General features: G+C 44.0%; 56 protein-coding genes and 3 pseudogenes (1 of these 59 running past the window's edge). 32 read left to right on the plus strand and 27 right to left on the minus strand.

The window, feature by feature from the left end; all coding sequences use genetic code 11:
* The first annotated feature begins 166 nt into the window (after positions 1-166).
* Positions 167-1,075 carry a DMT family transporter gene (locus tag B3J29_RS11670; RefSeq protein ID WP_208461833.1) on the plus strand — a complete coding sequence of 303 codons (909 nt, stop codon included), beginning with the start codon at positions 167-169 and terminating at the stop codon, positions 1,073-1,075.
* A gap of 149 nt (positions 1,076-1,224) precedes the next feature.
* On the opposite strand, the gene B3J29_RS11675 is transcribed toward B3J29_RS11670, so the two are convergent.
* The gene (locus B3J29_RS11675) at positions 1,225-1,464 is read right to left on the minus strand and encodes a hypothetical protein (protein ID WP_286965596.1); all 240 of its coding nucleotides are present in this window, start codon (positions 1,462-1,464) and stop codon (positions 1,225-1,227) included.
* Between the two features lie 131 nt (positions 1,465-1,595).
* Between B3J29_RS11675 and B3J29_RS11680 the strand changes: the two genes are divergently transcribed.
* Positions 1,596-2,534: a cation diffusion facilitator family transporter gene (locus tag B3J29_RS11680; protein ID WP_286965598.1), complete on the plus strand. Its 939-nt coding sequence runs from the start codon at positions 1,596-1,598 to the stop codon at positions 2,532-2,534.
* Positions 2,535-2,945: 411 nt separating this feature from the next.
* A complete protein-coding gene (locus tag B3J29_RS11685) occupies positions 2,946-4,001 on the plus strand; it encodes an MBL fold metallo-hydrolase (RefSeq protein WP_005232384.1) in 1,056 nt (351 codons plus the stop codon).
* Here B3J29_RS11685 and B3J29_RS11690 read toward each other — a convergent pair.
* Both B3J29_RS11690 and B3J29_RS11695 read right to left on the minus strand, forming a co-directional pair.
* Positions 3,991-4,380 (minus strand): annotated as a pseudogene (locus B3J29_RS11690) (DoxX-like family protein). The gene B3J29_RS11685 and the pseudogene B3J29_RS11690 overlap by 11 nt on opposite strands.
* A 10-nt stretch (positions 4,381-4,390) precedes the next feature.
* Positions 4,391-4,834 (minus strand): annotated as a pseudogene (locus tag B3J29_RS11695) (thiol-disulfide oxidoreductase DCC family protein).
* 298 nt (positions 4,835-5,132) lie between these two features.
* On the opposite strand from B3J29_RS11695, the pseudogene katG reads away from it, so the two are divergent.
* A pseudogene (gene katG / locus B3J29_RS11700) lies at positions 5,133-7,342 on the plus strand (catalase/peroxidase HPI).
* Positions 7,343-7,439: 97 nt separating this feature from the next.
* Here the strand turns inward: katG and B3J29_RS11705 are convergent.
* On the minus strand, positions 7,440-8,960 hold the full coding sequence (locus B3J29_RS11705; protein WP_034169856.1) for a catalase: 1,521 nt from the start codon (positions 8,958-8,960) through the stop codon (positions 7,440-7,442).
* Positions 8,961-9,579: 619 nt separating this feature from the next.
* Here B3J29_RS11705 and B3J29_RS11710 point away from each other — a divergent pair.
* The gene (locus B3J29_RS11710) at positions 9,580-9,759 is read left to right on the plus strand and encodes a DUF7230 family protein (protein WP_005232372.1); all 180 of its coding nucleotides are present in this window, start codon (positions 9,580-9,582) and stop codon (positions 9,757-9,759) included.
* Here B3J29_RS11710 and B3J29_RS11715 read toward each other — a convergent pair.
* The 3 genes from B3J29_RS11715 to B3J29_RS11725 all read right to left on the minus strand — a co-directional run bounded on the left by B3J29_RS11715 (position 9,756) and on the right by B3J29_RS11725 (position 13,168).
* A complete protein-coding gene (locus B3J29_RS11715) occupies positions 9,756-10,253 on the minus strand; it encodes a hypothetical protein (RefSeq protein WP_286965601.1) in 498 nt (165 codons plus the stop codon). The genes B3J29_RS11710 and B3J29_RS11715 overlap by 4 nt on opposite strands.
* Before the next feature lie 43 nt (positions 10,254-10,296).
* Positions 10,297-12,594 carry a phosphoenolpyruvate--protein phosphotransferase gene (gene ptsP, locus B3J29_RS11720; protein WP_005232368.1) on the minus strand — a complete coding sequence of 766 codons (2,298 nt, stop codon included), beginning with the start codon at positions 12,592-12,594 and terminating at the stop codon, positions 10,297-10,299.
* Positions 12,595-12,685: 91 nt separating this feature from the next.
* Positions 12,686-13,168 carry an RNA pyrophosphohydrolase gene (locus tag B3J29_RS11725; protein WP_004781838.1) on the minus strand — a complete coding sequence of 161 codons (483 nt, stop codon included), beginning with the start codon at positions 13,166-13,168 and terminating at the stop codon, positions 12,686-12,688.
* Positions 13,169-13,350: 182 nt separating this feature from the next.
* On the opposite strand from B3J29_RS11725, the gene B3J29_RS11730 reads away from it, so the two are divergent.
* Positions 13,351-14,001 (plus strand): HAD family hydrolase, encoded by a 651-nt coding sequence (locus B3J29_RS11730; RefSeq protein WP_005232364.1) that lies wholly within the window; start codon positions 13,351-13,353, stop codon positions 13,999-14,001.
* 156 nt (positions 14,002-14,157) lie between these two features.
* Entirely contained in the window at positions 14,158-14,409 is a 252-nt protein-coding gene (locus tag B3J29_RS11735) for a DUF2789 domain-containing protein (RefSeq protein WP_005232362.1), read from the plus strand.
* A gap of 43 nt (positions 14,410-14,452) precedes the next feature.
* Here B3J29_RS11735 and ovoA read toward each other — a convergent pair whose 3' ends face one another.
* The 3 genes from ovoA to B3J29_RS11750 form a co-directional block, all read right to left on the minus strand.
* Positions 14,453-16,576 (minus strand): 5-histidylcysteine sulfoxide synthase, encoded by a 2,124-nt coding sequence (gene ovoA, locus B3J29_RS11740; protein ID WP_286965699.1) that lies wholly within the window; start codon positions 16,574-16,576, stop codon positions 14,453-14,455.
* Positions 16,577-16,793: 217 nt separating this feature from the next.
* Positions 16,794-17,663, minus strand: coding sequence for a LysR family transcriptional regulator (locus B3J29_RS11745; protein WP_005232358.1), 870 nt, complete (start codon positions 17,661-17,663; stop codon positions 16,794-16,796).
* A 185-nt stretch (positions 17,664-17,848) separates the two neighbouring features.
* Entirely contained in the window at positions 17,849-18,085 is a 237-nt protein-coding gene (locus B3J29_RS11750) for a DUF2061 domain-containing protein (RefSeq protein ID WP_005232356.1), read from the minus strand.
* Positions 18,086-18,347: 262 nt separating this feature from the next.
* Here B3J29_RS11750 and leuC point away from each other — a divergent pair, with 262 nt between their 5' ends.
* From leuC to leuB, 4 genes are all read left to right on the plus strand, one after another.
* Positions 18,348-19,781 carry a 3-isopropylmalate dehydratase large subunit gene (leuC, locus tag B3J29_RS11755; RefSeq protein ID WP_286965603.1) on the plus strand — a complete coding sequence of 478 codons (1,434 nt, stop codon included), beginning with the start codon at positions 18,348-18,350 and terminating at the stop codon, positions 19,779-19,781.
* Between the two features lie 21 nt (positions 19,782-19,802).
* Positions 19,803-20,453 (plus strand): 3-isopropylmalate dehydratase small subunit, encoded by a 651-nt coding sequence (gene leuD / locus B3J29_RS11760; protein WP_005232352.1) that lies wholly within the window; start codon positions 19,803-19,805, stop codon positions 20,451-20,453.
* Between the two features lie 87 nt (positions 20,454-20,540).
* Positions 20,541-21,104: a hypothetical protein gene (locus B3J29_RS11765; RefSeq protein WP_005232350.1), complete on the plus strand. Its 564-nt coding sequence runs from the start codon at positions 20,541-20,543 to the stop codon at positions 21,102-21,104.
* Positions 21,105-21,145: 41 nt separating this feature from the next.
* Positions 21,146-22,225, plus strand: a complete 1,080-nt coding sequence (leuB, locus tag B3J29_RS11770; RefSeq protein WP_005232348.1) for a 3-isopropylmalate dehydrogenase — start codon at positions 21,146-21,148, stop codon at positions 22,223-22,225.
* 64 nt (positions 22,226-22,289) lie between these two features.
* Here leuB and B3J29_RS11775 read toward each other — a convergent pair whose 3' ends face one another.
* From B3J29_RS11775 to infA, 4 genes are all read right to left on the minus strand, one after another.
* On the minus strand, positions 22,290-22,703 hold the full coding sequence (locus B3J29_RS11775) for a hypothetical protein (protein ID WP_286965606.1): 414 nt from the start codon (positions 22,701-22,703) through the stop codon (positions 22,290-22,292).
* Positions 22,704-22,892: 189 nt separating this feature from the next.
* A complete protein-coding gene (locus tag B3J29_RS11780) occupies positions 22,893-23,054 on the minus strand; it encodes a hypothetical protein (protein WP_158651681.1) in 162 nt (53 codons plus the stop codon).
* Between the two features lie 32 nt (positions 23,055-23,086).
* Positions 23,087-23,287, minus strand: a complete 201-nt coding sequence (locus B3J29_RS11785; protein ID WP_005232343.1) for a hypothetical protein — start codon at positions 23,285-23,287, stop codon at positions 23,087-23,089.
* A 140-nt stretch (positions 23,288-23,427) separates the two neighbouring features.
* Positions 23,428-23,649, minus strand: coding sequence for a translation initiation factor IF-1 (gene infA, locus B3J29_RS11790; RefSeq protein ID WP_001284370.1), 222 nt, complete (start codon positions 23,647-23,649; stop codon positions 23,428-23,430).
* 232 nt (positions 23,650-23,881) lie between these two features.
* Here infA and B3J29_RS11795 point away from each other — a divergent pair, with 232 nt between their 5' ends.
* A complete protein-coding gene (locus tag B3J29_RS11795) occupies positions 23,882-24,889 on the plus strand; it encodes an AraC family transcriptional regulator (RefSeq protein ID WP_004781856.1) in 1,008 nt (335 codons plus the stop codon).
* Between the two features lie 126 nt (positions 24,890-25,015).
* Here the strand turns inward: B3J29_RS11795 and truA are convergent, their stop codons facing one another.
* From truA to asd, 5 genes are all read right to left on the minus strand, one after another.
* Positions 25,016-25,813, minus strand: a complete 798-nt coding sequence (gene truA, locus B3J29_RS11800; RefSeq protein WP_005232340.1) for a tRNA pseudouridine(38-40) synthase TruA — start codon at positions 25,811-25,813, stop codon at positions 25,016-25,018.
* Positions 25,814-25,831: 18 nt separating this feature from the next.
* The gene (locus tag B3J29_RS11805; RefSeq protein ID WP_034169948.1) at positions 25,832-26,803 is read right to left on the minus strand and encodes an asparaginase domain-containing protein; all 972 of its coding nucleotides are present in this window, start codon (positions 26,801-26,803) and stop codon (positions 25,832-25,834) included.
* Positions 26,804-26,849: 46 nt separating this feature from the next.
* Positions 26,850-28,178, minus strand: a complete 1,329-nt coding sequence (locus tag B3J29_RS11810) for a fimbrial protein FimV (RefSeq protein WP_286965609.1) — start codon at positions 28,176-28,178, stop codon at positions 26,850-26,852.
* A 65-nt stretch (positions 28,179-28,243) separates the two neighbouring features.
* The gene (locus B3J29_RS11815; protein WP_034169858.1) at positions 28,244-29,848 is read right to left on the minus strand and encodes a hypothetical protein; all 1,605 of its coding nucleotides are present in this window, start codon (positions 29,846-29,848) and stop codon (positions 28,244-28,246) included.
* A gap of 138 nt (positions 29,849-29,986) precedes the next feature.
* Positions 29,987-31,105: an aspartate-semialdehyde dehydrogenase gene (gene asd, locus B3J29_RS11820; protein WP_034169859.1), complete on the minus strand. Its 1,119-nt coding sequence runs from the start codon at positions 31,103-31,105 to the stop codon at positions 29,987-29,989.
* Positions 31,106-31,293: 188 nt separating this feature from the next.
* Here asd and B3J29_RS11825 point away from each other — a divergent pair, with 188 nt between their 5' ends.
* Together B3J29_RS11825 and B3J29_RS11830 are read left to right on the plus strand one after the other, a co-directional pair.
* The gene (locus B3J29_RS11825; protein WP_286965613.1) at positions 31,294-32,424 is read left to right on the plus strand and encodes an endonuclease/exonuclease/phosphatase family protein; all 1,131 of its coding nucleotides are present in this window, start codon (positions 31,294-31,296) and stop codon (positions 32,422-32,424) included.
* 335 nt (positions 32,425-32,759) lie between these two features.
* A complete protein-coding gene (locus B3J29_RS11830; RefSeq protein WP_034169861.1) occupies positions 32,760-33,167 on the plus strand; it encodes a GNAT family N-acetyltransferase in 408 nt (135 codons plus the stop codon).
* 40 nt (positions 33,168-33,207) lie between these two features.
* Here B3J29_RS11830 and B3J29_RS11835 read toward each other — a convergent pair whose 3' ends face one another.
* Both B3J29_RS11835 and B3J29_RS11840 read right to left on the minus strand, forming a co-directional pair.
* Positions 33,208-34,143: a lauroyl acyltransferase gene (locus tag B3J29_RS11835; protein ID WP_034169949.1), complete on the minus strand. Its 936-nt coding sequence runs from the start codon at positions 34,141-34,143 to the stop codon at positions 33,208-33,210.
* A 123-nt stretch (positions 34,144-34,266) separates the two neighbouring features.
* Complete coding sequence (locus tag B3J29_RS11840; RefSeq protein ID WP_034169862.1) at positions 34,267-36,174, minus strand: ATP-binding cassette domain-containing protein; 1,908 nt, start codon at positions 36,172-36,174, stop codon at positions 34,267-34,269.
* Positions 36,175-36,213: 39 nt separating this feature from the next.
* Between B3J29_RS11840 and B3J29_RS11845 the strand changes: the two genes are divergently transcribed.
* The 13 genes from B3J29_RS11845 to B3J29_RS11905 all read left to right on the plus strand — a co-directional run bounded on the left by B3J29_RS11845 (position 36,214) and on the right by B3J29_RS11905 (position 48,615).
* Positions 36,214-36,459 carry a SlyX family protein gene (locus tag B3J29_RS11845; protein ID WP_034169863.1) on the plus strand — a complete coding sequence of 82 codons (246 nt, stop codon included), beginning with the start codon at positions 36,214-36,216 and terminating at the stop codon, positions 36,457-36,459.
* A gap of 225 nt (positions 36,460-36,684) precedes the next feature.
* Complete coding sequence (locus B3J29_RS11850; RefSeq protein WP_286965619.1) at positions 36,685-37,686, plus strand: hypothetical protein; 1,002 nt, start codon at positions 36,685-36,687, stop codon at positions 37,684-37,686.
* Between the two features lie 19 nt (positions 37,687-37,705).
* Positions 37,706-38,635, plus strand: coding sequence for a PIN domain-containing protein (locus B3J29_RS11855; RefSeq protein WP_286965621.1), 930 nt, complete (start codon positions 37,706-37,708; stop codon positions 38,633-38,635).
* A gap of 71 nt (positions 38,636-38,706) precedes the next feature.
* On the plus strand, positions 38,707-39,156 hold the full coding sequence (locus B3J29_RS11860; protein ID WP_005232313.1) for an ammonium transporter: 450 nt from the start codon (positions 38,707-38,709) through the stop codon (positions 39,154-39,156).
* A gap of 31 nt (positions 39,157-39,187) precedes the next feature.
* The gene (gene topA, locus B3J29_RS11865) at positions 39,188-41,830 is read left to right on the plus strand and encodes a type I DNA topoisomerase (RefSeq protein ID WP_104426635.1); all 2,643 of its coding nucleotides are present in this window, start codon (positions 39,188-39,190) and stop codon (positions 41,828-41,830) included.
* A gap of 124 nt (positions 41,831-41,954) precedes the next feature.
* Positions 41,955-42,152 carry a hypothetical protein gene (locus B3J29_RS11870; RefSeq protein ID WP_005232309.1) on the plus strand — a complete coding sequence of 66 codons (198 nt, stop codon included), beginning with the start codon at positions 41,955-41,957 and terminating at the stop codon, positions 42,150-42,152.
* 32 nt (positions 42,153-42,184) lie between these two features.
* Complete coding sequence (locus tag B3J29_RS11875) at positions 42,185-42,943, plus strand: hypothetical protein (RefSeq protein WP_005232308.1); 759 nt, start codon at positions 42,185-42,187, stop codon at positions 42,941-42,943.
* Between the two features lie 125 nt (positions 42,944-43,068).
* Positions 43,069-43,641, plus strand: a complete 573-nt coding sequence (locus tag B3J29_RS11880; protein ID WP_005232306.1) for an HdeD family acid-resistance protein — start codon at positions 43,069-43,071, stop codon at positions 43,639-43,641.
* A gap of 123 nt (positions 43,642-43,764) precedes the next feature.
* The gene (locus B3J29_RS11885; RefSeq protein WP_286965625.1) at positions 43,765-44,907 is read left to right on the plus strand and encodes a glycerate kinase; all 1,143 of its coding nucleotides are present in this window, start codon (positions 43,765-43,767) and stop codon (positions 44,905-44,907) included.
* Positions 44,908-45,196: 289 nt separating this feature from the next.
* Complete coding sequence (locus tag B3J29_RS11890; protein WP_286965627.1) at positions 45,197-47,185, plus strand: ATP-dependent helicase; 1,989 nt, start codon at positions 45,197-45,199, stop codon at positions 47,183-47,185.
* A gap of 83 nt (positions 47,186-47,268) precedes the next feature.
* Positions 47,269-47,520 carry an RNA recognition motif domain-containing protein gene (locus tag B3J29_RS11895; protein WP_005232301.1) on the plus strand — a complete coding sequence of 84 codons (252 nt, stop codon included), beginning with the start codon at positions 47,269-47,271 and terminating at the stop codon, positions 47,518-47,520.
* A gap of 208 nt (positions 47,521-47,728) precedes the next feature.
* A complete protein-coding gene (locus B3J29_RS11900; protein WP_286965631.1) occupies positions 47,729-48,232 on the plus strand; it encodes a DUF6586 family protein in 504 nt (167 codons plus the stop codon).
* A gap of 104 nt (positions 48,233-48,336) precedes the next feature.
* A complete protein-coding gene (locus B3J29_RS11905; protein WP_004781893.1) occupies positions 48,337-48,615 on the plus strand; it encodes a hypothetical protein in 279 nt (92 codons plus the stop codon).
* Positions 48,616-48,816: 201 nt separating this feature from the next.
* On the opposite strand, the gene B3J29_RS11910 is transcribed toward B3J29_RS11905, so the two are convergent.
* The 4 genes from B3J29_RS11910 to B3J29_RS11925 form a co-directional block, all read right to left on the minus strand.
* Positions 48,817-50,544 carry a cation:proton antiporter gene (locus B3J29_RS11910; RefSeq protein WP_005232299.1) on the minus strand — a complete coding sequence of 576 codons (1,728 nt, stop codon included), beginning with the start codon at positions 50,542-50,544 and terminating at the stop codon, positions 48,817-48,819.
* Between the two features lie 153 nt (positions 50,545-50,697).
* Entirely contained in the window at positions 50,698-50,853 is a 156-nt protein-coding gene (rpmG, locus tag B3J29_RS11915; RefSeq protein WP_001205031.1) for a 50S ribosomal protein L33, read from the minus strand.
* A 16-nt stretch (positions 50,854-50,869) separates the two neighbouring features.
* Positions 50,870-51,106 (minus strand): 50S ribosomal protein L28, encoded by a 237-nt coding sequence (gene rpmB / locus B3J29_RS11920; RefSeq protein WP_000048256.1) that lies wholly within the window; start codon positions 51,104-51,106, stop codon positions 50,870-50,872.
* Positions 51,107-51,271: 165 nt separating this feature from the next.
* Positions 51,272-52,720 carry a coniferyl aldehyde dehydrogenase gene (locus B3J29_RS11925; RefSeq protein ID WP_286965633.1) on the minus strand — a complete coding sequence of 483 codons (1,449 nt, stop codon included), beginning with the start codon at positions 52,718-52,720 and terminating at the stop codon, positions 51,272-51,274.
* 115 nt (positions 52,721-52,835) lie between these two features.
* Here B3J29_RS11925 and B3J29_RS11930 point away from each other — a divergent pair, with 115 nt between their 5' ends.
* The 5 genes from B3J29_RS11930 (at position 52,836) to B3J29_RS11950 (ending at position 56,506) form a co-directional block, all read left to right on the plus strand.
* Positions 52,836-53,555: a TetR/AcrR family transcriptional regulator gene (locus B3J29_RS11930; RefSeq protein WP_034580311.1), complete on the plus strand. Its 720-nt coding sequence runs from the start codon at positions 52,836-52,838 to the stop codon at positions 53,553-53,555.
* 61 nt (positions 53,556-53,616) lie between these two features.
* Positions 53,617-54,483: a formyltetrahydrofolate deformylase gene (purU, locus tag B3J29_RS11935; RefSeq protein ID WP_005232297.1), complete on the plus strand. Its 867-nt coding sequence runs from the start codon at positions 53,617-53,619 to the stop codon at positions 54,481-54,483.
* A 193-nt stretch (positions 54,484-54,676) separates the two neighbouring features.
* The gene (locus tag B3J29_RS11940) at positions 54,677-55,453 is read left to right on the plus strand and encodes a hypothetical protein (RefSeq protein ID WP_005232296.1); all 777 of its coding nucleotides are present in this window, start codon (positions 54,677-54,679) and stop codon (positions 55,451-55,453) included.
* Between the two features lie 25 nt (positions 55,454-55,478).
* Positions 55,479-56,102: a MotA/TolQ/ExbB proton channel family protein gene (locus tag B3J29_RS11945; protein WP_004781903.1), complete on the plus strand. Its 624-nt coding sequence runs from the start codon at positions 55,479-55,481 to the stop codon at positions 56,100-56,102.
* Positions 56,102-56,506 carry an ExbD/TolR family protein gene (locus B3J29_RS11950; RefSeq protein WP_286965637.1) on the plus strand — a complete coding sequence of 135 codons (405 nt, stop codon included), beginning with the start codon at positions 56,102-56,104 and terminating at the stop codon, positions 56,504-56,506. Before B3J29_RS11945 ends, B3J29_RS11950 begins: the two co-directional genes overlap by 1 nt.
* A gap of 89 nt (positions 56,507-56,595) precedes the next feature.
* On the opposite strand, the gene msrA is transcribed toward B3J29_RS11950, so the two are convergent.
* Both msrA and B3J29_RS11960 read right to left on the minus strand, forming a co-directional pair.
* Positions 56,596-57,120, minus strand: coding sequence for a peptide-methionine (S)-S-oxide reductase MsrA (gene msrA / locus B3J29_RS11955; RefSeq protein ID WP_004781907.1), 525 nt, complete (start codon positions 57,118-57,120; stop codon positions 56,596-56,598).
* A 98-nt stretch (positions 57,121-57,218) separates the two neighbouring features.
* A protein-coding gene (locus B3J29_RS11960; RefSeq protein WP_034702341.1) for an META domain-containing protein crosses the window boundary here: on the minus strand, positions 57,219-57,671 show its 3' portion. The gene runs 9 nt beyond the window's last position; only the last 453 of its 462 coding nucleotides appear in the window; its start codon lies beyond the right edge, outside the window — the gene reads right to left on this strand; the stop codon is at positions 57,219-57,221.

Below are 57,671 nucleotides of genomic sequence, written 5' to 3' on the forward strand. Positions count from 1 at the left end.
TTACTTTTCAAAGATGAAAAGTAACAAAAATCTTTTGCTAAACTGAGGATATATCCCTATATCCCAGTTTAGCGGCGGCGTCCCTGCCTCCATCAGTATTGTTGATTGTGAATTTGAGCGAGAAGTTAGTTCAATTCTTTCTGATTAAAATTTAATTGAGTCCTTTATGAATTCAAATTCATCTCCCATGCTGGTGACGGCAAGTATTTATGCCTTGCTGGTGCTGATCTGGGCAGCGACGCCATTGGCGATCGTCTGGAGCGTTGCAGAAGTTCATCCGATGTGGGTGCTGATCATTCGTTATTTCGGTGCTTCTGTGCTGGCTTTGGTGATCTTGGCTGCCATGCGTAATCCATTGCCATTCGATCGAACCTCAATGATGAGTTATGTAGCAGGCAGTCTAAACCTGATCGGTGCACAGTTATTTATCTATCTGGCGGCGAATTATTTGACCTCTGGATTAATGGCTTTAATTTTCGGTTTCTCACCACTGGTTGCTGGCCTGATTGGGCATGTCATCCTGAAAACTAACCACCTAATCTGGTTGCAATGGCTCGGTATAGCTGTTGCCGTCGGTGGTTTAAGTTTTGTCTTTGCGGAGTCAGCAGATAGTAAAGTGAATCCGTGGGGCGTGGTCCTGATGCTGATTAGTATGGTGTCTTATATCAGCTCGATTTTCTGGGTGAAACAGATCAATGCGCCGTTAAAACTGATGTCCCAAGCCACCGGTTCTTTGATTGTTTCTTCATTGGGATCATTGCTAATCATTCCATTTATCTGGCAATCTTTCCCAACACAAATGCCAAGTATGCAGGCGCTATTCGGCTTTGGTTTTACCATGATCCTGTCTTCGATTGTGGCGATGCTGTGTTACTTCTGGCTGATTCGCCGTTTAGCCGCATCCACCGTATCCCTCAGTAATGTGATGACGCCAATCATTGCCCTGATTCTCGGTGCAACCTTGAATAATGAAATCATCAGCAGTCATGCCTTTGCCGGTATTGCGGTAGTGATGTTCGGGATCGTGATGTACTTCTGGAAAGAATGGCGCGAGCAGTATTTTTCTAAATCCTAAGCTGTATTACTCAAATTAAAAAATATTTAGAAAGGAAGCTAGGGCTTCCTTTCTGGTTTTTGATGCAGAACCGGGTAGGGATGTCTTTTCTATCCCTTTGAGAACGGCAGATAAGCTCAAATCCAGGCTTTAAGTCAAGGATAGTCGCATCAGACACAATAAACAGTATTGCTAGCTTTGTTCAGTATACCCATCAAACCCAGAATCTGCTGCTGATGTTCCACATGGAACAGTTGCACCTGATCAAAATAACCATGCTGGATAATCTGCTGGCGAATCTTCAGGATTTGCTCGTCATTCAGAAAATGATGCGAAGCCTGGACAGATTGCTCCCACAGTTCTAGGAGCTGAGGATGCCGATCGGCAGAAGTAAGGACAATCACAGCCATGAAGTTTCCGATTAAAAATGAGAACAACAAAACAATAAACAATTTATGTCAGCAGTTTATTAAGATGCAAAGAGATAAAATGAAAAATCAAATAGATCCATCTGTTTGAGGAAAAACTAGGACAACTTTGAATGTCATCTGAATCTAATAAAATTGTGGTCTATGCAGCGTTATTTGGCAACCTTGCTATTGCACTGGTTAAATTCGTCGCAGCCTATATTACCAATAGTTCTGCGATGCTCAGTGAAGCGATTCACTCGGTGGTCGATACTCTAAATGAAATTCTGCTTCTTTACGGCATGAAAAAGGCAGAGCAGCGCCCAGATGCCCACCATCCTTTTGGCTATGGCCGTGAACTGTATTTCTGGGCCTTTATTGTGGCCTTGATGGTCTTTGCACTGGGTGCGATTGTATCCATCTATCAAGGCATCCTGCACATCATTCATCCTGAAGAAATGCAGGATCCGATGATCAACTATATTGTCTTGGGTATTGCGATTCTGTGTGAAGGATTCTCCTGGACAGTGGCTTTAAGAACCTTCCGTAAAATGAAAGGCAAGATGGGCTATTTCGAAGCCTTTAGACGTAGTAAAGATCCGACCACCTTTACCGTATTATTTGAAGATACTGCTGCGCTAGTAGGTCTTTTTATTGCCCTGATCGGGATTTTCTTGGCTCATCAACTGAATATTCCTGAACTGGATGGTGCTGCCTCTATTCTGATTGGTGTCGTGTTGGCGGTATCGGCCTGGTTACTGGCACGTGAAACCAAAGGCTTATTGCTGGGTGAAACAGCAGATCCTAGACTGCGTGAAAATGTACTTAACATTGCCCAGCAGGATGCTGCGGTCTATAGCGCCAATGGTGTATTAACCGAGCAAATCGGTGCACATCAGGTAATTGCCTCCTTAAGTCTGGAATTCAAAGACGATCTGACTTCTGATGAAATTGAAGCTTGCGTTAACCGGATTGAAGCGCAAATCAAACAGCTACACCCAGAAATTATTACTCTATTTGTGAAACCTCAAACCAAAGCGGTATGGTTGGAACGGACTCAAGGTCGTATTTAAGGAAATGAAGTTTTCAGCAGATAACTTTCGTCGGATAGTCAGAAGGGCATCAAGCGTGATTACGTGAATACGGGATAAAAATTTAGGTCATGAAATCATGTACAGTCAGGTATGGAGTGAGAATTATCGGATGAATATCGATCATTCTCCTGTCTTTTTAGAAAGCAGAATGGGCACAAACTTGATCACCAGTATTTATTTTTTTAGAAGATTTTCATCGGTTTTGGTCTTTCCATTGGCTCGATGTTTTGCTAAAAATAACAAAAACATAAATGAATCTTAGGCACGTATTTCATACTATACTGGAATACCGAAGTATATAAGTTTGTATGCGATTTAAAGAGATGCTCCGTTTGAAAATTCCAGGTGGATGCTGTCTTGCATATAACAAATAATAAATAGTGGATATTTATGCAAGATCTTTTCAAGACTAAAAAATTTCAGCTTGAGACTGAGTCCAGTTGGAAACATCTCTGGTCCAAGCCGGTATTTGATTATCTACATTCCGATCATTTTGATGGTGAGCGGTTTAAGAATCTGGAGCATCATTCGCTCGAGCAAAGTCGCTTTGACTTGTATAAATGGTTATTCACCAGAAAATCCAGCACCTGGGAAGTGAATCTGGAACAGGAACGTGCCGAGTTTTTTTCACGTCCGCGTGCCTTGCCACAAAACCGGCCGGAAGCCACTTTAGATGACTGGCAAATCTGGTTTATTGGGCATGCCACCGCTCTGATCCAGATCGGGCCGTATAATTTTCTGACTGATCCGGTCTGGTGTGAATATGCCAGTCCTTTTGCATCCCGAGGGCCACAGCGCGTTATTCCTGCTGGCATTGCCCTGGATGAGCTGCCGCATATTGATGCCGTATTGCTTAGCCATAACCATTATGATCATATGGATCTGGCGACCTTGGCCTGGCTGCATCAAACCTATCAAATGCCGATCTATACTGGCCTTGGCAATGGCTGGTACCTGCCTAAAGACTATAATGTCATTGAAATGGACTGGTGGGAAAATGCATTTTTTGAAGATATCCAGATTGTCTATTCGCCAGCACAGCACGCTTCAGGACGTGGAATGCGCGATCAGAACTGTGCATTATGGGGCGGTTTTTCCTTATTGAATGGCAAGGATCATTGCTATTTTGCTGGGGATAGCGGTTATGCGCCGCATTTCAAGGAAATTCGAAAACGCCTTGGGCCACCACGAATTGCGCTGTTGCCGATCGGTGCCTATGAACCACGTGAATTGATGCGCAATATTCACATGAATCCGGAAGATGCTTTTCATGCCCATCAGGACTTAATGGCACGTTGTTCAATGGCGATCCATTATCGGACCTTCCAGCTCACCGATGAAGCACGTGACCAGCCTGAAAATGAACTGCAGCATATTATCCAGCATTCATCCAAGCTGATTAACCCGTTTTACTGTATTCGTGAAGGCAAACGGATTATTGTCTAAGGGCTTCTCTTTGTTCTTGTTGAATAATTTGAATGGCGATAACAGAAAGCATCAGCATCGCGATATTCATTACTACAGGATTAAAGGCGGCTATAAGCTGTAAAGGGTCGGTGAGTACGATCAGCAGTAATAATCCGTCCAGTCCAGCAATATTCAAACCATGTAATAGAAGAGATCTGTTCCATTTTAAAAAGCACAAACCAAACAGTATTTCACACAACCCAGATAAGCCTACCAAGCTTTTAGCGAGCAGTAGGCTAACCCCCATATTTTGTCAGATTTGCAGTTCAGCAGTAGATTGGAACAGAATTTTTGGAACCAAGCCCTGATACAGCCAGAGTGCAGCTAAGGCAAACTGGGTTGTACGCAGCGGTTGCATTAATACAGAATCAGACTTCACGGACAGCCTCTTCCAGAAAGTGGCATTTATTTTCGTGAGAAGGAATCAGACAAAAATCAGTTTTGCCAAATAGCTTATAGCGGTTTAAAGCCACCAGACGATATAGAAAATCGCGAATAAAACGTGGAATGAAATAGCCAGCATTCATCAAAGAAAATGGAAAACCGAGATGCTGCATCACCTACAGTAAAGCAGTAGATTCGGTATAAAGTTTGCCATCCTTAATGACTACCATGGTGGTGTAATGCTCTGTCCACATCTGGTAGTGCTTAAGCAGGGCAGTGCCCAGTTCCGATTGTGCAGAGACCAGTTTAAACTGGATTTTTTTATCGTATTTAATCAGAAACTTTGCCCAGCCATTACAAATCACACAAACCGCATCAAATAAAATGATGTCATGGCTTTGAATGATATCTTCAATATTTTTGCTCATCATTATACTTCTTTTTTGTGATATGGCTTTGATAGTGTAGTGCTACAAGCGTCAATATAAAACTTCTTAACAAAGATGTTCGTCACTTTAAATTCTTTGGCTCATTTGAAAATAAAAATGGGAGTGATCAACTTTTCTTAATTGGATGGCTACTACAATATTATGGCCTGGCATCAGGATTGTAGTGTTTGGTGAGTCTATCTTTAAGCTCTGTAAAAAAGCCAGTAAGGTGAAATAGCTCATAATGGAGATAGCTTGGAAAAACAAGCAGGTTAACTATAAAGCTGGAGAAGCCTTCATGAATAAGCCTACACAACTTGGCACAAGTAAATGTCCCTTCCATCAAGGTGCGCATACTGTCGCTGGTGGCTCGAATATAGACTGGTGGCCCAATGCACTGAATCTGGATATTTTGCATCAGCATGACCGCAAAACGAACCCCATGGACCCTGATTTTGACTACGCTAAAGCCTTTAGCGAACTAGATCTGGAAGCAATTAAACAGGATCTAAGAGAACTGATAACCTCCAGTCAGGACTGGTGGCCAGCAGACTGGGGCAGCTATATCGGTATGATGGTGCGTACCGCCTGGCATCTGGCTGGAACCTACCGTAAGCAGGATGGACGTGGGAGTGCGAATACCAGTAATCAACGTTTTGCGCCATTGAATAGCTGGCCAGATAACGTCAATACTGACAAAGGCCACCGTCTATTATGGCCAGTGAAAAAGAAATATGGCAATAAAATTTCTTGGGGAGATTTGATTATTCTGGCTGGTACGGTCGCATATGAGGTGGCTGGGTTAAAAAACCTTTGGTTATGCCGGTGGGCGTGAAGATATCTGGCATCCAGAAAAAGATATTTATTGGGGTGCAGAGCATAAATGGCTGGATGCGACCCGCGAACGTTATAACAATGAAGAAGACCGGAATACGCTGGAAAATCCTCTTGCTGCAGTACAAATGGGACTGGTTTATGTCAATCCGGAAGGGGTGGACGGCAAACCGGATCCGTTAAAAACCGCACAGGATATGCGTACCACCTTCGACCGTATGGCCATGAATGATGAAGAAACCGTCGCTCTGACGGCAGGTGGACATACCGTCGGGAAAGCACATGGAAATGGTAAGGCAGATGTACTTGGACCGGAGCCAGAAGCTGCACCACTCGAATTACAGGGTTTGGGCTGGAATAACCCGGAAGAAACCGGTAATGCCGCCTATACCATGGTAAGTGGTCTGGAAGGTGCTTGGACGACTAACCCGAACCGCTGGGACAATGAATTCTTTTATCTGCTGCTGAACTATGACTGGGAGCTAAAAAAGAGCCCGGCCAGCGCATGGCAATGGTAGCCGATCAATATTAAAGAAGAAGATCGCCCATTGGATGCGCATACGACCAATGTGCGCCGTAATCCGATCATGACCGATGCCGATATGGCGCTAAAAATCGACCCGGGGTATCGGGAAATTTCCGAAAAATTCTATCGTGATCCGGAGTATTTTGCCGAAACTTTTGCCCGTGCCTAGTATAAATTGACCCATCGTGATTTAGGGCCGAAATCTCGTTATCTGGGGCCGGATGTACCGGAAGAAGACCTGATCTGGCAAGATCCAATTCCATCAGTAGATTACACCTTAAATGAGAGTGAAATTGCGGACCTGAGAGAAAAACTGCTGGATAGCGGCTTGAGTCGCATTGAGCTGATCAATACCGCTTGGGACAGTGCACGGACTTATCGTGGTTCGGACTATCGTGGTGGGGCCAATGGTGCCCGTATTCGTTTACAGCCACAACGTGAATGGGCTGGTAATGAACCGGAACGCTTGAATAAAGTTCTGAACAAACTTGAAGAAATTCAGGCAGGTCTAGAGAAAAAAGTCAGTATCGCTGACCTGATTGTACTGGGCGGATCGGCCGCAGTAGAAAAAGCAGCACAGGAAGCTGGGGTAGATATTCAGGTGCCATTTATTCCAAGCCGAGGAAATGCGACTCAAGGAACAAACCGATGTCTATTCATTTAAAGATCTGGAACCGTTGCATGATGGCTACCGTAACTGGTTAAAACAGAACTACTCCGCTCAGCCAGAAGAAATGCTGGTCGATCGTACTCAATTGATGGGACTTACAGCACCAGAAATGACAGTATTAATTGGTGGAATGCGGGTCCTAGGTGCTAATCATGGTGGAAGCAAGCATGGCGTACTGACTGATCGGGTCGGTGTATTGAGCAATGATTTCTTTGTGAACCTGATGGATATGAATAATGTCTGGGTGCCGGTAGAAGAAAATCTTTACGAAACCCGTGACCGTCAAACGCATGACCTGAAATGGACTGCAACCCGTGTCGATCTGGTCTTCGGTTCTAACTCAATTTTACCTGCCTATTCTGAAGTCTATGCTCAGGCTGACAATAAGGAAAAATTTGTAAGTGACTTTGTCAAAGCCTGGACCAAAGTCATGAACGCTGACCGTTATGATGTTAAACATCAACGTGAAGCCGCTTAAATTGAACTACAATTCATATTCCTGATGCTTTAATTTAACACCAATAAAAAACCACCCTCGGGTGGTTTTTTTATTCACTCAGTTCAAGCTGAAAAATTTAGAGAAAGCTTGGTAGGCCTTTGGCTGGATCAGTTGCTCGAGCCATCTGGGCATCAGCTACGCTCATCCCAAGAGCTTGGGCAACACCTTCACCATAGGCTGGATCACAAGCATAACAGTTACGGATATGACGGTACTTGATGAAATCAAGCGCATCACCCATTGCGGCTGCGGTATTATTAAATAGAGCCTGTTTCTGCTCATCATTCATCAGGTTGAACAGGGCACGTGGCTGGCTGAAGTAGTCATTATCATCTTTGCGATAATCCCAGAAATCTGCATCACCCGTGATTTTGAGTGGTGGCTCTCTGAATTCTGGCTGTTCCTGCCACTGGCTGAAACTGTTCGGCTCATAATGCGGCAATGAACCATAGTTGCCGTCCATACGGCCCAAACCATCACGATGATTTGAATGTACCGGACAACGTGCAGCATTGACCGGAATCTGGGCATGATTCACGCCCACGCGGTAACGTGCAGCATCAGCATAGTTGACTAAGCGTGCCTGTAGCATACGATCCGGTGAGTAACTAATGCCTGGTACCAGATTGCTTGGCGCAAAAGCTGCTTGTTCTACGTCCTGGAAATAGTTTTCCGGATTACGGTTGAGTTCGAATTCACCTACTTCAATCAGTGGGTAATCACCTTTCGGCCAGACTTTGGTCAGGTCAAACGGGTGATAAGGCACTTTCTCGGCATCTGTTTCAGGCATGATCTGAACGTACATTTTCCATTTCGGATAATCGCCACGTTCAATCGCATCAAACAGGTCGGTTTGACTGCTTTCACGGTCTTTAGCAATCAACTCTGCTGCCTCAGCATCAGTCAGATTCTTGATACCTTGCTGGGTACGCATATGGAATTTTACCCAGAAGCGTTCATTTTGGGCATTGATAAAACTGTAGGTATGACTGCCGAAACCGTGCATATGACGGTAACCAGCCGGAATCCCACGATCGGACATTACGATGGTAACTTGATGTAGTGCTTCCGGCAATAAAGTCCAGAAATCCCAGTTATTGGTGGCGCTACGTTTATTGGTTTTCGGATCACGTTTTACTGCTTTGTTTAAGTCAGGAAACTTACGTGGATCACGCAGGAAGAATACCGGCGTATTGTTACCGACTAGGTCCCAGTTACCTTCTTCAGTATAGAACTTCAGGGCAAAACCACGAATATCACGCTCTGCATCAGCTGCACCACGTTCACCGGCGACGGTCGAAAAACGGGCAAACATTTCGGTTTTTTTGCCAACTTCCGAGAAAATTTTTGCACGGGTGTACTCAGTAATGTCATTGGTCACAGTAAAAGTACCAAATGCACCTGAACCTTTTGCGTGCATACGGCGCTCAGGAATCACTTCACGAACAAAGTTAGCCAGTTTTTCATTCAGCCATAAATCCTGAGCAAGTAAAGGTCCACGCGCACCTGCCGTCATACTGTTCTGGTTGTCGACCACAGGCGCACCAGCTTCAGTGGTCAGGTGGGTGACAGGGCATTTTTTAAAATCTTGGCTCATCTTTCCTCTCCAAGTTTTGAATATCTTGTGTCGTTTATCTAGTATTCATAAAATATTGAAATATATGCTAATCAGATCAGGTTTCACTATATTTACAATATCTTTAAATAAAGGGTGTGACAGCACAAAATGGAATTCAGGATATAATTGAGTGAGCTCACTCAAAAAATATTTTTAAAGTTAATAAAGTTTAAAATATTGAAAATTAAATGGTTACTCTTAAAAAGTAATGGGTTTTCCACTCTCTGACAATATCAAATTCTATATATTTTGAATAACTCGAATAATGAATGGGATTAAACGAAAATAACAATATCTAAGTCCATAATATGTTTTTATCAAAGGATAAAAATAATAAGTGAAAAGTGGTATTTAAAATGAATTTTATAACTGTTTTATTTTAAATGGTTTTTTAATTGAGTTTTGTTTGGATGAAGAAACCCATAACAATAATGAATGGAATAAAGCTATTTTCTGGTTATAGCTCGCATTGTTGCATACAGAAAATCCTAGCTAAATGGGCTTTATTTTTAAAAAAGCATTGGCAAATATGCTTGAAAATTAGTCAGTCAGCCCTATAATTATCTCACTCCTTCCTCCAAGTCACATAGAGAGCAAAATGGCCAAGAAAAAAACAGCCAAGCAGGTGGTGATCCACAATTTTGTGGCAAAACACATGCATGAAGTCAACAAAAGCCAGGTTTTTGTAGACCGGAAGAAAAATGCAAAACGTGGTTATACCAAGCACAAACAAGGGCGATATCAACAAGATGATCGCCCTTTTTTATGGGCGGCTTAGGGCGGCCAGGAAGACGTAGATCTGTTTTGGGCAGGAGCTGACTTTAAGGGATTCTGTGGGGTATAGTTAAAAGATGAGTTTCTTTTCGAAGAATGCGGTGAAGTCCGCCGGGTGGTTGAAGAAGCTTCTTCGGGAAACATATTTTGAAAAAAACGGGGCAGGGTCGCAGAACTCGAAGATCTATTTTGATTAGCATCAGCTATAGGTCGGGTCTGCTGAAAACTGGCAAATTTTCCTAGCTGTTGCCGATACAGTTTTGCCGCAATGACCGATGGATCATTCTTGTCTAAACGCCGTTGCTGGGTACGAGAAATTTCAATTCCCCATAAGGGACAGGCTTTAGGACGTCCAGTTTCACGGATATACTGGTGACTGGGACTTGTATTATTACGACCACCAGAAGATGTATATCTGGATTTTTGCGAACGTAAGGCCGGTGCAATAATAAAATAAAATGCTGCAGCCAGCATAAGCAGGATAAGCACAAATTCCATAAGTACCTCGACGAATGCAGAGAAACCTGAAAAAAGTTCCTCCTTAAGCGCTGACCATACGGGTGGTGGATTTCACCATATCTCCTAAACCATGTGTTCTAAAATAATGCTCCATCCAGCTTTTTACCATGAGTGGATTGTCCAGTTTTAGTACATGTTTGAGTAATTCCTGTGCATCCGGCATCGGTACATGACAGATCGTTTTTCGGACTCTCAAAATATTGCTAGAACTCATGGACAAGGTATTAAATCCCATGGCCATTAATAGTACGGCCGATAGAGGATCACCAGCCATTTCACCACAGATACTGATCGGTTTGTTATTACGGTGACAATCCTCTACCAGACGGGTCAGAGCACGCAGAATCGCTGGATGCAAATGTGAATAGACATTGGCCACACGTGGGTTATTACGGTCGACAGCAAGTAAATATTGGGTCAAATCGTTAGAACCGACCGAGAAGAAATCAACCAGTTCAGAAAACTCATCAATCTGATGCAGTACGCTCGGCACTTCCACCATAATCCCGATTTGCGGCTTGGTAATTTTGACCTGTTCTTCTTCCTGAACGGCATGATGATCACGTTCTAACAGATACAGTGCTTCTTCAACTTCACTGACACTGGTCACCATCGGCAACAGGATATGCAGATTGTTCAGACCGATACTGGCTTTCAGCATGGCGCGAATTTGTGAAGAGAAGATTTCAGGATGATCCAGCGTAAAACGAATTCCGCGCCAGCCCAATGCTGAATTTTCTTCCTTAATCGAGAAATATGGCAGGTCTTTATCTGCACCAATATCCAGCGTTCGCATGACTACCGGTTTATTGGCAAAGTGACTCAGTTGCTGCCGGTAAATGGCACGTTGTTCCTCTTCTCCCGGGAAGCGGTCACGTAGCATGAACGGGATTTCCGAACGGTATAGGCCAACACCTTTGGCACCACGCTGTACACCACGAACCACATCAATCATCAGGCCGGTATTTACAAACAGACGTACAGCGGTACCATCTGGCGTAATTGCATCTTTGGTCTCGTATTGACGTAGATCTTTGGCAATCTGTTCTTCTTCTTTCTGAATTTCTTTATAGCGGGTACGCAGACGACGTGGTGGATTGATAAAGATACGGCCCTGATGCGCATCGACAATCATCTCGACGTCATCCAGAGTATTGATGGGCAGTTCAGTCACACCCACGACAGTCGGAATACCGAGTGCGCGTGCCACAATCACCATGTGCGAATTCATGGCACCTTCAGTGGTGACAATCGCGGCAATCTTATCAACAGGCAGTTCCACCAGTGCAGCCGTTGAAATTTCTTCACCAATCAGGATGCTTTCATCGGTCAGTTCGCGATGGCTTTCATCGGCTTCCTGCAACTTGGCCAGAATACGACGTCCCAGATCTTTTAGATCAGCGACACGTTCACGCAGGTAATCATCCTCCATCTGGACAAACTGCGCCACATGGTTATCAATCACGATGCGAACCGCACCTTGTGCCCAGTGACCATCACGAATCAGTGCTTTAATTTCTGATGGCAGGGCATTTTCATCCAGCATACGCAGGAATACACTGAACAAAGCACGTTCTTCGGCCATCAGCGCATCCTGCATTTTGTCATCCAGGAACTGAATTTCTTCACGCACCGAATTTAAAGCATTATCTAGCAAAGCCAGTTCTTCGCTAATATTATCTGCTTCACGATCCGGAACAGCGCCTAGATCTGCAGGGGGATAAAGCACAATGGCGCGACCAAGTGCGATCCCGCCAGAACCGGATACGCCCTGGAAGGTTTTATATGCCGGTAAATTATTTGGTTTTCGGAATACATCAATATTGCCGACTGCATGTGCATGAGCGATTACGCCCGAAAGCTGAGCACATAGCGTAACCAGGAAAGATTCGGCTGCTTCACTAAAATCCTGGGATTCTTGATTTTGGACAACCAGTACGCCCATGACTTTACGGCGGTACATGACCGGAACGCCCAGAAAGGAATTATAAATTTCTTCGCCCGTTTCCGGTAAATACAGAAAACGATCATGCTTAGGGGCATTGTCGAGGTTAACGATTTCCTCACGCTGACCGACCAGACCAACCAGGCCTTCACCGGTATGTAGAGAAACATGACCGACAGCTTCGGGCTTCAGGCCTTTAGATGCCATTAATAGATAACGCTGGTTGCGTTCATCGAGCAGATAAATGGAGCAAACATCCACATGCATGGCCTCAGCGACCTGATTGACCATAATATCGAGTGATTCATGCAAACTGGTAGACGCATTAATCTCTTGGACAATGCGTCTCAGGGTATCCAGTTGCATATTCGACATGGGTGCTGCTCCGTATTTTTTTAGAAGTCCGGTAATTTAGTTTATTTATAACAATAGCCGAGCAAAAAATCTGCACATGCACGCGATTTTTTTAAGGTTTTTGTTGTGGTAATTGCTGACAGAGTTCAATCATGGCCTTGCGATAAACATCGCGTTTAAAATTCACCACTTGGCCTAATGGATACCAGTAACTGACCCATTGCCATTGATCAAATTCGGGCGGATCGGACAGATCAAGCTGAATGTTCTGTACGGGTGCCGTCAGTTTGAGTAAAAACCACTTCTGTTTTTGACCGATACATACCGGATCTGAATCCGTGCGAATGTATCGATACGGCAAACGATAACGCAACCATCCTTTGGTCTGCGCGATAATCTGGACGTGTTCAGGCAGTAAGCCAACTTCTTCTCTCAGCTCACGATAAAGTGCCTGCTCAGGGGTTTCTCCATATTGGATACCTCCTTGTGGAAATTGCCATGCATTATGACCAATGCGTTTTGCCCATAAAACCTGTCCAGCATCGTTTGCCAAAATGATCCCGACATTCGGTCGGAAACCTTCTGAGTCGATCATTTGGCTACCTAAAATTGTTTAATTTATGCCTTTGCTTTCGGGGAATATTATTTCTTTATCCAACTCGAAAAAAAGCAAAGTTTAAAAATGTTAAAATTGCTATGATCTTAACGAATTTCTATCGACTAGCGGAGATAGATTTACAATTTTTTTCTTAAATTTCAGTTTTTACGAGTATTTTCATGAAATTGGCGCTATTTGATCTCGATCACACCCTGTTAAACACCGATTCGGATCATTCCTGGGGGGAATTCCTGGTCAATGAAGGCCTGGTGGATCCCGTTCATCACCGCGCCATGAATGACAAGTTCTATGAGGACTATAAAAAGGGTCAACTGGATCCTTATGCCTATAATGAATTTGTATTCCAGTTTTTGACTCAACATGACCATGATTATCTGACCGAATTACATCAACTGTTCATGCAAAAAGTCATTCGCCCACAGATGCGTCCGGAAGGTTTTAAAGCGATTCAGCGCCATAAAGATGCAGGGCATGAAATTGTCGGCATTACTGCAACTTCGGACTTTATTACTGCACCGATTTTCCGTGAGTTTGGGATTACTGAAATTATTGCCACCAATGCTGAAGTCATTGACGGTAAATATACCGGTAAGGTGACCAATATCGCCTGCTATCAGCAAGGTAAACTGACCCGTCTGGAACAATGGCTGGCTGGTCGTGAGGTGACCGAGTCTTGGGCCTATTCAGATTCAATCAATGACCGTTTTCTGCTGGAACATGCAGATCATGCCATTGCTGTGAATCCGGATGATCGTCTGGAAGCACTGGCTAAAGAACAGGGCTGGGAAATTCAGAACTGGTCGATTTAAGTAATTCTTTCGATTTAATCAGGCACAACTTTGGTTGTGCTTTTTTATAAGCAGAAGAGGCTACTTTTTGACATGCCTGTTGCTGCATAAACATGCTATGCTCAGAGCAAATAAAGCAAGTCGACAATAACGATAGCAAGCGCCGAGGTAATGAAAATGACCCAAGTTAGACCGCGTATGACTCATCTATTTGCACAGTTAGGTCTGGATTCAAGTGCAGAAGGGATTGCCCAATTTATTCATGAGCATCAATTACCCAAAGATGTAAACCTGATGGAGGCGCCGTACTGGTCAGATGCGCAGCGCCAGTTCCTGGCTGAAAAAATTGCTTCAGATGGAGAATGGGCCATTGTGGTAGATCAGCTCAATGAATCTCTGCACGAGGATGCCACTAGCGGAATTGAGTAGTGAACAAAAAGCCAATCAGTTGATTGGCTTTTTCATTTGGGTATTACTGTGTTCGTTTCCATAAAGTTACTTGGGACAGGGTATGTTGATATTTACGCGCTGTTTCCCGAATCACAAAAGGCACATCCACAGGTTCGTCTAGCATTTCAAAATGTGAACTAAGTAAAGCCTTGATGCCCTCTAAGGTACTCAGGTTTTCTCCTGCCTGCTTAAATCCGCCGATCCATTCACTGCGTGCTGTATGTTCTTCCAGCCAGGTATAAGGCGAGGCCAGCATCAAAATGCCGCCCATATTCAGGCGCTTATGAATCTCACTCAGAAAAGCTTTAGGATGATGCAGACGATCAATCAGGTTAGCTGCCAGAATAAAATCATAATCTGTAAACTGAGGTTTCAGGTTGCAGGCATCGGCCTGATAAAACTCGACCTTATTGGCAGCCTGCTCAAGTCCAAGTTCTGCCAGTGAGCAGGATTTATATTCCACCAGTTCGCCCTCAACAGGAATGCTATAGCGCAGGGTCTCTCCTTGGGCCAGTACTACGCCTTGCTGAATAAAACGGGCAGAAAAATCTAGACCGGTGACCTGATCAAAATCTTGAGCCAGTTCAAAGCTGGCACGTCCAGTCGCACACCCGATATCCAGTGCTTTATGGCATGGAATGTTCTGAAAATAAGGACGGGCTAGTTTGATGAGGCTTTGTGCAAAGTTTGGAACACCGAAATATTCCGCCCCATACTGGAATTCCAGATATTGGGAAATCAGCTGATCGCTTTCATATTGCGAGTGAAACTGCAGTGATGTCTCTTCCGCGGCAACATAGCGAAAACCGGCATGCTGGAAAAAATGTCGCCGGAATGCATAGCGTGAACTGTGCAGGGCTTCATTACCGGCCGAAATCCAGGAACCGCCTTTAATCAGATGATGTTGGCCATCGAAGGTAGGGGTACTAAAATCATCATAGAAGGGATGGACTTGAAAGCCTTCGAAAGGATAAATCGGGGTCTCGGTCCATTGCCAGACATTGCCCTGAACATCATAAAAATCGCCATGCTGAAAATGATCCACCGGACAAGAGCTAGGGCCATATTTTAATTCAATATTGGCTTGCTCAGGACTTGGTAATTTAGGATCCAGTCCTGAAACTGCATACAGTCGATACCATTCATCTTCAGTTGGCAGGCGAATGGACTCTCCGGTCTGTACTGATTTCCAGTTACAGAAAGCCTTGGCTTCATGATAATTCACTTCGACTGGCCAGTCCCAAGGCATCGGAACTTCTTCCAGCATCAGTCTTAAGGACCAACCCAGTTCAGTTTTGATCCAGAAGGTAGGATGTGTGGCTTGAGAAAATGCCAACCATTGCTGGCCTTCTTCAGTCCAGTAGTTAGCTGTCTGATAACCCTCTGCTTCCACAAAGGCTAAAAACTCCTGATTGGATACCAGATATTTAGAGGCTTCGAATTCTTCAATTTCGGCATGATGGTGGCCGTATTCATTGTCCCAGCCATAAAAAGCATGTTCGAAATTTTTATGTAAATTGACCTGACCTGCCGGTACCTTTACCAGACTATTTTCAGGTGCAATACCGGTAATGACATTGGCACGCCACTGCGGATGATTTTGTACATAACGTAACTGATGCTGGCGGATTAAAACCGAAGACGTTTCCAGATGAATCCGTTCATGCTCAATGCCCATGATGATGGTCCACCAGGGATTGTGCCAGTTTAGTGGAAGTTGTAGCGGCGCATGTTCTATCACTTTCAAGACCAGGGCACATACCTGATGCCGGTAATCACGTACCGCTTGAATGCTAGGCCAGTGATAGTTCTGTTCATCCAGATCATCCCAGCTCATTTCATCTACACCAATCGCAAATATGCTTTCCATATGCGGATTTAAACGTTCCGGAATCAGTTGAGCCAGCAACAGCTTATTGATAAAAAAAGTGGCAGTATGACCAAAATAAAAGATCAGTGGATGACGTAAGGCAATCGGTTTGACATAAAAGGCTTCTTCATTCTTCAGACAGTCAAACAGTTGCTCATAGGTGTCAAAGGTATTTAGAAAATAATTACGTAATACGGCACGCGTCGTCGGTTCATCTTCAAAATCAAGGTTGGGAGTAGGCTGTAGCGTTGGTTTAAGCGGTTTCCATAAACCCATTTCTTCGAGCAGGTCATGAGAAGAAGATAATAAAGTTTTGGAATCAGAAGATTTGATCTGCATTCTGTGCTTCCTTGAGTACGTTTTAATTTTTCATCTTCAGGAAAATGAATTTGATGCTTTTAAAAGTACTTGAAAGGAAGTGACAGATGCGATGTATTTAGGTAACAAAATGCTGCACCGATATTGATGCAGCAGAGAAATGTGAAAATTAGTTTTAAATTGACGGGCCTTGCATCAGTTGAACCAATGCTTCAGCTGCCTTGGATTGAGTACGACCCGGATGCCAGACCATACCGAGCTGACGGTTCATTTCCAGATTCAGATCCAGTTCTTGCAGGTCATGATTGACCAGGGTTTTGGGTAAGACTGACCAGCCTAAACCAATCGAAACCAGCATCCGGATGGATTCAAGCGGGTTATTGCTCATGGTCGTTTTCGGCTTGATACCCTGTTTTTCAAACTCGGCCATAGTAATCTGCGTGGTATAGGTCTGCGCAGAAGGTAGAAGGCTCGGGTAATTCACAAGATCTTCAAGAGACAGGTTTTTTTGCTGAGCCAGCGGATGGAACGGCGCTACCACAAAAACCAGAGGATCATTCCAGATGGTGACATATTTCAGACGTTCATCACCATGCGGTGGCAAGGTCAGGAAAGCCAGTTCCAGATCACCCGCCATCACCTGTTCATGTGCCTGTTCTGAATCTACAAAATGTACATCTAGCGTCACATTTGGATATTGCTGTACATATTCACGCAGATGGCTCGGTAAGTGATGCAGGCCAATATGATGACTGGTGCCAATTTTCAGTTTACCTTGTACCTGACCCTGTTCATGACTCAGGGTATAGTGAATATCACCCAGCTCGTTCAGCCAGTTTTTTACCTTAGGCAGCAGGGAATGTGCCGCATGAGTAGCCTGTACACCACGGCCCGCAGATTCAAATAATTTCACCCCGAAATATTCTTCCAGACTGTGAATACGTTTGGTCACAGCCGGTTGGGTAATAAAAAGCTGATCTGCAGCCAGAGAAATCGAACCTGTTTCCATGACTTTTACAAAGGCTTCAAAAGCTGCGAGATTCATCTTGATCACCTATAAAGTTTTTTTATGCTTAAGTTTATTATTGTAATAATTTAAGAATAAATCAAAGTAAAAATATAGAACTCTTGGTTTAATGTTGAATTAATACACATTTTTAAATGTTTTATTTTATGTCATAAAAAAAGCCACCGAGGGTAGGTGGCTAAAAGAGGAAGATCGACAAAAAATTATGCGGTGATTTCCTCATCCTGTTGCTGGCGTTTTGCTTCCCAGATTTTCTCGTGGAAGAAGAAAGCAACCGCCTGTACAGTCGGTTCTAATAAACTCAAGGCAATCGCCATGGTTAAACTGCCTGTGACAAAATAGCCCACTAACATCGCAACGGTGATGTGCATGATGTAATAGCTAAATGTCTTTTTGAACATGCGCTGATTGTTTTCTACGAAACGTTGAATATGTGCCATGTGGATCTTCCTCAAAACAGATAATTTGTGCCGATGAGGAAATAATAATAATTCTCATTTAATTTGTAAAAACGAATATTTTTAATAAAACGATCGGAAAATTAGATTTATAAAAAGAGAGCTAAACTATGATTTAATTTAAGTTTTAAAAGATTCCAAAAAGTTTTTTAACTAATAAAAATGATAAATTAGATTTATGTGAATGCAGCGATATAATCAAAATTAGCGAAAGAATTTACCCAGTCCAGTGGAGCACATCGACATGGCAGGCGAGACCCAAACAGCAAAAACATTATACGATAAGTTATGGGATGATCATTTAGTAAAACAACGAGATGATGGTTCAGCTCTACTTTATATCGACCGTCATTTATTGCATGAAGTGACTTCACCACAAGCCTTTGAAGGCTTGCAACTTGCTGGCCGTAAGCCATGGCGTTTAAGTGCCAACATCGCAACACCTGACCATAACGTACCGACCTCTAAAAAAGAGCGTGAGCAGGGCGTGGCTGGGATTGAAGATGATACTTCACGTATCCAGGTACAAACCTTGGATGACAACTGTAAGACGTTCGATATTGTTGAATTTGATATTAACGATATTCGTCAAGGGATCGCGCACGTTGTAGGTCCTGAACAGGGCTTAACTTTGCCAGGTATGACCGTTGTATGTGGTGATTCACATACCGCGACACATGGTGCATTTGGCTGCTTGGCACACGGGATTGGGACATCAGAAGTTGAACATGTATTGGCGACCCAATGCTTGGTTCAAAAGAAAATGAAAAATATGTTGGTACGCGTTGACGGTAAATTGGGTCAGGGCGTAACACCGAAAGATGTGGTTTTAGCCATTATCGGTAAAATCGGAACTGCGGGCGGTACAAGTCACGCGATTGAGTTTGGTGGCCAGGTATTCCGTGACATGTCGATCGAAGGCCGTATGACCGTATGTAACATGGCAATTGAAGCGGGTGCACGTGTCGGTATGGTCGCAGTCGATGAAAAAACCATTGAGTATGTCAAAGACCGTCCATATGCACCGAAAGGCGAGCAATGGGATCAGGCGGTTGCGTACTGGAATACCTTGCATTCTGATGAAGGCGCGCACTTCGATACAGTTGTGGTGTTGCAAGGTGAAGAGATTGAACCACAAGTCTCTTGGGGGACTTCTCCTGAGATGGTGATTCCGGTGTCTCAAGCGGTTCCAACTTTGCAACAGGCCAAAGATGATGTACAGCGCAATGACTGGAACCGTGCTTATCAATATATGGGCTTAACTGCAGGTCAGGCTTTAGCAGATATTCAGTTAGACCGTGTATTCATCGGTTCCTGCACCAATTCACGTATCGAAGATATTCGTGCTGCGGCTGAAGTGATCAAAGGTCGTAAAGTGGCTTCTAGCATTAAACAGGCCATGATCGTTCCGGGTTCGGGTTTGGTGAAACAGCAGGCAGAATCTGAAGGTTTGGACAAAGTCTTTATCGAAGCTGGTTTTGAATGGCGTGAACCAGGTTGTTCTATGTGCTTGGCAATGAATGCTGACAAATTGCAGCCAGGCGAGCATTGTGCCTCAACTTCAAACCGTAACTTTGAAGGTCGTCAGGGTAATGGCGGTCGTACCCATTTGGTAAGCCCAGCCATGGCTGCTGCTGCAGCGATTGCCGGTCACTTTGTTGATGTCCGTTCATTTTAATTGGTACGCAGGAGCAGAAATATGAAAGCTTATACCGTTGAACAAGGTATTGTTGCACCCTTAGACCGTGCCAATGTCGATACAGATTTAATTATTCCAAAACAGTTTTTGAAATCGATCAAACGTACCGGTTTCGGTGAAAACCTGTTTGATGAATTGCGTTATTTGGATGAAGGTTATCCAGGTCAGGACAACTCGGTTCGTCCGATTAACCCGGACTTCGTATTAAACCAGCCACGTTATCAAGGTGCATCGATCTTAATTTCACGTGCTAACTTTGGTTGCGGTTCAAGCCGTGAGCATGCGCCCTGGGCCTTGAATGAATACGGTTTCCGTACTGTGATTGCGCCAAGCTTTGCTGATATTTTCTTTAATAACTGTTTTAAAAATGGCATGTTGCCGGTGATCTTGCCGGAAGAAACGGTTGATCAGTTATTCAAGGAATGTGCAGCAGCTGAAGGTTATCAGTTAACGATTGATCTGGAAGCGCAGGAAGTTCGTACACCAAATGGCGAAAGCTTCAAGTTTGAAGTGGACCCATTCCGTAAGCATTGTTTGTTAAATGGTTTGGATGATATTGGCTTAACTTTGCAGGCGGCAGATGATATTCGTGCCTACGAAGAAAAAACCAAACAATCACGCCCATGGGTATTTGCTGAAATTCATTCATAAAACAGCAAAAATTGTCATGGCATGACTGCGAAGGCCTTGCTAATATCAGAAGATTATTAATTTTTTTGATAGGTTAATACAGACATCATGGCAACGTATTGGAAACAGTGGCTTGCTCTAAGTGCAGTATCAGTGCTGATGACCGCGTGTCAGAGCATTGATACCTTCAAACTTAAACATGCCAAAGAAGATGCAGAAAGCAAATCCAATGCTTTGATTTATTGTGCAGGCACACCGGATTGTCAGTTTGAACGTTTAGATCGGACCATGATTGTGGATGAGTCCACCAAGCGAATCAGCCCAGAAGCGCTAGATCAGCGTCTGGTTCGTTTGCAGGCCAAAAACCTGAAACAGGATAATCCGATTTATTTATCTGTGCCGGAAGGGCAGCATGAACTGGTGGTGCGTTTCTATCCGATTAGCAAGGATAAGGCTGAGACCTTGCATCTGTTCCAGCAGTTTAAGGCGAATAAACGCTATACCTTGAAAATGTTCCGTGACCGAAATGCACGTAGCACCAGTTTATTAAATGCCTCTGCACCTGATCCATTGTGTGTGGACCTGTTGCAAGAGCAGAAAGTGATTCGTCGTTTTTGCAAACCCTATAATGTCATCAATGGCATTGCAGAGTTTGTAGAAAAAAAAATTTAACCTAGTCAGGTGGATGCCTGACCTTATAAATGGAAAAGCTCATGTCTAAACAAATTTTGATTTTAGCTGGTGACGGTATTGGCCCTGAGATTGTAAAAGCCGCAGAACAGGTGCTTACACGAGTTAATGAAAAATTCAATCTGGGTTTAACATGGGAACAAGGTCTTTTAGGTGGTGCTGCGATTGATGCACACGGTTCACCTTATCCAGAGGTAACCTCTGAACAGGCGAAAAAAGCAGATGCAATTCTGCTCGGCGCTGTAGGCGGTCCAAAATGGGATACGATTGAGCGTTCAATCCGTCCAGAACGTGGCCTGTTAAAACTACGTAGTGAGTTGAATCTGTTTGCGAACTTACGTCCAGCGATTCTTTATCCACAATTGGCTGATGCCTCTAGCTTGAAACCGGAAATTGTCTCTGGTCTGGATATCTTGATCGTACGTGAATTGACCGGCGGTATTTACTTCGGTCAGCCACGCGGGATCCGTGAACTGGAAAATGGCGAAAAACAAGGTTTTAACACTGACGTTTATGCAGAATCTGAAATCAAGCGTATTGCCAAAGTTGCGTTCGAACTTGCTGGCCTGCGTGACGGTAAAGTATGTTCAGTCGATAAAGCCAACGTGCTTGAAGTGACTGAGCTTTGGAAACAAACCGTGACTGCACTGAAAGAAGAGCAATATCCAGACATTAACTTGTCTCATATGTATGTAGACAATGCTGCGATGCAATTAGTACGTGCGCCTAAGCAGTTTGATGTGATTGTGACTTCAAACCTGTTCGGTGACATCCTGTCTGATGAAGCTGCAATGCTGACTGGTTCAATCGGTATGTTGCCATCAGCTTCATTGGATGAAAATGGTAAAGGGATGTACGAACCTTGCCATGGTTCTGCACCAGATATCGCAGGTCAAAACCTGGCAAACCCATTGGCAACCATTCTGTCTGTAGCCATGATGCTGCGTTATACCTTCCGTGAAGAAGCGGCTGCAAAAGCTATTGAAGATGCGGTAGGTAATGTTTTAGACCAAGGTCTGCGTACGGCTGACATCATGTCTGAAGGCATGACTAAAGTGGGTACGGTGGAAATGGGTCAGGCAGTTGTGACTGCATTGAATTAAGTTACTCAGTATTTCTACGTAAAAAACGCAGCCTTGAGCTGCGTTTTTTTATGACTGATTTTGATTAACAGGTTCGACCCGTAAGGCTGAGAGAAGTTGCAATATTGTCTTTAAGCAAAAAGGTAATCTTGCATTGCAAATTCACATCATACCCTGATGCAGGACTCACAGTGACTGGAACCGGAACTGTGCCTGTACCTGCTGCCGGAAATTGGGCAATCGGTAAGGGCACGGTCACAGGACGTTCTACGACATAGCTGAGCTGTTGGGAGCTGAGCTCAGGTTCACTGATTTGCTGATAACCCAAACGTTTCAAATCTAAATTGCGATCAATATACTGGCTGCTCTGGCCAATAAATTGCTGTAAATAAGCTTCACGGTCGGCCTGGCTGATCGTGGGTGTCTGTGCACACCCTGACAGACCGAGCAACAGGATGCTCAAGCCCAATACCAGAGGAGTCCCTTTGCTTAACAACATCACATCACTCCTACTCAAGGAACGCTTAAAAACAGTGTAGTAGCAAAGTGTGAGAGGAACTGTTGTAATTTATTATTAGGTAAGACAACAATAATCAGGCAGTTAGATGTTAGCTGTAGCCATCAAATCCAAGACAACTTAGAATGTTCTTATATTCACTTCAAAATGAATAAAAAGCAAAAATGAGTATTAACAGGCACGTCCGCTATATTGCACGGATTGGGCAGTCCCTTGTTCTAGCTGTAAATGAATCTGACAAGGCATTTCAACCTGATAACCCGGGCCGGGTGCAGTTGCGAGTCGTACAGGGGCACCTATACTGACACTTTGCTGAATGGCGGGTGTTCCCAACGGAAGTTAAATGGTGCGAAGTACGGTATAACTCAGACGTTTTCCGTTTGTACAGGTGCTTTTGAGGTCTTAAAACCGAGTGCAGTTAAATCCAGATCCTTGCGAATTGACTCTGCAGATTGGCCGATATATTGCTGTAGTTGCTGATCTAGTTGTCGTGATTTTGTCGAATTGGTAGTGGCGCAGGCACTCAGGCTGATTCCTAGGATCAGAGAAAACAAGATTTTTTGCATGAATGATTCACTGTTTTTATTAGAGGAAAAATAGAAATGATTGTCTTCGAATGCAGTATAGGGAATGTGCAGGGGAATTGATATAAAAGAAAAGGCAATAAAAAAGCCACTGGATGAGTGGCTTTTGCTTCCGCTAAAACTTAGCGCGCACGGTATGTGATACGACCCTTAGTCAAATCATAAGGAGTCATTTCGACCTTCACGCTATCGCCAGTCAAAATACGAATATAGTGTTTACGCATTTTACCAGAAATATGGGCAATTACTTCGTGACCGTTTTCTAAACGTACACGGAACATAGTATTAGGAAGCGTCTCGGTGACAACGCCTTCGAACTCGATGAGTTCCTCTTTATTGGCCATAGCCTACCTGAATGAATAAATTGGAAAGGCGCAAATTATAGTCAATTTTTTCGCAAAACACAAGGTGTAATGGGCGTTAGACTGATCATCTGTCAGTAAAATAAGCGAAGTATGAGTTTAAACTTTTTTAACTAAAAAGCGTATGGTATCTGTTGTCAGTTTGGTCAATCACAGTTAATCTAATTTCAATCTTTTTAAGTATAAATGAAGTACATACAAGGAAGGTTTTTGAGTGAGTCAGCTAACGGATGCATCAGTCGTATTGCGTTTAGGCTATCAGGCGATTCGTCGTGCAGGTTTGCCAACAGAAGAACTTCTGACGAAAGCAGGAGTCGCTTTAAATCAGGTGGAGACCAATGACCGTACTCCGCTTAGTGCTCAGTATGCCTTCTGGGTTGCCGCAGAAGAGGTCAGTAAGGACCCGGATATCGGATTGCATCTGGGTGAACATTTGCCACTCTATCGCGGACAGGTGATTGAGCATCTGTTTATTTCATCAGAGAATTTTGGTGAAGGCTTGAAACGTGCACTGGCTTATCAGCGTCTGATCAGTGATGCCTTTCATGCCAAGCTGGTGGTCGAAGATGATCGCTGCTATCTGACCAATGGTGAACAGCCTTTTGCTGAAAGTCTGGTCAATCGTCACTTTACCGAATGTGCGATGTCAGGTGTGTTGCGTTTCTTTAAATTTATTACTGAAGGCCGTTTTGAACCGATCTATATCGATTTTAATTTTTCCAAAGGCGCGGCAGATGAAGAATATTTCCGGGTTTATGAATGTCCGGTAAGTTTGGGGCAGAAAGAAACCCGTTTGTATTTTGATCCAAGTATTCTGGATTTTCCACTTTGGCAGGCAGAACCGGAACTGTTGCAGCTACATGAACAGCTGGCGATTGAAAAATTACAGGAACTGGCTCGTTACGATTTAGTCGGGGAAGTGCGTCGTGCAATCGGTTCTACTTTAGAAAGCGGTGAAACGACTTTGGAAACTGTAGCCGCTCAACTGAATATTACTCCACGTCGTTTACGTACTCAGCTCAGTGAGGCTAATACTAGTTTCCAGCAGATTCTGTCCGATTATCGCTGTCGTCTGGCTAAACGTTTATTAGCGAGTACCAATGAAAGTGTTGAGCGTATTGTTTATCTGACTGGATTCTCGGAACCGAGTACCTTCTACCGTGCCTTTAAACGCTGGACCAATGAAACACCAGTGGAATATCGGAAGCGGAAGCAGCGTTAATTACCATCCTAAGTCCCTCCTTTCTTGCGCTTCAGCTTAAAGCAGTGCTTAAGCTTTGCTCAGGAGGAGAGTTCCTCCCTTTTTAAAGGGAGGTTAGGAGGGATTTAAAAATTAAAAATAATTAGCTTATTCCGGCATATTCAACCAATATGGACCCAAAGGTATTTTGGGTAAGTCAAAATGCTCTGGATATTCAGCCTGAATAAAATACAGACCGTCCGGTGGTGCGGTAACTCCGGCTGCTTTACGATCTTCTGCTGCAAAAATATGGTCAATATGGTCAACCTCATACATGCCTTGACCGATTTCCAGTAAACAGCCCATGATATTGCGTACCATATGATGCAGGAAGCCATCCGCCTGAATATCTAGAATCAGATAAGGCCCATGCTGGATCAGGCGGCAATGACGTACATGACGTACCGGCTGATTGGACTGGCAGGCTGCTGCACGGAAACTTTCAAAGTTATGCGTGCCTTCAAACTTTGCAGCTGCCTCAATCATCTTTTTGACATCAAGTGGATAGTAAATATGCGTGACCTGTTTATGCAGCAAGGCAGGGCGTACCGGATGGTTATAGACAATATAGCGATAACGGCGTGCCTGTGCTTTAAAGCGTGCATGGAAGCCATTATCCATCTCCTTGATCCATTGGATCGAGATATCCTTAGGTAACTGGCTATTTGAGCCCATTAACCAGCCTCGTTCAGAACGCAAGGCATGGGTATCAAAATGTGCAACCATATTCGTCGCATGCACGCCGGCATCGGTTCGGCCTGCACCATGCAGAATAATCGGTTTATCGGCAATTTTGCTGAGTACCTTCTCGATGGTTTCCTGAACACTGATTACGCCCGGCTGTTGAGTCTGCCAACCTCGATAATTCGTTCCACAAAACTCAATTCCCACTGCAAAACGCTGCATAATGACCTCAAAACCTGACTAATCGTACCAATGGGCATGCCATTGCTCTACCGTGTCATATTGTAAATACATTTTTAGGGCTTTTGCATAAAGATCAGCATGGCCATAACTTTCATTGAGCAGAATTTTGCAATCATGCACCCATTCAGCAATGGCATAACGCTGATCGGTGGCACCAAAAGGCACTTGAGTAGTTAAGACCGAGATACAGCCTTTGGCATAGAGCTGATTGATGAAATCTACGATCTCTGGATTGACGGCCAGATTGCCGGTTCCAAAACCTTGCAGGAATAGGAAGTGTGGCGGATGGGCTAAAATATTTTTCAGATTATTGAACTGTTGGACTAAATCAATCGGCTGCATCATCAAGCTCATGCAGTTAAAATCTGGAGCTTTGGTAATATCGTCTGCCGTAACCTGACAACTTTGCTGGTTGGCCCGAATAGCGATATGAGCGTCCAGACCAGTAAAGGCATTCAGCTCAGTGGTATGCTGCTTTAAGGCAGTTTGAGCATGAATCAGTTGCTGATGAAAAGCTAGATAAACATTTGCATTACACTGAGTTACCGAAGCGAGCGCAAAGCTCAGATTGTCCATGGCATCGCTAAATTCGCGTTGCGCATCGCCTTCAGCATTCAGGAGGGGATACTGGCTGCCAGTCAGCACAATATGAGCTGAATTCCCCATAAAATGTGCCAATACTGCACTGGCATAGCTCAGAGTATCTGTCCCGTGAATAATCACAAAATGTTGTATCTGCTGTTCAGATTGCAGATTTTGGATAAATTGCACCAGTTCTAACCAGTCTGTAGCAGTACAGGCACTACTGTCCTTAATCACAGGAGCGCAGTAATACTGAATCAACGGTTGATCCGTAGCAAGCAGCTGTTCCAGTTTTGGAATAAATAAATCGGCAGACATAGGGGAGAGCGGGTCACCGACACAGCCAAAGGTGCCGCCCATATAAATCAGTGCAATATCTTTCATCATAAAAAAAGCAGCCAAATGTGACTGCTTTAGTGTAAAGGGAAATTGATTAAGATGCGATTTGATTCAGCAACTGATCGGCTTGCTGACGTTGTGCTGCTGTATATTCAGCTTCACGTTCAGCAATGACTTCACGGGCAGCTGCATAAGCGCCTAACTGGATATATTGCTGTGCCAGCTCCAGGTTAAGGTTCGCTTCATTAACTTCCATCAGCTCCGGGAAAGACTGCACCAATGGATCATGTTGATCGGTTGCTGTATTTACTGGCGCTGTCGGAATCTCAAAATTCACCCCTGTAGAAACAGGAGCTTCTTTTACAGCTTCGATATTATCAAGTTTGAAATCTAGTCCAGATGTTTCAGTCGTAGCAGGCGTTTCAGTTGCAGGCGTTGCAATATCAAGGCCAGAAAGATCAAACTCAGTCGCAGGTTCGGCTGTTTTTTCCGCAGCAGGTGCTGGAGTGTCTAGAGAGAAAGAAAAATCTAAAGGCTGGATTTCTTCTGTTGTTGCAGGCGCTGATTCTGTTTCTAAAGATACAGATGGTTCAAGCTCAAGCTTAAAATTCAGAACCGGTGCTGACTCAGTTGCTGCTGTTGGAGCAGTCTGGGTTTCAGCAGTACTCATCTGAAGATCAAATTCAACTGAATTATCTGATACAGGCGAAGCTTCTTCCGTTTTTACTGGCTCAGCCGCTGGAATCTTCGGTTCAAAGTTGAACTCTAAGGGTTGGATATCAGGTACTGGTTCCGCTACAGCAGCTGGTTTGCTTGGTTGCAGTTCCTGTTGTAATGCATCAAATGCCTGTTCGTTTGAAGCAGGAGTGGCAACCAGGTCTGCAAAGGCATCTGTAGAAGGTTTGCTTTCCTGTACAGGAGGGGTTTGTGGCTGAGCACTTGGGAAATCAATAGTATCCTGAACAGCGACCGAAGAGTTTTCAAACCCACGCTTTTTGACCTCAGCCTGAGCCAGAATATCTTCCAGTTCCAGAGAGCGAACATGGTTAATCAGCTGTGAAATCGCAAATTCATCTTTTTGCAGGATATGAATGTCGAGTAGCAGTAAATATAACTCATGTTGAGAATTATCGCGATTCAGTGCCTGATTGATTTGAGCTTCAGCTGCAAAGAAATTACGTTCCTGAATCAGACCTTCAATTTTCTTGCGTGTTTCTGCTGATAGAGGCGTTGCTGATTTTTTAACGACTCCGGCTGGCTCGACCACTTTGGTTCTTTGTGAAGTGGATTTTGACGCAGCGCCAGGTTTTTTCGCTTTTACAGTTTTAGTTTTTGCTTTATCTGATTCTTGAGCATCTTGTCGTTTTTTTACGACAATTAATACGATGATCAATATCACTAATGGAATCACATAAATCAGCATGTTTTACCCCTTGGGGATAGAGTCCTTAAGTTCGCCTATCCCAATAAATCGTCATGTGTAACTTTTTAATTAATTGGCTTTTTATCTGCCTGTTGTGCTTTAAGCTGCTGCTGCAGCTGGGCAAGACGAGCATTTAATAATTGAATTCTGTGATCCTTCTGATTGAGTGCCAATTCTAGTTCAGTTACGTTTCTCTTTAATTTAACGGTTTTTTCACGGGCTGTCATAACTTTTAATGACAACTCTTTCGAAGTTCGATTTTCTTTTGTGTTTGAGTTGGCAGAAACCTGGCCGGAATCACGCTGATTCTCGGCAACCAGGCTCATTTCTGCCTCATTCAGACGATATTTGGTTTTTGCAGCAGGTTTGGAGGGTACTTGAACAGACTTAGTCGCTGCGGCCTGTATCGGAGTTTTCGCAGTATGAATGGTCGCTAAATTAAGCGCTACACCTTTACGCAAGCGGTTGGCATCACCCCCAATAAAAGCATGTTCATTTTCACGCTTGATCTGCTGCATGACCTCACTCACTGGACGCTGCTGTTCATTGGCAATCCTGGAGGCAATGCCCCAAAGCGACTCATTTGACTGTACCACATAGGTCGGTTTGACCTGGGTTGAGGTGCTTTGCTTGATGGCTGCCAGCTGTGCCTGAGTTTTAGCCGCTAAATTTGGTTTGTCCTGTGCAGTGGTAGATGCCGCCTGCTTGCGTGCCTGCTGTTCTGCATATTTTTTGACAAGTGGATCACTGGACACCATCTGGTTTTCAGTGTTTGTCGGTGCAGAAGCTTGCGCTGAGGCTGTATTTTTATTTGTTGGGACTACTGCAACTTCAGCTGGTTTTGTTTCAGCCTGAACTTTTGTCGCTGCAGCCTGTAAGTTTGGCGTTACATCTACTTGAGTTACAGCCGTGTTGATTGCTTTGGATGGAGTATTCACTGGCGCAGTGTTTACAGTACCAGCTTGCTGTGAACTATGACTTGTCGCTGCTACCGCAGTTTCAGTATTAAGTTTTGTTGGGCTTGTGACTTGAGCTGCAATACTCGATGTCGGCTCATGGGTCACAGCAGCTATCGCGGTTTTAGAGATAGAGCTGGCTGATAATGCAGGAGGTGCTGTGTTTTGCAAGGCTAACGGTTTTTCTGCCCCAAACGAGGTGGCTGGCTTGGATTGAGCATTGGTATAGCGCGTACTCACCGGTAAGTTTAGGGCAATATCTTTTTCACTCACGACTACGACAGGCGCGAGTGGCTGTTCATTCTGTTTCAGGCTGGCCTGTAACAAATCAGTTTTAGGTCTTAATGCAGTACGGATATGCTGTAGGCGTGCTGCATTGCCTTCCTTGATTTTTACAATGATATTTAATTCACGATCAGTGACCGGGCGCGAGGAGGTAATGGTAATAACCCCAGTACCATTACTGTTGCGACGGGTGAAAAAATTCAAATGACCCGGTGGCTGATGCGATGCACCCAGAGAAATCAGGTCTTCTGGCGAGGCTAAACTTACCTCAATGGGCAAGTTAATATCTGATTGACGGAAATTCATTTCCGCATAAAGCAATTCCCCAGGTGCAGACTGGATTTGTACCGGATCTACATTAATCGCATAAATATTTTGTGAAGCAACAATGGCTAAAATGGCAAGCTTTAATTTGTTATATACAGTCATCTGTGAGCTCAGTCATTATCGCATAGCGAAAATTATAGATTAACGGGATGTTTGTTTTTTGTAAAATACTTACGCAATAGTTACACAAAAAAGCCGATCAATAAAGATCGGCTTTGTGCTGTATTTCCTGACGGAAACTTAAGAATTTTTATAATCAATCAAGATACGCAGCATACGGCGTAAAGGTTCTGCAGCACCCCAAAGTAACTGGTCACCCACTGTGAATGCACCTAGGTATTCTTTACCCATGTTCAGTTTACGCAGACGACCAACAGGTACAGTTAATGTACCAGTGACTGCGACAGGAGTCAGATCAGTCATTGATGCTTCACGAGTGTTTGGCACAACTTTAGACCAGTCATTTGCATTTGCAATGATATCTTCGATCTCATCCAGTGAAACGTCTTTGCGAAGTTTCAGCGTTAATGCCTGAGAGTGACAACGCATTGCGCCGATACGTACACAGTGGCCATCAATCGGTACGATCTGCTGGTTACCCAGGATCTTGTTGGTTTCAGCCTGACCTTTCCATTCTTCTTTAGACTGGCCACTTTCCAGCTGCTTGTCGATGTATGGAATCAGAGAGCCTGCTAAAGGTACACCGAAGTTTGCAGACGGGAAGCCTTCACCACGTTGCAATTCAGCAATTTTAGAATCAATGTCCAGAATTGGAGAACGTGGATCATCTAACAAGTCTTTGGTATTGTTATATAAATAACCCATACCAGTAATCAGCTCACGCATGTTTTGCGCGCCAGCACCCGAAGCTGCCTGATAAGTCATTGAAGTTGCCCATTCCACCAGATTGTTCTGGAACAGACCGCCTAAGCCCATCAACATCAGAGAAACGGTACAGTTACCGCCCACGAAAGTTTTGGTACCTTTGACCAGACCGTCTTTGATCACATGCATGTTCACCGGATCAAGTACGATGATTGCTTCATCATCCATACGCAGGGTAGATGCTGCATCAATCCAGTAGCCATCCCAGCCTTCAGCTTTCATTTTCGGGAAAACTTCAGTGGTATAATCGCCACCTTGACAGGTAATAATGACATCCATTTGCTTCAGACTGTTAATGTCTGTTGCATCCATAAGTGCTGGGGCAGTCTTACCACCAAATGCCGGAGCTTCACCACCCGCATTACTGGTAGAAAAATAGAATGGCTCAAAATGAGCAAAATCATTCTCTTCAACCATACGTTGCATAAGGACGGAACCCACCATCCCGCGCCAACCGACCAGACCTACTTTCATGTCACTTTGCCTCGGTGCGTTAAAAAATCAAAAGGGATTCGAGTGTATCAAAAAGGGACGTGACTGCAAGAGCTACACAATCAAAACATCAATATTCTTGAGCGAAATATCTGCTTTATGATACATACAAAATTGATAAAGCAATTTTTCTTTTAGAAAAAATAATAACTTAGTAAAGAGTGTATCTTATGGTAGGGTTTATCCAGATCATGGCAATCGTGGTCATCTGGTTAAGTTTCTGGTCGCTGATTCCCCGAGATGAATGGTGGATTCGTGGTGCAGATTTTCCACGTTTACAGATTCTGGTGCTGGGCTTCATTGCCTTTGTTCTTTTTCTCCTCGTCGATCACCCATGGACAGCCTTCAATCAGCTGCTTTTTGTTGGTTTGATCGCAGCTTTGGCGTATCAGCTGAAAATGGTGCTGCCTTATACCTTTGTCTGGAAAAAACAGGTCAAGCAGGTCAAGCAGGATCAGCTGGATCCGGATCGTCAGATTTCCCTGATTGTCTCAAATGTCCTCACCACCAATACCAAATATCATTTACTGATTGAACAGATCCAGACCCATCAGCCAGACTTGGTCTTAACGCTGGAAACCGATCAGGCATGGCAGGATGCACTGGCCGTCATTGAGCCAGATTATCCCTATCGGGTGCCCGTACCTCTGGATAATCTGTATGGCATGCATCTGTACAGCAAACTTGAGCTGAGTGAAACCGAGGTTAAATTTATTCTGAGTGATGAAATTCCCTCGATTCATACCAAGGTCATGTTACGTTCCGGACAGCCGGTACAGCTTTATTGTCTGCATCCGAAACCTCCAAGCCCAACTGAAGCTAAAGATTCAACCTTACGTGATGCGGAACTGCTGATTGTAGGGGATCAGATTAAGGATCTGAATGAAAGCTGCATTGTGATGGGAGATCTGAATGATGTGGCCTGGTCACGCACGACACGTTTATTCCAGCGTATCAGTGGTTTGCTGGATCCACGTGTCGGTCGACGCTATGTAAATACCTTCCATGCCGATTATCCTTTATTACGCTGGTCGCTTGACCATGTGTTTCACAGCACCGATTTCGCTCTGGTGCATATGGAGCGTTTAAAACACGTCGGGTCAGATCATTTTCCGGTTTATCTGGTTTTACAAACTGGGCGGGTATTTGAGCATCATCAGGAAGCGCTGGAAGAAACGGATCAGGATGAGCAGGAAGCCAAAGAAGCGATTCAGGAAGGAATTGAAAAGGCAGAGAAAGAAGAGAAAAAAGTCACTGATAAGATTGCGATGGCTTATAAGAATGAGGAGAAATTCCTATAGTTTTAGCTGAAAAGTGTACGATATTGCTTACAGCAGTTTCCGCTTCTTGCGAATGGGCAGTACAGAGGAATCCACGTATTCTAAGCTCATCAGCACAGGGAGTCGAGAAAGGATATTCTCATAAGGAAGACGAAGCTGAATGAAAACATCATGGAAATGATGCTGAAAGGGAAATCACAACAACGAAGAAGCAATTATAACATATGAAAGCACAACCTCATTAACCTGGGTTTTACAGGATGTAGAACCCGGGTTAAATTATTTTCGGCTTATTTTTTATTATAATTATTTGATTATTAAAATAAAATTTAAATTAAAAAATGGATATTACCTGAATGGAAGTTATGATTCCCGATCATGATTCAGTTAATGAATCCGAAGTGCTACAGCTCTATCTAGTCAATCAATGGTCAGCTGCAGAAAAACCTCAATTACTTTTACAGGCTTTGCAGCATTCTCATAGTCTGGTGACGGCACGTATCAACGGTCGGCTGTTCGGCTTGGGAAATGCGATTTCAGACGGTTATCTGGTGGTGTATTTCCCGCATTTATTGGTTCACCCAGAGGTGCAGCGACAGGGCATTGGTCGTCTGATCATGCAAGAAATGCTGCAACGTTATTCAGGATTTCATCAGAAAATTCTGGTAGCTGATCAGCATGCCACTGAATTTTATAAAACTCTAGGTTTTGAGCGTGCAGGGCATACACAAGCAATGTGGATTTATCAGGGAACCGATCATTGATTTTTCTTGCCAATAATACCGTTCATATTAATTCTAGTTCTTAATAGATTTTATCGTAGCCTTCAGGACGGGTCTTAAAGCGACGATGGAACCACATATATTGCGTCGGTGCAATGCGCAACTGGCGTTCAATAATCAGATTTACCCGGGTTGCATCATTGACTTCATCCGCACTTGGCAAATTCTCTACCGCAGGTTCGATCAATACACAGTAGCGTGGATTTTTAATATCCCCAGTCCGGTAAAAATAGAGTGGAATGGCAGCAGCTTTGGTTATTTTGAGTAAGCGACGATGTGCAGTTACTGTGGCTGCAGGTACCCCAAAAAAGGGCGCCATTACGCCTTGTTTTAAACCAAAATCCTGATCCGGACTGTACCAGATAGCATGGCCATTTTTCAGGTTACGCACCAGACCGCGCATATCATCATGGTCAATCTGGTTGACATAAATGGTGGCACGGCAGCGGTAAATCAGCATATCGAGCAAGGGATTATTTTGTGGTCGATACACCACATCCGGCTCAAAATACTGTGCACATAAATAACCGCCGGCATCCAGTAAAGTCGAGTGGGTGCCAAGCAATAAAGCCCCTTTACCTTCTGCCTGAGCCTGCTGGATATGTTCCAGCCCTTCAATCTGTACCCGGCCTTTAAACCATTTTGGGCAATACCAGGCATTCAAGGTCTCAAATACACCGAGCATCTGGTCAATAAAGACCATACGGGCATTGTCCTGAACTTCTTGAGCTGACCATTCCGGGAAACAGACTTCCAGATTGCGAAGCGTGGTTTCACGGCGAGATTTCAAATATTTAAATGCCATCTGGCCGAGTAGATCTGCCAGACGATGCTGAATCGCCCAAGGTAAGATGGCCAGAATCATCAGAAATACAATACCCACCCAGATACCCCAGTATTGCGGTAACAGGAATGACCATTGAAATTCACCGGGTTGGTATTCTGGCGTTCGACTCATAAATTCAATATTTAAAATCAAAGATGTCAGCAGTGTAGCAGAAGAGCTTTTTGAAATAAAAAACTGCAAAATAAAAAAGCACCTGTATGAATACAGATGCTTAGTGACTAGGCGATTTAAAGATTAACCTTTGGTCATATTTTCCAGTTCGTCCCAACGTTCCATTTTTTCCAGCAAAATCTCATCAATTTCGCCTAAACGTTCAGAGGCTTTGGTCGCTGCTGCGGCATCTGTGACAAACCACGAGCCATCCGCCAGTTTGTCGGAAAGTTCAGCTTGTTCTTTTTCCAGTGCTTCAATTTCAGCCGGTAACAGTTCCAGTTCACGCTGATCTTTGTAGCTAAGTTTTTTCTTTGGCGCAGGTGCTACAGGTGCAACCGCTGCTTCAGCCTTGGCTTGAGCTTTTTTGACTGCCATTTTCTGGTCAACCACAGTCTGATCTGGACGTTGTTCCAGATAATCCTGATAGCCACCGACATATTCATCAATATTACCTTTGCCATCAAAGACCCAAGTCGATGTGACGACATTGTCCATGAAGGCACGGTCATGCGAGATCAGTAGCAAGGTGCCTTTGTATTCCGCTAGCATTTCTTCCAGCAGTTCCAGCGTTACCATATCCAGATCGTTGGTCGGTTCATCCATCACGATCAGATTTGATGGTTTCAGTAATAGTTTGGCGAGCAGAATACGGTTACGTTCACCGCCAGATAGAGCTTTAACTGGCGTACGGGCGCGTTCTGGCGAGAACAGGAAATCTTGCAGATAGCTGTAGATATGACGACGTTGACCATTTACATCGACATGATCTGAACCTTCAGAAACATTATCTTTAACTGATTTTTCCAGATCCAGCACATTACGTAGCTGGTCAAAATAAGCAATTTCCAGCTGGGTTCCGGTTTTGACTGTACCGCCATGCTCGATTTCTCCCAGAATGGCTTTGATTAGTGTGGTTTTACCGACACCATTATCACCTACCAGACCAATACGGTCACCACGCATTACCAGCGCCGAGAAATCATTAATGATCGGTGCATTGTCACCAAACTTCACGCTCAGATGTTCAATCTCGAACACCACTTTACCTGAACGCTGTGCTTCCTGAGTTGACATGTTGACTTTGCCTTGCTGGAAGCGGCGTGCTTTAGACTCTTCACGTAATTCTTTCAGAGCACGAACACGACCTTCGTTACGGGTACGGCGCGCTTTAATACCTTGACGAATCCAGGCTTCTTCTTCAGCCAGTTTTTTCTCGAACAGGGCATTTTGTTTTTCTTCTGCTTCCAACTGCTGAGCTTTTAGGTCGAGGTAACGTGAATAATTGCCTTCATAGCTACGCAAAATGCCACGATCCAGCTCGACAATACGGGTCGCAATACTGTCCACAAAGGCACGGTCATGCGAAATAAACAGTAAGGTCAGGTTGTTTTGTTCTAGCAGGAATTTTTCCAGCCATTCAATACTTTCGACATCCAGATGGTTCGTTGGTTCGTCGAGTAACAGCACATCAGGTTGAGTGAGCAGGGCACGTGCCAACAGAACACGGCGTTTACGGCCACCGGATAAATCAGCCAGATCCGCTTCCGGATCCAATCCCATTTTACTCAGGATTGAATTAACCTTAGTTTCCAAAGCCCAGCCATCCAGCTGATCCATCTGATGCTGCAAATGTCCCATGCGGTCACAGGCTTCCATATCACCGAGCACGCAAGCTTCACTGGCTTCATGATAGGCACGCAACACTTCTGAAGCTTCACCGGCGCCATCAGCAACAATATCTGCAACCTTGCCGGAATCCATTGGCACGTCTTGGGCCAGCATGGAAATGGTGATGCCATTTTGTAACGAAACTTCACCACTATCCGGGAGTAAACTTCCTTCAATCAGTTTAAGTAAGGTAGACTTACCCTCACCATTACGGCCAATCAAACATACTCGTTCACCGCGTTCCAAATTAAAGTTGGCGCCGTCGAGCAAGGCAGGTCCGCCAAATGCCAGTTGGACATCCCTTAAAGTAATATAGGCCATAATGTTAATGTTTCCTGAAATCCCAAATGAGGACTTAAAATGACTAAACAACAAAATCTAAATGATCAGGCGTCATTTTCCGCACCCATTGAAGATTTGCAAGTGCGAATTGCATTTTTAGATGATTTAGTTGAAGAGCTGAATCAGCAGGTCACTCGCCAGAGTCTGGAAATTGCCGATTTAAAAAAACAAATGCAGTTGTTATATCAACGTGTTGAGTCTGCAGATTTGTCCGAAGGGATTGATGCTTTTGATCCGGTCACCAACCGTCCACCGCATTATTAATTTACAAATAATTTTTAAAAAGAAAGCAAAAAGAAAGCCCTCCAGTCGTGAGGGTTTTCTTTTAAGCAGGTGAAGCTCGATAAACCTAAACCAAGTCACCACTTTTACTTCGTCCAAGATGATCTTTAAAATCTAAATATCGTCATGGAAGGTGGAAACTATTTGACCTTTCACACACTTCCTACTCTAATAGTATTTTTCTAGCTCAGTTTTTAATCTTGCCTTATGCACCAAAAAGTTGTCCTTCTTGATCTCGAAAATAACTTTCCTACAGCCAAACTGTTACGTGACATCGTTAAACATTATCCGACCTTGTATCTGTTTAACTGTGCCGGAAAATTCGAGTTTGCTCTAGAAGAACTGACTGAGTTGGCCAGCTGGATCAGCAGCGGACAAATTATTATTCTGGATGTCCTGGAAGCAGAGCATAAAGAATATGAATATGCCCTGATTTTGGGTCAGCTGATGGCTTTGCTGGAAGTAGATACTCATGTCGAGCTGATTTCAGCCATGGATAGCAGTGAAATGCTGATGAAAATGCTTCAGGCTTCGGATATTGATTGCAGCCTGATTCAGGTGCTGCCAGAGGATGCATCCACAGGGGCTCAAGATAAACCTAAAATCCAGTTGCCAAGTATTGAAGCCATTAAAGCAAAACCGGCTTTGCAGCTGGTGAAAAAGTACTGTGATGCGCTCGGCAAGATGAGTGGTAAACCGACCACGCTCGAAACCTTAAAAAATTCAGTCACCAATATTCTGCAAGTTTTACCAGGCAAAGCGCAGCATGTAGTTGGCATGCTGATTAATCTGAAAATAGTCAAACGTTATGACGAGCAGATCAGTTTCCGTAAAAAAGTTTTGAAACAGTGGGTGCAACTAGATCTCAATGACAACCAACCTGCTGAAAAACGAGCTTTGGATCAGGTAGTCTCGAAGCTCAATACTGAAGAGCCTGTGGTTGAACCTGCTCAATCTCCAATCCAGTCTGCCCAGCAAGGTCTGTTCAAAAACTTTAATAAAATTGATCCGGTACAGCTCGAAGTCGCACGCAAGCTGTGCGAATTACAGGGAAATAAGCCTAAAGATATTTATGAATTACGTGATTTACTCGAGCAGTTATTTCCACAGTCAGATGTCCGTCTTTTACTTAAAGAGTTGATTGAAAAAGGATATATTTATTGGAATGGTCACGAAGTGTTATATAGTCATGAGATGTTTCTAAATTAGAATAATCTCATGAGGGCATATGAAAAAAATACTGTTATTGGATATTGAAAACTTACCCAAAACTGAAACAGAGCTCCTTCAATATCCTGCCCAATATCAATATGTTTATCTGGTCTATGCCAAAACGCCCATGGGGTTTAGTCTAGACGGTGTCGTCAGGCTTGCACCTGCAATCAGTGCAGGAAAACTAAAAGTCCTGAAGATGCCTAAAATAGGTAAAGACGCTGCTGATTTTGGCCTATGTTTTATTGCTGGACAGCTTTCTACCCAATATAAAAGCTCTGAAGTTTGCTTCGAGATTATGTCGAATGACTTTTCTATGGAATATGTGGCGGACTTACTTAAAATTGCCAAATTTCAGGCTAAAGTTATTTCAGCTAAACCATTAGTCAATCCAAATATTGCTCAGCAAATAAAAGCAGAAATAGACATTCAAAAACTGATTTTTCAATACTGCTCCAATTTAGTAAGAAGTAACTTTTCTAAGCCTGCAAAAGTAGAAAGTTTAATCAACTCGCTTAAAGCCAATTTAAAAGTGGAAGAAAAATGTGCTCAGCTTTTAGTGGATGAGTTAATCAGAATAAAAATTATTAAAAATCAGTCTAGTAAACTTCAATATCAGACTGCAGCAATTGAAAAATTTTATAAACAGCATTTAGCTACCGTCGAAACCGTCGAAACCGTCGAAACCGTCGAAACCGTCGAAACCGTCGAAACTCAAGATGAAGTGACTGAAAGAAAATTAAGTCATTTACGTCTGCGCCTGATGCCTTATCTCAATGTTGTTGCAGAACGTCGGCCTAAATTTATTGCCAGTTTCGAGGTGTTACTAGAGCGATGCGTGCCTAAGGAAGAGGTCCGAGAATCATTCAATTTACTCATCAAACATCAGCTAATACAGTTAAATAAACGGGAAATTATTTATAGTCCGCAGCTGCTGGGAAATTAAATTTATCCAGCGGTGCTTGCCTTTTATAGCGGGCTTATGCAAATCTAATATAAGAACATAAAGGTTGAACTATGGAAAATACCGGAATCTGGGTGGCAGTTGTCATCATCGTTTTCGTACTGGGGTCTATTTTTGGTCTGCGTGTGAGTCCTAGAGAAAAGGCATTAGGACTCATGCGTGATAAAGCTCGCAAGATGGGCTTACATCCACGTCTGGTGGTTGCACCTGACTGGACTAATATTCCCAAGGTGACTGAAAGTCGTGCCAGTATGGTGGCCTATTATAGTGTGCTGCTTCCAGATGCCCGTTTACCGCTGATGCGTGCCCGCGTGGTTGATAACAAACTTGAACTGGTGCATGGGGATGACAAATTTAAAGATTTTCCCATTGCATTAAAGGGCATTTATGCTATTGATATGCAGGCAAACTGTGTAGGACTCTATTGGGATGAAGAATCTGATCTTAGAGCCACACAACTTGATGACATCAAGGCACTATTACATTCTTTGGCTGAACTTTAATTTTAGAAATAAACAGGATTAAACGGTTAATATGGCGAACGCTCCTCGGTCCACATCAAAAAGCAGCACGGCGAAGTCTTCCGACGCTGGAAGTAAACGTGCCTTGGTGATTGTGGAGTCGCCTGCAAAAGCGAAAACAATCAACAAGTATCTCGGTTCAAACTACATCGTAAAATCTTCGGTGGGTCATGTGCGTGACTTACCGACGGGCGGCTCTGCGAAAACTGCAGAGAAAAAACCGGTGACCCGAACCAAGCTGACTGAAGCAGAAAAAGCAGAAAAATCACAGCAGGCGTTGATTAACCGGATGGGTGTCGATCCAGAACATGACTGGAAAGCCAAATATGAAGTCCTTCCGGGCAAGGAAGGCGTAGTCGCTGAACTAAAAAAACTGGCATCGCAAGTCGATGAAGTGTATCTCGCAACGGATTTGGACCGTGAAGGGGAAGCGATTGCCTGGCACTTAAAAGAAGTGATCGGCGGCGATGATTCACGCTACCAGCGTGTAGTCTTTAACGAAATTACCAAAAATGCCATTCAGGAAGCGTTTAAGCAACCATCTCGTCTAGATACCAATAAGGTCAATGCCCAGCAGGCGCGCCGTTTCTTAGACCGTGTCGTCGGCTTCATGATTTCACCACTGCTCTGGGAAAAAATTGCCCGTGGTCTGTCTGCGGGACGTGTACAGTCTGTCGCTGTAAAGCTGGTCGTGGAACGCGAACGTGAAATTCGTAAGTTCATTCCGGAAGAATACTGGCAAGTATTTGCTGATACCAAAGCGAAAAAAGATGACATTCGCCTGGAAGCAGTGAAGCAAAATGGCAAGACCTTAAAGCTGCACAATAAAGCTGAAACTGATGCTTTGTTGAACCTGATCAAAGATGCCGAATACAAGGTGATGAGCCGTGAGGATAAACCAACCAAGGTCAATCCAAGCGCGCCGTATATCACTTCAACGCTACAGCAGGCAGCCAGCACACGTTTAGGCTTCTCGGTGAAGAAAACCATGATGCTGGCGCAGCGCCTGTATGAAGCTGGTTTCATTACCTATATGCGTACTGACTCCACCTTCCTGAGTGATGATGCAGTCAATATGGTGCGCGGTCATATCGAGTCTGAATACGGCGAGAAATATCTGCCAGCCAAGCCGAACCGTTATGGTAATAAAGCCGGTGCGCAGGAAGCTCACGAAGCCATTCGTCCATCTAATGTCGCGCTGAAAGGCGATAGTCTTGCTGGAGTGGAACGTGATGCACAGCGTCTGTATGACCTGATCTGGCGTCAGTTTGTGGCCTGTCAGATGACACCTGCTGAATATTTATCTTCTACGATTTTAGTCGATGCCAATGGTGTCGAGCTGAAAGCCAAAGGTCGTACCTTAGTATTTGATGGTTTCACCAAAGTTCGTGGTCAGAACAAATCTGATGATGATGTATTGTTACCGGCAGTGAAAGTCGGTGAAGTGCTGAAGCTGGAAAAACTAGATCCATCTCAACATTTTACCAAGCCACCGGCACGTTTTACTGAAGCATCTTTAGTCAAAGAGCTTGAGAAAAAAGGTATTGGTCGCCCTTCGACTTATGCTGCCATTATCTCGACCATTCAGGATCGTGGTTACGTAAAACTGGAGAACCGTCGTCTCTTTGCCGAGAAGATGGGTGAGATCGTTACTGACCGTCTAGATGAAAGTTTCAATAATCTGATGAACTACGACTTTACTGCAGACCTTGAAGGTCAGCTGGATAAAGTGGCAGATGGTGAGCGCAACTGGAAAGATCTGTTAGACAGCTTCTATGGTGATTTCAAGAAACGTCTAACCAATGCTCAGGGTGAAAACGGCATGCGCCGCAATCAGCCTGTAGAAGTTGAAGCAGTCCATTGTAAAGAATGTGACCGTCCGATGCAGATCCGTACCGGCACAACAGGTGTCTTCCTGGGCTGTTCAGGTTATAACCTGCCACCGAAAGAACGTTGTAAAGGTACATTGAACCTGACTCCGGTTGAATCTCTGGCAGCACTGTCTGATGATGATGCCGCTGAAACCGCTGATCTGATGTCGAAGAAACGTTGTCCAGTCTGTGGCACTGCAATGGACAGCTATGTGATTGATGGCGGCCGTAAACTGCATATTTGTGGTAATAACCCGGACTGTACAGGTTATGAGCTGGAAGAAGGCGAATTCAAGATTAAGGGTTATGATGGCCCAACCATTCCATGTGACAAATGTGATGGTGAAATGCAGCTGAAAACTGGCCGTTTTGGTCCATATTTTGCCTGCACCAGCTGTGAAAATACCCGTAAAGTCTTAAAGAATGGTCAGCCTGCACCTCCGCGCGTTGATCCGATCAAGATGGAACACCTGCGTTCAACCAAGCATGACGATTTCTTTGTTCTGCGGGATGGTGCCGCAGGTCTGTTCCTGGCTGCGAGCAAGTTTCCGAAAGTCCGTGAAACTCGCGCACCGAAAGTGGCAGAACTGCGTACTGTGGCGGATCAGCTGGATCCAAAATATCAGTTTATTCTGCAGGCGCCAGATGTGGATCCTGAAGGGAATCCAACTCTAGTGAAATTTAGCCGTAAGAACCAGTCTCAATATATTGGATCAGAAACCCCGGAAGGCAAGCAAACCAAATGGTCGCTGGTTTATCAGGATGGCAAATGGGTTGAAGCCTAAGCTATAAGACATCAAGAAAATGCTGACGAAAGTCGGCATTTTTTTATGACTAAGTATTTTTGATCAACACAGTTCTAGGATATTCTAGGCGTTAAATAATAAAAGATTAAAATAGGAATCATCCATGATTTGGCTAGATAAATTCCTGTTCTTAAGTATCGGATTAGGATCTATCCTGTATTTCATGCTTGGAAAGATTAATGAAATGGGTATTCCTATGGATCGGGGAATGATGATTATTCTGGTGATTATTATGTCGCTGGTTACTTTGAGCTGTGTTTTATATCTGCGCTCTGAAGATCAAAAAACGAAACAAAAATAACTTTTAAATAAACTATATATTGGCATGTTCATATGTGGAAAAAAATCCGAATCCTGATTTTATTGATGATTTTATTTGTGGTGGCAGTAAATGCTTATCGAGATCAGAATCAGGACTGGAACAAACCAATCTTTGTTCTGTTGCATCCGATCAATGCAGATGGATTGGCGACTACACAGCAATATATCCAGCAATTGTCTGCTCAGGATCTAAAAGGGACACAAGAATATCTGGAAAAAGCGGCCCAGCAGTACCGTGGACAGCCCACTTATTTTTATTTTAATCTGGGACATGAACTCAAAGAATTGCCACCTAAAGTGCCGGAGCAGGCCTCCTTACTTGGCACCATTTTATGGAGTCTGAAATTCCGTTTCTATGCCTGGCAACAGCAGCAAGGTTCAGATCCTTCCTCGAACGTTACTCTCTTTTTAAATTATTATGATCCTGCACACACCCAGCAATTAAAACATTCAACGGCTCTGCAAAAAGGCCGGATTGGTTCAGTCAATCTATTTGCTTCAAGCAGACAGTCTGACCAGAATAAGATTGTGCTGGTGCATGAATTACTGCATACCTTTGGCGCTTCAGATAAATATGATCTCACTACAGGCCAGCCGATATACCCCGTCGGTTATGCTAATCCCAATCAGCAGCCTTTATTTCCCCAAACCAAAGCTGAGCTAATGGCAGGGCACATTCCAGTATCGCAAAGCACCAGTAAAATGCCAGAATCTTTAAATCAGACTCTGATTAATGAAATCACGGCGATTGAACTTGGCTGGAAAAAATAATTAACGAAGTGCTGAATAAACCGGCATAAGTTACTATTTTTATAGATAAACTCAGTCAATTTCTAACAAATTTCTCCATGATTTAAGAGCATAATCAAAGTCATAGCCAATTACTTGAGAAGAATATGAAGACTGTTGGAAATGATCTGGTTCGGCATCAATTGCATGAAAACCGTAAATGGTATTTAGGCCTGGGTGCCTTATTAGTGTTATTTGGAATTGTACTGTTAGCGTCGCTGCCTTTTGCCACCTTATCTGTAGTATTCCTGTTTGGGGTCCTGATGATGATAGGTGGGGTAGTTCATCTGATTGCCGGGATTAAAATCTTCGATGGGACATTTCGCTGGCTCTGGCTGCTATTCGGTATCATCTATTTTATTGCGGGATATTATGCTTTTAGCACGCCAGCGAAAACTGCGATTGTACTGACCAATCTGCTTGCGATTGCTTTGATTGTGGCGGGAATAATTCGCGTCTTGAATGCTTTTATCTTTAAAGCATTTCGCGGCTGGGGTTGGACTTTATTTTCCGGGATTTTAACTTTAGCTACAGGTATCCTGATTCTATTGTCACCGAATGCACCGTTCTGGGTTCTAGGTGCTTTTCTGGCAATCGATATTTTGTTCCAAGGGATTAACTATCTGACTTTAGCTTCCTATATCAAGCATCGTGTTCCAAAAAGCTCCGCAGATATTTAAGTAAGACCAGTATAAAAAAGAGTGCAATGAGCGCTCTTTTTTTATTGGTATGTTCAGCTTTGCCTGTAAGATGGGTATGCATTTCAAATTAGTATAAAACCTATAACGCGGCCGATCATATTCATGAAAATCTTTGTTCTAGCTCCCGATTCATTTAAGGAAAGTATGACTGCCGAACAGGCCTGTCAGGCGATGCAGCGTGGTATTTTGCAGGTCTTTCCTGATGCAAATTGTATTACTTTACCAATGGCAGATGGTGGTGAAGGAACTGTAGATGCATTAATTTTAAGCCTAAAGGGTGAACGAGTAACGTGCCAAGTCACTGGACCATTAGCCAGTCAGTCGATCGAAACTTACTTTGGCTTGGTTGATGCTGGTCAGACCGCAGTGATTGAAATGGCGAAAGCCAATGGCATTCATCTGCTCGAAGCTGCTCGACGTAATCCCATGTTGACCTCGACTTATGGCACAGGGGAAATGATCAAACAGGCGCTGGAGCTTGGCGTAAAGAAAATCATTATCGGGCTCGGTGGTAGTGTGACCAATGACGGTGGTGCTGGAATGGCTCAGGCTTTAGGAGCCCGATTCTTAAATACTGCGGGAGAATCAATTCAGGTCTGTGGTGGTAATCTGGATCAGATTGATCAAATTGATTTTTCCCAACTCGATACTCGTTTAAACAATACAGAAATCCTGATTGCTTCAGATGTGAATAATCGATTGTGTGGACCGAATGGTGCTTCAGTGATCTTTGGGCCGCAGAAAGGTGCAACATCGGAAATGGTACAGCAGCTGGATCGAAATCTAAGACATTTTGCTGATCTGGTTGAAACAAGCTTAGATATTTCTTTTAAAAACTTTCCCGGCGCAGGGGCAGCCGGTGGGTTAGGTTTTGGGTTGATGGCGTTTGCAGGAGCAAAGCTGCAATCCGACGTAACGTTAATTACGGAACAAAATAGACTAGCGGAAAAAATTGCAGATGCAGATTATGTTCTTACTGGCGAGGGCAAGATCGATCATCAGACCGCTTTAGGAAAAACCCCATTTGGTGTGGCTCAGGTCGCCCAGCAATTGAATAAACCGGTAATTGCGTTTGCAGGTTTGGTCGGTGAAGGGATTGAGTCACTGTATCAGACTGGATTTAGCCAGATTATCGGAATTAATCCACCAGATTGTTTATTGGAAGAAGCCTTAAAGAATGCAGAAATTAATCTGGAAAAAGCAGTTGTTCAAACTGTTCAAAATATTCAGGAACAGGGTGTTTGAGTAAGATGGTCATTGCCGCAAAAGCTTGATAAAAAGACAAATATAAATGCCTAAGCAGATTTTACTTTTCAAGGATGAGAATCCTCAAAATATATTTTGAGTTCGCAAGGTGACAAAAATCCTTTGCTAGGTTGAGGGTATATCCCTATACCCCAATCCAGAAGACGGCATTCATGCCGTCAACCCTATAGCGAATTAAGAATAAAAGTTCGGTCTGTTTCAGAGCAGCTCAAAGCTATAATAAGAGTGATCTGTTAAACTACACCTATCCACAGAATGATGAGTGAAAATGAGTTTAGCCACCCTGATTGATGAATTAAATCCCCAACAAAAACAAGCTGCGACGACTGATGCCAAGCACAGTCTGGTTTTGGCTGGGGCGGGCTGTGGCAAGACCAAAACTATCGTGGCGCGTGCAGCTTATCTGATTGATCAGGGTGTACCAGCGAATCAGATTCAGATTCTGACCTTTACTCGTCGTGCGGCGAGTGAAATCGTGGCACGGGTGGAGCTGGCACTCGGTGAACAGGCCAAAGGCTTACGTGCATCGACGTTTCATACCTTCTGTATGTATCTGCTGCGCCGAATTCCAAAGGCTTTTGGTCTGGAACAGTTTTCAATTATTGACCGTGATGATCAGCTGATGATATTCCGTCTGATTCGCGGGCGTGATGACAAGAAAAATCCGAATTACCTGCCAAAGCCACAAGAACTCTGTGATTTATATTCTTTTGCGCGGAATACCCGGCAAAAACTGAGTCTGTCTTTGGAAAAGCAGATGCCGGAATATCTGGGACTCAAAGACCAGATTGCCGACATTATGAAGGAATATGAAGCACGTAAGCGTGCGCGTAGCTTTCTGGATTATGACGATATCCTCGCTGTGGTGGCGACTGCTTTGGCACAGTCTGAAGGTCTGGTGGACTATGTGGCTTCGATCTGTCGACATATGCTGGTGGATGAAATGCAAGATACCAATCCACTGCAATGGGCATTGCTGGAACCTCTCAAAGAACATATTAGCCTATTCTGTGTTGGGGATGATGCGCAGTCGATTTATAGTTTCCGCGGTGCCGATTTTGAAAATATTCACCATTTCAAAGAGCGTGTGCCGGATGCAAAAATTTTTAAACTAGAAAAGAATTACCGATCAACCCAGGAAATTCTGGACCTGTCCAATTGGTTACTGGATCAGTCCGAAATCAAATATGACAAACGTCTGGATGCGCATCGTGGTGAAGGCATTAAGCCGAAGATGCACATTTTCCCGAATGAATTTGATGAAGCCAAATGGATCGCGATTGATATAAAAGAGCGCCATTATCTGCAAGGCAGCAAATGGTCCGATCATATGGTGCTGGTACGTTCCAGTTATGCAGCGCGACATATTGAAGCAGCTTGTATCGCGGCCAATGTTCCGTATCGATTCATTGGCGGGATGAAACTGTTAGAAACTGCACATGTAAAAGATCTGCTCAGCCTGTTGCGTGTGGTGGCGAACCCGCTGGACGATATTGCCTGGATGCGCTTTTTGACATTATGGAATGGTATCGGTGATGTCGGTGCAAGCAAACTGTCACAGCAGCTTTTAGCTGAGCCAGAGATGGAAAAGATTGCCGACAAGCTGGAAAAGTTTGGTAAAATCCCGCTAGAAACCATTTTGATCATGAAGCAAATGGCGGTACTCAAAGCCGAAGTACAGGCCTGTGTTGGTCTGGCAGTACAGGCGATTGAAGCACAACTGGCCGAGAACTATAAAAAGGACTGGAATCGCCGTCAGGGTGATTTTGAATTGGTTAAACAGCTAGCTTCTAAACATGCTCAAGTGAGTGAGTTTCTGGAAGAGTATGTGCTCGATCCGGTCTCTATTTCTGAAATTGAACGCCAGTCGGATACGGATGTAGTGACCCTCATTACCATTCACTCGGCCAAGGGTACGGAACAGAAAGTCTGTTATGTGGCCAATGTCACGCCGGGACAATATCCGCATGCACGTGCGCAAGGAGATTTCGATGATGTCGAGGAAGAGCGTCGTGTGCTGTATGTAGCGTTGACTCGTGCACAGAATGAGCTAATTCTGACCAAGCAAAACCTCAATCACTGGGCGCGTGAAACGGTAGATGAGCAGGGACGTAAAATTGAAAGCTATTTTCTTAATAATCTGAACTGTAATTTATGTGTTACAGAAACTCATTACAAAACCCGTCAACAGACTGTGAAAAGTGCTTTAATGGAGCGCCAGTCGATTAATTTAGATTTTGGGATTGATCTCGATTAAACTATCCTTTCTGGGTTTGACGCAAAAAGTAGAGTAGGCACGTGCTTTTTGATTATTTTTGCCTATCTTCTTAAGGTTATCCGATGAAAATTTTAGTTCGTAACTTGGCACGCACTGTAACAGAAGCTGAATTGCTGACCCTGTTTCAGCAATACGGTACTGTTGAATCTTGTGCGCTAGTCATGGATGCAGAAACAGGCAAGTCTAAAGGTTTTGCTTTCGTAGAAATGCCGCATGGCCGTGAAGCTGTTAAAGCAATTAAAGGTTTAAATACACTGCGCTTGCATGGTCAGGGGATTCGTGTGAAGCAAGCTGAAGAAAAGCCACAGGCTTAATAATACCTTATAAAAAAGAGCATGTGTGATGCTCTTTTTTTTGCCCTTAAAAAGGTTTGGATTTTTACTGAAGAGTCAATATCAGCAGTCTGAAGTATCAAGATCATGCAGAATAGATCGACAGCGTAGACAATCTTGCATTGCGTAATGCGAGCGGACGTTTTACTTTATAAGAGCCAAAATTTGTTTTAATGCTTAGGAAATCTCGATGACACGAGTTGCTCGCTATCATGCGGACCGTACCAATCAAAAACTTTATTTCGCCCGTCTGGCCTGTCAGCAGGCTGAACAGACTGACCATGTGCAGCAGGCACAAGCTTATCGTGAAGCTGCCGTATTTCATCTGCATGGGGCACTGTTGGCCTTTTTACAGGAACTGGTACGCTATTACCGTCTGAATGACCTGAGCCCGACTCTGAAATCAATTGAAGAGCTCATGGCGACTAAGGGTCAGGTATCACCTGAAGTGACCGTATTACAGCATTTATCCAAAGATGGTTTTCTGGCTGAGCTGAAACGTGCTTACCGTCTCTGCCAATATGCGCCCGAGCCAAGTTCGCCACAACCTGAAGACGAAACTTCTTCAAATCTCATCATTAAAGTCACACAGACACCACAAGCCTGGTTACCTGATACTGCTATATTACGAGAATGGCATCGTGACCTGACGCAGCTTATTGATGGTTTTCGTAATGAGATGGTTGAATTTTAATCTGATCAGCTGTACTTGAAATTGCGATTATTAACCCTATATCAATTACTCTAATGATGCAAAGTGCAATCGCTCTTTGCCACCATGTTGAACATGGAGGATATATGTCTATAGAACAGTTGAAAGATTTATTTGGTAATCAAGACGCGATTTTGGAACTCGTTCAACTTGAAGGTGGCGCGTTGGCATTACGAAATGCGGGCTCAAAAAAACAGCCATTAGTCATGATTCAGTTTAATGACGAGGTGAAAGCCCTGTTGGGTGATCAAACGCCTGTGATTGCACAACACATGATTCAAGCCGCTTTATATGGTTTGCTGGAACAGCAGGTCAATGAATGGCAAGCTGAAGTTGTGGATGAAGAGCCCAAATATATGAGCTAAATTGCCTACCCTGGCGAGCAGGAAAGCACACTTGAAGTGTGCTTTTTCTGTTTTTATGAAATAAAAAAATAGAGAATAAGAGAAAAATTAAGTCGGTTAAATTAGAGAAGCAATTTAAAATTTTATAGTTTAGCGATCTGATAAATTTCAGTCCAATCAATAAAAAAAGAAGTTGCCAATTCTGACAACTTCTTTAAAAAATCAGCCTGAATAATGCGTAGGTGGATGGTTATGCGCAATCTCGATCTGGTTCAAAATATGATTGCTCATATTTCTCGCCATCTCCTCTTTGGCATAGTACACCTCGCCAATATTATCACGGCGAATGACTTCAGCTTCTTCTTTGCTTTCCGCACACAGCAGGATCTGAATGGCAGGGTTTAGGGTCTTGGCAATATCCACGATTTTGTGGATATCAATAATATCCATTGGTGAGATCACCAGTAGACGTGCATGCTGAATATGAGCCTGAATCAGCACACCAGGTTCAGTTGCGACACCAGAAACTGCTGCAATGCCTTTTTTACGCAAGTTTTCTACGATCTCACGATTTTCTTCGGCAATCACGACCTTGATGTTTTGTTCCATCAGTGACAGGGTAATCCGACGACCGACTTCACCATGCCCGACAATCACCACCTGATCGCGCAGATAGTCCTGTGAGACTTCATCGGGTAGCATGGCAAGCGGGTCACCACTACGCTCCAATAAGCGCGCCAAAGACGAACGTTCGCGAATCCATTTTTGTACCGGTTCCACTGCCGAGAAAATAAACGAGTTTAGGGTAATTGAAATCAGGGCACCCGCCAGAATCAGGTTTTGCCCATCGAGTGATAATAGATTTAGCGATACACCAAGTGCGGCCAGAATAAAAGAGAATTCACCAATCTGTGCCAGAGAAGCACCGACGGTAAGCGCCGTATTGATTGGGTAGCGGAAGAACAGCACCAGTGCCATAGCCGCGATGGTTTTACCAATCATGATAATACCGAGCACCGCCAACACATGAAGCGGCTGATCCATCAGAATACGCGGATCAAACAGCATGCCGACCGAAACAAAGAACAGAATCGAGAAGATTTCACGCAACGGTAAGGTTTCTTCCTCAGCACGGTGGCTGAAGTCAGACTCTTTGACCACCATCCCGGCAAAGAATGCACCGAGTGCCATGGATACGCCAAAGACCTTATAAGCCCCAAAGGCAATCGATACGGCTGCAGCTACGACAGTTAAGGTAAATAGCTCACGTGAGCCTAAACGTGCGACTACTTGCATGATCATTGGAACTAAACGTTTACCAATAATGAGCATGAAGGCAATGAAACCGGCTACTTTGAGCAAGGTAATACCTAAGGTGATCCAGACATTCTGATCGCTACTACTACCTTCCAGTGCCTGACCACCGAGAAGTACTGCAGTTGCGGGTAATAATACCAGTGCCAGCACCATGACCAGATCTTCAACCAGAAGCCAACCGACTGCAATTTTCCCGTTAATGGATTCGAGCAGGCCACGATCACCCAGGGCTTTGAGAAGCACGACGGTACTGGCACAGGACAGACTTAAACCAAAGATCAGGGCAGAGCCAAAATTCCAGCCCCAGAGCATGGAGACCCCGACCCCGAGCAGTGTCGCGACTGCAATCTGTAAGACTGCACCCGGCAAGGCAATACGCCTGACCTGCATCAGGTCATTGAGAGAAAAGTGCATCCCGACACCAAACATCAGGAACATGACGCCAAGTTCGGCCAGCTGGTTCGCCAGATGCACATCTCCGACCACGCCTGGGGTGTTCGGGCTAATTAGAATCCCGGCAACCAGATAACCAATCAGTGGGGGAAGGCGTAGACGTGCAGCGATATAGCCAAAAACCAAGGCCAAGCCAAAACCGACAGCTAACAGAATAATGAGCTCTACGTCATGTGGCACTAAACACTCCTTTAAAATAAATTTTATGAAATTTCAATTTTTTATGGGAAATAAGCACAGAAAATGCCAGAAGAAACAGAAAGTTTATCAAGCCGCATAAAAAAAATGCAAAAAAAAACGACCGGGAAGGTCGCTTTTTTCAAAAAACTAAAATTATTTGATTTTAGCTTCTTTGAAGATTACGTGTTGACGGATTTTTGGATCAAATTTTTTGATTTCCATTTTTTCCGGCATAGTACGTTTGTTCTTAGTAGTGGTATAGAAATAACCTGTACCAGCTGAAGAAACTAAGCGAATCTTATCACGCATTGTCCTGACTCCTTACTTAGATCTTTTGACCTTGAGCACGAAGGTCAGCAACAACCTTTTCAATGCCCAATTTGTCGATAATACGCATACCTTTAGTGGTTAAACGAAGACGTACAAAACGTTTTTCGCTTTCTAACCAGAAACGGTGGTGGTGCAGGTTCGGCTCGAACCGGCGCTTAGTTTTGTTGTTGGCGTGTGAGACGTTGTTACCAACGACTGGACGCTTGCCGGTAACTTGGCAAACCTTAGACATGGTGTAACTCCATTGATTTAGCCAACAGCAAATCTGTATGGCCAGTCAAAAATAAACGGATTGAATTCATTCAAGGGGCGTTTTATATCAAAAATGCGCTTAAAAGACAAGCGATTTTATCTAAAACGAAGCATGAGCCCGTGTGATAGCTCATGCCTTGATCATTTATCGAAGAAGTGTCTTCGAAATCAGCTTATGGATCGGCTTATTAAACGGAGGCAGAATGTATTTCAAGCTATACAGCTTAGGATTCGACATTACTGACCGTTCATGCGACAAACTGAAGAAGCCTTCTGGCCCATGATATTTACCCATACCGGAAGCACCGACACCACCAAATGGCAGATCGTCCTGTGCGACATGGGTTAATACAGTATTTTGCCCGAAATGCCCTGAATGGGTACGCTGTGCGACATAATCAGCACGCGCCTGATCAAAGTCGAAATAGTATAATGCAAGTGGACGCGGACGGCTATTAATAAAGTCGATGACGTCGTCAATTTGATCATATTCCATGATCGGCAGGAGCGGCCCAAAGATTTCATGCTGCATGATCTGCATGCTTGGCATGACATTGGTTACAAGAGTCGGTGCAATTTTACGCAGGTCTGCTGGCGATTCATTACGCGGATTGATTTCAATAATCTGCGCACCTTGCTCACGGGCATCATCCAGATAACCTTGCAAGCGGTTGTACTGTTTGTCATTGATAATCGAGGTGTAATCCTGATTATGGCTGATGTCCGGATACATGCTTTCGACACAGGCTTTAAAATGATCGATAAACTCGGCGGTTTTGCCACGTGGCAGGAACATATAATCCGGCGCTACACAGGTCTGTCCGGCATTCCAGAGCTTGCCCACGGCAATACGCTGAGCCACATCACGCAGGTCAATCGATGGATGCACCAGTACAGGGGACTTGCCACCCAGTTCCAAAATTACTGGTACCAGATTTTCAGCAGCCGCTGCCATCACGGTTTTACCGACAGCTGTTGAACCGGTAAAGATCATCTTGTCAAAAACCAGTCGGCAGAAGGCATCAGATACCGTACCGCTACCATTCACCACGGCAACCAGTTCTTTAGGAAAAGCTTCAGCTAAGGCTTTTTCCAATACCTTGCCAAAAGCAGCCGATGAACTAGAAATTTTGATCATGGCATGGTTACCCGCAGCCAACGCACAGATCAGAGGGCCGATGGATAATAATAAAGGGTAGTTCCACGGCGCGATGATGCCGATCACGCCTAGAGGCTGATACTGTACCCAGGCTTTTGCCGGCTGGTGAATAATACCGACATGACGCTTGGACGGTTTCATCCAGCCGGTCAGGTTTTTGCTGTAATATTTAATATGTTCAAGACAAGTCAGTAACTCACCAATTTTGGTTTCCCCGACAGAGCGGTTACCATAGTCCTGATTAATTGCATCGGCAAATTGATCTTGATACTTAACTAAGATACGCTTAAGCCGAGCTAAACGATCGATACGTTCCTTTGCAGTCGGCAGTGGGTAGCGTAAGTAGGCGTGTTTTTGTTGAGCCAGAATTTCATTGAGGTGCTGGCTATCAAGAAAATGTGGTGTCATTGAAGTTGTTTTTGTGTGACTGTTCATGCCGCACTACCATTATTCAAAATCGATTAATTAATTTTTAGAGCAAATACTCTAATTAGTCAAGTTACTTTGTGTGTTAGCCTTGCTAATGCATGAACTGAATGGTTATTTTAGGATGTCCCAAACCAAAACGTTAAAAACCAAAGAGCGTATCTTACAGCTCAGCTTGCAGTTGTTTAATGAACGTGGCGAACGATCTGTAACCACCAATCATATTGCTGCTGAACTCGGCATGAGTCCAGGTAATCTGTATTACCATTTCCGTAATAAAAATGAAATTATCAAGGAACTGATGGAGCAGTATCAGCATCAGACGCTGGAAATGCTAGCACTTCCGGAAGATCGTGCTCTGGATGCCAATGATAAGATTCATTATTTTCAGGTACTGAGCAGTCAGCTTTGGGCTTATCGTTTTCTGCACCGTGATGTATACCATCTGGTCGAAAATAACGAAGATTTCCGCAAGCTTTATCCGCGTTTTGCTGGACAGGTCATGCAGCAGGGACAAAAAATTTATAAAGCCTTCGTAAATGCCGGCTTGATGGAAATGACCGATTCAGAAATTGAAGCGCTGATCATTAACCTATGGATTGTACTGACCAACTGGACCAACTTCCTGTATATGTCGGGGCATATTACCGATTCCAACACTCTGGAAGAAAAATGGGTCTGGCAAGCACTGCGTCAGATGGTGTTTCTGGAAGGTGCTTACCTGCGTGGTGAAAGCCGTCAAACGTATGAGAGCCTGCTCAATTCGTTTGGTTCTTCAGAGCTATTTGCCAGTCTATCGTCGCCTAAACCGCCTGAATCTGAACAAACTATTCAGAATATCTAAGAAACACGTTAGAATACTCTGCTTATTTTTTTAATTTAACTAATTAGTGACCTTAACCAACATGAATATGACGACTGCTAATACCGCACGTTTATTGATTACTTGTGAAGACAAGCCGGGCATCGTGCAGGCTGTTTCAAGCTTCTTGTATCATCAGGGTGCCAACATTACGGCGCTTGATCAATACGCGACAGCAGCGCAGGGCGGACGTTACTTCATGCGTGTTGAGTTTGAACTGGACAATCTGCAAAGCCGTAAAGAAAGCCTGTTGCAGACTTTTGCTGCCAATGTTGCAGAGCGTTATGGCATGCACTGGCGTCTGGCACTGGTTAGTGATGTGAAAAAGGTCGGTATTCTGGTCTCTAAAGTCGACCATGCGTTGCTTGAACTGCTATGGCGTCATGCACGCGGCGGTCTGCCATGTGAAATCACTAAAGTAGTATCTAACCACGAGACTCTACGTGAATCAGTCGAAAACTTCGGTATTCCGTTTGAAGTGGTTCCGGTGACCAAAGAGAACAAACGTGAAGCTTATGCACAGATCGATGAACTGATGCAGGGCAACGATCTGCTGGTATTAGCCCGTTATATGCAGATTCTTGATGAAGAGTTCGTAAGTAAATGGGAAATGAAAGTGATCAATATTCACCATTCATTCCTGCCAGCGTTCGTGGGTGCCAATCCTTACAAACAAGCGTATGACAAAGGTGTAAAACTGATCGGTGCAACTGCACACTATGTGACAGCTGATCTGGATCAGGGTCCAATCATCGAGCAGGATGTAGAGCGTGTGAACCATGACTTTACTGTGGAACAGCTGCGTGAACTGGGTCAGGACGTTGAACGTAATGTACTGGCACGTGCAGTGAGATGGCATCTGGAAGACCGTGTCATTGTCGACGGCAATAAAACTGTCGTGTTCCAATAAGCACTTGCATCTCTGTTTAAAAAAGGCATACTTTAAGTATGTCTTTTTTGTTTGAAACAAAAATAATGGAGAAAAGTGGGATTAGTAGTTGCAAATGAAAACACTTCTCATTTATTATTGGCGTACTTTAATTGTGCTAACCGATGAGCTTGATAGTTTGTTTCGTATCATCTCTTCGAGGTAAATAGATTTAATGAGTCAAGTTGCTGCTCCCATGACACCACCACCGTCAAATCAGATGAAAAAGAAAGTCGTTTCTATTCTGGCGGCGGTTCTGGTTGGACACGTGGGTCTTTTATGGGCAGTCAGCCAGATGAAAGCACCTGAACTGAAACCAGTCGATAAAGAGCCTCTAAAAGTCCGTTTCGTCAAACTTCAGGAAGCACCAAAACCTTTACTACCGAAGCCAAAGCCGCCAGAGCCTAAACAAGAGCCAACAAAGCCGAAAGAAGTTAAAATTGTAGAAAAACCGCTGCCACCGCCACCCAAAAAAGTAGAAAAAATTGAGCAGGTGAAGAAAGCAGAAACGCCTAAACCTGTTACTGCACCGCCAGTTGAAGCCAAACCGGCACCAAGCCCAGTGGTTCCTGCGGTCGTGACTGAAACTAAAAAAGTAGCACCTGCACCTGTGCCGGTTGCGCCACCAGCACCTGTCGCACCGCCGGCTCCACCTGCTCCGCCAGCACCAAAAAGTGTTGCAATTGGCGGCGGCGTATCGTGGCAGCGTGCACCAAAAGTGTCGCTCTCGGCAGGAGAGTTAAAATCAGCCTGTTCATTGATGGTGGATGTATCTGCAAATGAGCAGGGGAAAGTGGTCTCTGCGACCGCACGAAATTCGAGTTGTAGTCCGGCCGTTACGCGCAAAGTTGAATCAGCGGTACGTCGTGCACAACTGACCAAATATATTGAAAATGGTGTGGCTTATCCAACCCGAGTGGAACAGCCTTTCGATTTTCAGATTACCAAATAACGGCTAACCCATTAGGAGTTCGAATATGAACTTTTCAGTTTATTGGCAACATGCTGATGCAGTCAGTAAGACACTGTATTTCGTGTTATTGGCAATGTCGATTGCGACATGGACCATTTTTGTGCTGCGTTTAATGGGCACTCGCCAACTTAAACAGATTGCCTATGCTCAATTATCTAAAGCATTAGGACAATTGAAAAATAAAATGACTCCTTTGGCATTTGAACAACGTAAAGCTGTAGCTGAGCAGGCTTTATTGCGTCAGATCGCATTAGAAAAAGGCAATGCAGAAAAAGGTGTATCCGTCCTAGGTACCATCGCTTCAATTTCACCCTTTGTCGGCCTGTTCGGTACAGTATGGGGGATCTTTCACGCACTGGTTGCCGTGGGTAAGAGTGGTCAGGCAGGTCTGGCACAAGTAGCGACTCCAGTGGGTGAAGCGCTAATCATGACCGGTCTGGGTCTGGCTGTGGCAATTCCTGCAGTACTTGCATATAACATCTGTGTACGTGTTAACCGTACTTTAAGCAATGAATTGCAAGACCATGCGCATAGCTTATTGATTGATACCATGTTGCAACAGGATTCTTCTGCAAAGAAGGCTGATGCAAAAGTAGCACAAGACAGTTTAGTTGGAGGTCAAGCTTAATGGCTTTTCAATTGGGTGAAGACAACGATACAGGCATGAATGAGATGAACCTCATTCCCTTGATCGACATCATGTTGGTATTGATGATCATCTTTCTGGTGACAGCGACCATTGCGAACCCATCAATTCCATTAACTTTGCCGCAAACCACTGCAGAAATTATTGACCTACCACCTGAAAATGTCACCATTAGCATCAATGCCAAAGGTGATGTAGCGTGGAATGGCGATGTACTGACCCTGGATCAACTTGAAACCCGTTTCAATGAGGCGAGCCAGGCACAGCGTCAACCGACCATCGTATTGAAAGCAGATAAAGAATCACGTTATGACACTGTTGCTCAAGTGATGTCACGCGCGAGTGGAGCCGGACTCAGCGATATTGCCTTTGCAACCGATAATTAATTTTTTGCTCTCAAATAAAAAAGCGACTGATCTCAGTCGCTTTTTTATTGCCTTAATTTAATAGGGCATATGATCAAGCAGAATCCAGTCTAATGAGTTTTAAGCAGCGTCATAAACTTGTGTTGTAATTTATTCAGCTTGGGCGGAATCGCAAAATTACAGTAACCCTGATTCGGATTCTTGGCAAAGAAATTCTGATGATATTCTTCGGCAGGATAGAAAGTCGGTGCAGGGCTAAGTTCAGTCACAATATTCAGCCCTTCAGCTTTTAATGAATCTATTGTGAGCTGTGCAGTTTCTTTTTGCTCATCATTAAAATAATAAATCACAGAACGATATTGCGTGCCGACATCATTGCCCTGACGGTTTAATGTCGTTGGATCATGGGTTGCGAAAAAAACTTCGAGCAACTGACTATACGTAATCTGATTTTCATCAAAATCGATCAGGATCACTTCGGCATGATTGGTATCACCGCCACAGACTTGCTCATAGGTCGGATTAGGATTTTGTCCGCCCGCATAGCCACTGACGACCTTCTGTACGCCCTGAAGCTGTAAAAATACTGCTTCGGTACACCAAAAACATCCACCACCAAATAGTGCTTGTTGCATGGTTAAGTCCTCATCATTGTAGAGTGCTGATTATTGAATGTTCATATGAGTATGAAAGATATAAAGCCTGCACGATACAGGCTTTTTGTAGTCAGAACTTAGCGAGGCTGTACTGCACTTTCTAACTGAATAAGTAAATTGCCATGACGGTCCATTAATTTCAGGGTTTTACCATAGACCTGATAATGGGTCACTTTGCTCAGTGCTTCCTTAAATTTCTGATCCAGACCTTCATTATCCAGACAAGCCATTTCGGTACTCGCCATCTGGCTTAAGTTGAGAGTATCTTTACCGGCAGTGTAGCTGCCCATGATACGGTTACAGCCATCTGCGCCAGACACGCGTTGAGTCGCTGCATCGAATTGCAGACTTGGAATATTGCGTGCTGTCGGTGCTGTAGTAATTTCAGTATTACCAATCTGGTTCACAATCCAGGTACGATTTTGCAGGAGCTGTAAATTATTTTCAGTTTTGACTGATGAGGTACTAGGTACAGTTTCACAACCCGACATTGCAAAGACTGAACCTAAAATCATGATTGCTGTTAATTT

The sequence above is a fragment of the Acinetobacter sp. UBA5984 genome, assembly GCF_002429925.1.
GTDB lineage: Bacteria > Pseudomonadota > Gammaproteobacteria > Pseudomonadales > Moraxellaceae > Acinetobacter > Acinetobacter variabilis.

Bases quoted from the DNA above. Each gene is read 5' to 3' on its own strand.
- B3J29_RS11670 (WP_208461833.1), top strand. From the start codon at position 167: ATGAATTCAAATTCATCTCCCATGCTGGTGACGGCAAGTATTTATGCC.
- B3J29_RS11675 (WP_286965596.1), bottom strand. From the start codon at position 1,464: ATGGCTGTGATTGTCCTTACTTCTGCCGATCGGCATCCTCAGCTCCTA.
- B3J29_RS11680 (WP_286965598.1), top strand. From the start codon at position 1,596: ATGTCATCTGAATCTAATAAAATTGTGGTCTATGCAGCGTTATTTGGC.
- B3J29_RS11685 (WP_005232384.1), top strand. From the start codon at position 2,946: ATGCAAGATCTTTTCAAGACTAAAAAATTTCAGCTTGAGACTGAGTCC.
- B3J29_RS11705 (WP_034169856.1), bottom strand. From the start codon at position 8,960: ATGAGCCAAGATTTTAAAAAATGCCCTGTCACCCACCTGACCACTGAA.
- B3J29_RS11710 (WP_005232372.1), top strand. From the start codon at position 9,580: ATGGCCAAGAAAAAAACAGCCAAGCAGGTGGTGATCCACAATTTTGTG.
- B3J29_RS11715 (WP_286965601.1), bottom strand. From the start codon at position 10,253: ATGGAATTTGTGCTTATCCTGCTTATGCTGGCTGCAGCATTTTATTTT.
- ptsP (WP_005232368.1), bottom strand. From the start codon at position 12,594: ATGTCGAATATGCAACTGGATACCCTGAGACGCATTGTCCAAGAGATT.
- B3J29_RS11725 (WP_004781838.1), bottom strand. From the start codon at position 13,168: ATGATCGACTCAGAAGGTTTCCGACCGAATGTCGGGATCATTTTGGCA.
- B3J29_RS11730 (WP_005232364.1), top strand. From the start codon at position 13,351: ATGAAATTGGCGCTATTTGATCTCGATCACACCCTGTTAAACACCGAT.
- B3J29_RS11735 (WP_005232362.1), top strand. From the start codon at position 14,158: ATGACCCAAGTTAGACCGCGTATGACTCATCTATTTGCACAGTTAGGT.
- ovoA (WP_286965699.1), bottom strand. From the start codon at position 16,576: ATGGGTTTATGGAAACCGCTTAAACCAACGCTACAGCCTACTCCCAAC.
- B3J29_RS11745 (WP_005232358.1), bottom strand. From the start codon at position 17,663: ATGAATCTCGCAGCTTTTGAAGCCTTTGTAAAAGTCATGGAAACAGGT.
- B3J29_RS11750 (WP_005232356.1), bottom strand. From the start codon at position 18,085: ATGGCACATATTCAACGTTTCGTAGAAAACAATCAGCGCATGTTCAAA.
- leuC (WP_286965603.1), top strand. From the start codon at position 18,348: ATGGCAGGCGAGACCCAAACAGCAAAAACATTATACGATAAGTTATGG.
- leuD (WP_005232352.1), top strand. From the start codon at position 19,803: ATGAAAGCTTATACCGTTGAACAAGGTATTGTTGCACCCTTAGACCGT.
- B3J29_RS11765 (WP_005232350.1), top strand. From the start codon at position 20,541: ATGGCAACGTATTGGAAACAGTGGCTTGCTCTAAGTGCAGTATCAGTG.
- leuB (WP_005232348.1), top strand. From the start codon at position 21,146: ATGTCTAAACAAATTTTGATTTTAGCTGGTGACGGTATTGGCCCTGAG.
- B3J29_RS11775 (WP_286965606.1), bottom strand. From the start codon at position 22,703: ATGTTGTTAAGCAAAGGGACTCCTCTGGTATTGGGCTTGAGCATCCTG.
- B3J29_RS11785 (WP_005232343.1), bottom strand. From the start codon at position 23,287: ATGCAAAAAATCTTGTTTTCTCTGATCCTAGGAATCAGCCTGAGTGCC.
- infA (WP_001284370.1), bottom strand. From the start codon at position 23,649: ATGGCCAATAAAGAGGAACTCATCGAGTTCGAAGGCGTTGTCACCGAG.
- truA (WP_005232340.1), bottom strand. From the start codon at position 25,813: ATGCAGCGTTTTGCAGTGGGAATTGAGTTTTGTGGAACGAATTATCGA.
- B3J29_RS11805 (WP_034169948.1), bottom strand. From the start codon at position 26,803: ATGATGAAAGATATTGCACTGATTTATATGGGCGGCACCTTTGGCTGT.
- B3J29_RS11810 (WP_286965609.1), bottom strand. From the start codon at position 28,178: ATGCTGATTTATGTGATTCCATTAGTGATATTGATCATCGTATTAATT.
- B3J29_RS11815 (WP_034169858.1), bottom strand. From the start codon at position 29,848: ATGACTGTATATAACAAATTAAAGCTTGCCATTTTAGCCATTGTTGCT.
- asd (WP_034169859.1), bottom strand. From the start codon at position 31,105: ATGAAAGTAGGTCTGGTCGGTTGGCGCGGGATGGTGGGTTCCGTCCTT.
- B3J29_RS11825 (WP_286965613.1), top strand. From the start codon at position 31,294: ATGGTAGGGTTTATCCAGATCATGGCAATCGTGGTCATCTGGTTAAGT.
- B3J29_RS11830 (WP_034169861.1), top strand. From the start codon at position 32,760: ATGGAAGTTATGATTCCCGATCATGATTCAGTTAATGAATCCGAAGTG.
- B3J29_RS11835 (WP_034169949.1), bottom strand. From the start codon at position 34,143: ATGAGTCGAACGCCAGAATACCAACCCGGTGAATTTCAATGGTCATTC.
- B3J29_RS11840 (WP_034169862.1), bottom strand. From the start codon at position 36,174: ATGGCCTATATTACTTTAAGGGATGTCCAACTGGCATTTGGCGGACCT.
- B3J29_RS11845 (WP_034169863.1), top strand. From the start codon at position 36,214: ATGACTAAACAACAAAATCTAAATGATCAGGCGTCATTTTCCGCACCC.
- B3J29_RS11850 (WP_286965619.1), top strand. From the start codon at position 36,685: ATGCACCAAAAAGTTGTCCTTCTTGATCTCGAAAATAACTTTCCTACA.
- B3J29_RS11855 (WP_286965621.1), top strand. From the start codon at position 37,706: ATGAAAAAAATACTGTTATTGGATATTGAAAACTTACCCAAAACTGAA.
- B3J29_RS11860 (WP_005232313.1), top strand. From the start codon at position 38,707: ATGGAAAATACCGGAATCTGGGTGGCAGTTGTCATCATCGTTTTCGTA.
- topA (WP_104426635.1), top strand. From the start codon at position 39,188: ATGGCGAACGCTCCTCGGTCCACATCAAAAAGCAGCACGGCGAAGTCT.
- B3J29_RS11870 (WP_005232309.1), top strand. From the start codon at position 41,955: ATGATTTGGCTAGATAAATTCCTGTTCTTAAGTATCGGATTAGGATCT.
- B3J29_RS11875 (WP_005232308.1), top strand. From the start codon at position 42,185: ATGTGGAAAAAAATCCGAATCCTGATTTTATTGATGATTTTATTTGTG.
- B3J29_RS11880 (WP_005232306.1), top strand. From the start codon at position 43,069: ATGAAGACTGTTGGAAATGATCTGGTTCGGCATCAATTGCATGAAAAC.
- B3J29_RS11885 (WP_286965625.1), top strand. From the start codon at position 43,765: ATGAAAATCTTTGTTCTAGCTCCCGATTCATTTAAGGAAAGTATGACT.
- B3J29_RS11890 (WP_286965627.1), top strand. From the start codon at position 45,197: ATGAGTTTAGCCACCCTGATTGATGAATTAAATCCCCAACAAAAACAA.
- B3J29_RS11895 (WP_005232301.1), top strand. From the start codon at position 47,269: ATGAAAATTTTAGTTCGTAACTTGGCACGCACTGTAACAGAAGCTGAA.
- B3J29_RS11900 (WP_286965631.1), top strand. From the start codon at position 47,729: ATGACACGAGTTGCTCGCTATCATGCGGACCGTACCAATCAAAAACTT.
- B3J29_RS11905 (WP_004781893.1), top strand. From the start codon at position 48,337: ATGTCTATAGAACAGTTGAAAGATTTATTTGGTAATCAAGACGCGATT.
- rpmG (WP_001205031.1), bottom strand. From the start codon at position 50,853: ATGCGTGATAAGATTCGCTTAGTTTCTTCAGCTGGTACAGGTTATTTC.
- rpmB (WP_000048256.1), bottom strand. From the start codon at position 51,106: ATGTCTAAGGTTTGCCAAGTTACCGGCAAGCGTCCAGTCGTTGGTAAC.
- B3J29_RS11925 (WP_286965633.1), bottom strand. From the start codon at position 52,720: ATGAACAGTCACACAAAAACAACTTCAATGACACCACATTTTCTTGAT.
- B3J29_RS11930 (WP_034580311.1), top strand. From the start codon at position 52,836: ATGTCCCAAACCAAAACGTTAAAAACCAAAGAGCGTATCTTACAGCTC.
- purU (WP_005232297.1), top strand. From the start codon at position 53,617: ATGAATATGACGACTGCTAATACCGCACGTTTATTGATTACTTGTGAA.
- B3J29_RS11940 (WP_005232296.1), top strand. From the start codon at position 54,677: ATGAGTCAAGTTGCTGCTCCCATGACACCACCACCGTCAAATCAGATG.
- B3J29_RS11945 (WP_004781903.1), top strand. From the start codon at position 55,479: ATGAACTTTTCAGTTTATTGGCAACATGCTGATGCAGTCAGTAAGACA.
- B3J29_RS11950 (WP_286965637.1), top strand. From the start codon at position 56,102: ATGGCTTTTCAATTGGGTGAAGACAACGATACAGGCATGAATGAGATG.
- msrA (WP_004781907.1), bottom strand. From the start codon at position 57,120: ATGCAACAAGCACTATTTGGTGGTGGATGTTTTTGGTGTACCGAAGCA.